Annotated in this window: 57 protein-coding genes, 3 other RNA genes and 3 pseudogenes (2 of these 63 cut by a window edge); 33 read left to right on the forward strand and 30 right to left on the reverse strand. The window is 34.7% G+C overall.

Annotated elements, in window-relative coordinates; translation table 11 throughout:
• The 3 genes from murA to acpP form a co-directional block, all read right to left on the reverse strand.
• Positions 1-1207, reverse strand: the 5' portion of a protein-coding gene (gene murA, locus OOK92_RS01740) for a UDP-N-acetylglucosamine 1-carboxyvinyltransferase (protein ID WP_264687745.1). 71 nt of this gene lie to the left of the window's left edge; the window shows 1207 of its 1278 coding nt (coding positions 1-1207); its start codon is at positions 1205-1207; its stop codon lies off the left edge, out of view.
• 122 nt (positions 1208-1329) lie between these two features.
• Positions 1330-2598 (reverse strand): beta-ketoacyl-ACP synthase II, encoded by a 1269-nt coding sequence (gene fabF, locus OOK92_RS01745; protein ID WP_253309221.1) that lies wholly within the window; start codon positions 2596-2598, stop codon positions 1330-1332.
• A gap of 13 nt (positions 2599-2611) precedes the next feature.
• Entirely contained in the window at positions 2612-2872 is a 261-nt protein-coding gene (gene acpP, locus OOK92_RS01750; RefSeq protein ID WP_341811841.1) for an acyl carrier protein, read from the reverse strand.
• Positions 2873-3017: 145 nt separating this feature from the next.
• Between acpP and OOK92_RS01755 the strand changes: the two genes are divergently transcribed.
• Together OOK92_RS01755 and OOK92_RS01760 are read left to right on the forward strand one after the other, a co-directional pair.
• Entirely contained in the window at positions 3018-3809 is a 792-nt protein-coding gene (locus tag OOK92_RS01755) for a polyprenyl synthetase family protein (RefSeq protein WP_264736050.1), read from the forward strand.
• The gene (locus tag OOK92_RS01760) at positions 3802-4743 is read left to right on the forward strand and encodes an FKBP-type peptidyl-prolyl cis-trans isomerase (protein WP_264731576.1); all 942 of its coding nucleotides are present in this window, start codon (positions 3802-3804) and stop codon (positions 4741-4743) included. The genes OOK92_RS01755 and OOK92_RS01760 overlap by 8 nt, the downstream gene beginning before the upstream one ends.
• 68 nt (positions 4744-4811) lie before the next feature.
• Here the strand turns inward: OOK92_RS01760 and hslU are convergent, their stop codons facing one another.
• Both hslU and hslV read right to left on the reverse strand, forming a co-directional pair.
• Positions 4812-6302, reverse strand: a complete 1491-nt coding sequence (gene hslU / locus OOK92_RS01765) for an ATP-dependent protease ATPase subunit HslU (protein ID WP_264736051.1) — start codon at positions 6300-6302, stop codon at positions 4812-4814.
• Between the two features lies 1 nt (position 6303).
• Entirely contained in the window at positions 6304-6858 is a 555-nt protein-coding gene (gene hslV / locus OOK92_RS01770) for an ATP-dependent protease subunit HslV (protein ID WP_096617344.1), read from the reverse strand.
• 115 nt (positions 6859-6973) lie between these two features.
• Here hslV and gshA point away from each other — a divergent pair, with 115 nt between their 5' ends.
• The gene (gene gshA / locus OOK92_RS01775; RefSeq protein ID WP_253309225.1) at positions 6974-8134 is read left to right on the forward strand and encodes a glutamate--cysteine ligase; all 1161 of its coding nucleotides are present in this window, start codon (positions 6974-6976) and stop codon (positions 8132-8134) included.
• Between the two features lie 3 nt (positions 8135-8137).
• Here the strand turns inward: gshA and OOK92_RS01780 are convergent, their stop codons facing one another.
• The 3 genes from OOK92_RS01780 to OOK92_RS01790 all read right to left on the reverse strand — a co-directional run bounded on the left by OOK92_RS01780 (position 8138) and on the right by OOK92_RS01790 (position 10939).
• Complete coding sequence (locus tag OOK92_RS01780; protein ID WP_264736052.1) at positions 8138-8959, reverse strand: hypothetical protein; 822 nt, start codon at positions 8957-8959, stop codon at positions 8138-8140.
• A 78-nt stretch (positions 8960-9037) separates the two neighbouring features.
• Positions 9038-9985, reverse strand: coding sequence for a ferrochelatase (gene hemH / locus OOK92_RS01785; protein WP_253309227.1), 948 nt, complete (start codon positions 9983-9985; stop codon positions 9038-9040).
• A complete protein-coding gene (locus tag OOK92_RS01790) occupies positions 9986-10939 on the reverse strand; it encodes a hypothetical protein (RefSeq protein WP_264736053.1) in 954 nt (317 codons plus the stop codon). It lies immediately after the preceding gene.
• 113 nt (positions 10940-11052) lie between these two features.
• Here OOK92_RS01790 and ndk point away from each other — a divergent pair, with 113 nt between their 5' ends.
• Both ndk and OOK92_RS08440 read left to right on the forward strand, forming a co-directional pair.
• Complete coding sequence (gene ndk / locus OOK92_RS01795; protein WP_264736054.1) at positions 11053-11472, forward strand: nucleoside-diphosphate kinase; 420 nt, start codon at positions 11053-11055, stop codon at positions 11470-11472.
• Positions 11473-12538: 1066 nt separating this feature from the next.
• Positions 12539-12688, forward strand: a pseudogene (locus OOK92_RS08440) (DnaJ domain-containing protein); the annotation flags it as partial.
• A gap of 812 nt (positions 12689-13500) precedes the next feature.
• Here the strand turns inward: OOK92_RS08440 and OOK92_RS01805 are convergent.
• The gene (locus tag OOK92_RS01805; RefSeq protein WP_264736056.1) at positions 13501-14790 is read right to left on the reverse strand and encodes a bifunctional folylpolyglutamate synthase/dihydrofolate synthase; all 1290 of its coding nucleotides are present in this window, start codon (positions 14788-14790) and stop codon (positions 13501-13503) included.
• Positions 14787-15377 carry an MlaC/ttg2D family ABC transporter substrate-binding protein gene (locus OOK92_RS01810; RefSeq protein ID WP_253309232.1) on the reverse strand — a complete coding sequence of 197 codons (591 nt, stop codon included), beginning with the start codon at positions 15375-15377 and terminating at the stop codon, positions 14787-14789. The genes OOK92_RS01805 and OOK92_RS01810 overlap by 4 nt, the downstream gene beginning before the upstream one ends.
• 109 nt (positions 15378-15486) lie before the next feature.
• On the opposite strand from OOK92_RS01810, the gene ssrS reads away from it, so the two are divergent.
• The 3 genes from ssrS (at position 15487) to OOK92_RS01825 (ending at position 16881) form a co-directional block, all read left to right on the forward strand.
• Positions 15487-15648, forward strand: a non-coding RNA gene (ssrS, locus tag OOK92_RS01815) — 6S RNA.
• Positions 15649-15667: 19 nt separating this feature from the next.
• A complete protein-coding gene (locus OOK92_RS01820; RefSeq protein WP_253309233.1) occupies positions 15668-16129 on the forward strand; it encodes a type II toxin-antitoxin system RatA family toxin in 462 nt (153 codons plus the stop codon).
• Between the two features lie 53 nt (positions 16130-16182).
• A complete protein-coding gene (locus OOK92_RS01825) occupies positions 16183-16881 on the forward strand; it encodes a DsbA family protein (protein ID WP_253309234.1) in 699 nt (232 codons plus the stop codon).
• A 29-nt stretch (positions 16882-16910) separates the two neighbouring features.
• Here OOK92_RS01825 and OOK92_RS01830 read toward each other — a convergent pair whose 3' ends face one another.
• The gene (locus tag OOK92_RS01830; RefSeq protein WP_253309235.1) at positions 16911-17189 is read right to left on the reverse strand and encodes a DUF2671 domain-containing protein; all 279 of its coding nucleotides are present in this window, start codon (positions 17187-17189) and stop codon (positions 16911-16913) included.
• Between the two features lie 258 nt (positions 17190-17447).
• Here OOK92_RS01830 and OOK92_RS01835 point away from each other — a divergent pair, with 258 nt between their 5' ends.
• Positions 17448-18095: an O-methyltransferase gene (locus OOK92_RS01835; RefSeq protein WP_253309236.1), complete on the forward strand. Its 648-nt coding sequence runs from the start codon at positions 17448-17450 to the stop codon at positions 18093-18095.
• A 1-nt stretch (position 18096) separates the two neighbouring features.
• Here OOK92_RS01835 and OOK92_RS01840 read toward each other — a convergent pair whose 3' ends face one another.
• Positions 18097-18750 carry a glutathione S-transferase family protein gene (locus OOK92_RS01840; protein WP_264736057.1) on the reverse strand — a complete coding sequence of 218 codons (654 nt, stop codon included), beginning with the start codon at positions 18748-18750 and terminating at the stop codon, positions 18097-18099.
• A 219-nt stretch (positions 18751-18969) separates the two neighbouring features.
• Between OOK92_RS01840 and ffs the strand changes: the two genes are divergently transcribed.
• The 3 genes from ffs (at position 18970) to OOK92_RS01855 (ending at position 20905) form a co-directional block, all read left to right on the forward strand.
• Positions 18970-19069: signal recognition particle sRNA small type (gene ffs / locus OOK92_RS01845), an RNA gene on the forward strand.
• 15 nt (positions 19070-19084) lie between these two features.
• Complete coding sequence (gene dnaX, locus OOK92_RS01850) at positions 19085-20569, forward strand: DNA polymerase III subunit gamma/tau (protein ID WP_264736058.1); 1485 nt, start codon at positions 19085-19087, stop codon at positions 20567-20569.
• A gap of 21 nt (positions 20570-20590) precedes the next feature.
• Positions 20591-20905 carry a YbaB/EbfC family nucleoid-associated protein gene (locus OOK92_RS01855; RefSeq protein ID WP_064125278.1) on the forward strand — a complete coding sequence of 105 codons (315 nt, stop codon included), beginning with the start codon at positions 20591-20593 and terminating at the stop codon, positions 20903-20905.
• 273 nt (positions 20906-21178) lie between these two features.
• Here the strand turns inward: OOK92_RS01855 and OOK92_RS01860 are convergent, their stop codons facing one another.
• Positions 21179-21343, reverse strand: a complete 165-nt coding sequence (locus OOK92_RS01860) for a hypothetical protein (RefSeq protein WP_264687755.1) — start codon at positions 21341-21343, stop codon at positions 21179-21181.
• A gap of 455 nt (positions 21344-21798) precedes the next feature.
• Between OOK92_RS01860 and OOK92_RS01865 the strand changes: the two genes are divergently transcribed.
• The 4 genes and pseudogenes from OOK92_RS01865 to OOK92_RS01880 all read left to right on the forward strand — a co-directional run bounded on the left by OOK92_RS01865 (position 21799) and on the right by OOK92_RS01880 (position 25288).
• Positions 21799-22488 carry a P44/Msp2 family outer membrane protein gene (locus OOK92_RS01865; protein WP_264736059.1) on the forward strand — a complete coding sequence of 230 codons (690 nt, stop codon included), beginning with the start codon at positions 21799-21801 and terminating at the stop codon, positions 22486-22488.
• A gap of 141 nt (positions 22489-22629) precedes the next feature.
• Positions 22630-22853: pseudogene (locus OOK92_RS01870) on the forward strand (transposase); the annotation flags it as partial.
• Between the two features lie 206 nt (positions 22854-23059).
• The gene (gene mtaB / locus OOK92_RS01875) at positions 23060-24295 is read left to right on the forward strand and encodes a tRNA (N(6)-L-threonylcarbamoyladenosine(37)-C(2))-methylthiotransferase MtaB (protein ID WP_253309241.1); all 1236 of its coding nucleotides are present in this window, start codon (positions 23060-23062) and stop codon (positions 24293-24295) included.
• Between the two features lie 66 nt (positions 24296-24361).
• Entirely contained in the window at positions 24362-25288 is a 927-nt protein-coding gene (locus OOK92_RS01880) for an outer membrane protein (RefSeq protein WP_264736060.1), read from the forward strand.
• Positions 25289-25295: 7 nt separating this feature from the next.
• On the opposite strand, the pseudogene OOK92_RS01885 reads toward OOK92_RS01880, so the two are convergent.
• Positions 25296-25565 (reverse strand): annotated as a pseudogene (locus tag OOK92_RS01885) (type II secretion system protein GspD); the annotation flags it as partial.
• 80 nt (positions 25566-25645) lie between these two features.
• Here OOK92_RS01885 and OOK92_RS01890 point away from each other — a divergent pair.
• A protein-coding gene (locus tag OOK92_RS01890) for an IS630 family transposase (RefSeq protein WP_264735405.1) occupies positions 25646-26648 on the forward strand; the annotation gives its coding sequence in 2 pieces (ribosomal slippage) (positions 25646-26155 and positions 26157-26648; 1002 coding nt in all).
• Here OOK92_RS01890 and OOK92_RS01895 read toward each other — a convergent pair.
• From OOK92_RS01895 to OOK92_RS01910, 4 genes are all read right to left on the reverse strand, one after another.
• Positions 26645-27913 (reverse strand): type II secretion system protein GspD, encoded by a 1269-nt coding sequence (locus OOK92_RS01895; RefSeq protein WP_264736061.1) that lies wholly within the window; start codon positions 27911-27913, stop codon positions 26645-26647. The genes OOK92_RS01890 and OOK92_RS01895 overlap by 4 nt on opposite strands.
• A 298-nt stretch (positions 27914-28211) precedes the next feature.
• Positions 28212-29576, reverse strand: coding sequence for an ankyrin repeat domain-containing protein (locus tag OOK92_RS01900; RefSeq protein WP_264736062.1), 1365 nt, complete (start codon positions 29574-29576; stop codon positions 28212-28214).
• A 754-nt stretch (positions 29577-30330) separates the two neighbouring features.
• Positions 30331-31887 (reverse strand): penicillin-binding transpeptidase domain-containing protein, encoded by a 1557-nt coding sequence (locus OOK92_RS01905; RefSeq protein WP_264736064.1) that lies wholly within the window; start codon positions 31885-31887, stop codon positions 30331-30333.
• A complete protein-coding gene (locus OOK92_RS01910; protein WP_264736065.1) occupies positions 31842-32681 on the reverse strand; it encodes a polysaccharide deacetylase family protein in 840 nt (279 codons plus the stop codon). Before OOK92_RS01910 ends, OOK92_RS01905 begins: the two co-directional genes overlap by 46 nt.
• Before the next feature lie 125 nt (positions 32682-32806).
• Between OOK92_RS01910 and OOK92_RS01915 the strand changes: the two genes are divergently transcribed.
• The 6 genes from OOK92_RS01915 (at position 32807) to OOK92_RS01940 (ending at position 38008) form a co-directional block, all read left to right on the forward strand.
• Positions 32807-34315 carry a YifB family Mg chelatase-like AAA ATPase gene (locus OOK92_RS01915; protein ID WP_264736066.1) on the forward strand — a complete coding sequence of 503 codons (1509 nt, stop codon included), beginning with the start codon at positions 32807-32809 and terminating at the stop codon, positions 34313-34315.
• A gap of 84 nt (positions 34316-34399) precedes the next feature.
• Positions 34400-34852, forward strand: coding sequence for a hypothetical protein (locus OOK92_RS01920; protein WP_264736067.1), 453 nt, complete (start codon positions 34400-34402; stop codon positions 34850-34852).
• A gap of 240 nt (positions 34853-35092) precedes the next feature.
• Positions 35093-36289: a cell division protein FtsZ gene (gene ftsZ / locus OOK92_RS01925; protein ID WP_253309308.1), complete on the forward strand. Its 1197-nt coding sequence runs from the start codon at positions 35093-35095 to the stop codon at positions 36287-36289.
• Positions 36289-36687 carry an EVE domain-containing protein gene (locus tag OOK92_RS01930; protein WP_253309309.1) on the forward strand — a complete coding sequence of 133 codons (399 nt, stop codon included), beginning with the start codon at positions 36289-36291 and terminating at the stop codon, positions 36685-36687. The genes ftsZ and OOK92_RS01930 overlap by 1 nt, the downstream gene beginning before the upstream one ends.
• The gene (ybeY, locus tag OOK92_RS01935) at positions 36681-37133 is read left to right on the forward strand and encodes an rRNA maturation RNase YbeY (RefSeq protein ID WP_253309310.1); all 453 of its coding nucleotides are present in this window, start codon (positions 36681-36683) and stop codon (positions 37131-37133) included. Before OOK92_RS01930 ends, ybeY begins: the two co-directional genes overlap by 7 nt.
• An 86-nt stretch (positions 37134-37219) precedes the next feature.
• A complete protein-coding gene (locus OOK92_RS01940) occupies positions 37220-38008 on the forward strand; it encodes a succinate dehydrogenase iron-sulfur subunit (RefSeq protein WP_253309311.1) in 789 nt (262 codons plus the stop codon).
• Between the two features lie 3 nt (positions 38009-38011).
• Here OOK92_RS01940 and OOK92_RS01945 read toward each other — a convergent pair whose 3' ends face one another.
• From OOK92_RS01945 to OOK92_RS01960, 4 genes are read right to left on the reverse strand one after another with little or no spacing between them, the layout of a single operon-like run.
• A complete protein-coding gene (locus tag OOK92_RS01945) occupies positions 38012-39148 on the reverse strand; it encodes a transcriptional regulator (protein WP_264736068.1) in 1137 nt (378 codons plus the stop codon).
• Between the two features lie 42 nt (positions 39149-39190).
• Positions 39191-39970 (reverse strand): GNAT family N-acetyltransferase, encoded by a 780-nt coding sequence (locus OOK92_RS01950; protein ID WP_253309312.1) that lies wholly within the window; start codon positions 39968-39970, stop codon positions 39191-39193.
• Positions 39960-40442, reverse strand: coding sequence for a phosphatidylglycerophosphatase A family protein (locus OOK92_RS01955; protein ID WP_264731620.1), 483 nt, complete (start codon positions 40440-40442; stop codon positions 39960-39962). The genes OOK92_RS01950 and OOK92_RS01955 overlap by 11 nt, the downstream gene beginning before the upstream one ends.
• Positions 40443-40461: 19 nt before the next feature.
• Entirely contained in the window at positions 40462-41445 is a 984-nt protein-coding gene (locus OOK92_RS01960) for an NAD(P)H-dependent glycerol-3-phosphate dehydrogenase (protein ID WP_264736069.1), read from the reverse strand.
• A 325-nt stretch (positions 41446-41770) separates the two neighbouring features.
• On the opposite strand from OOK92_RS01960, the gene OOK92_RS01965 reads away from it, so the two are divergent.
• Positions 41771-42541 carry a response regulator transcription factor gene (locus tag OOK92_RS01965; protein ID WP_096616586.1) on the forward strand — a complete coding sequence of 257 codons (771 nt, stop codon included), beginning with the start codon at positions 41771-41773 and terminating at the stop codon, positions 42539-42541.
• 49 nt (positions 42542-42590) lie between these two features.
• Here the strand turns inward: OOK92_RS01965 and rnpB are convergent.
• From rnpB to OOK92_RS01980, 3 genes are all read right to left on the reverse strand, one after another.
• An RNA gene (rnpB, locus tag OOK92_RS01970) (RNase P RNA component class A) lies at positions 42591-42937 on the reverse strand.
• 158 nt (positions 42938-43095) lie between these two features.
• Positions 43096-45366: a hypothetical protein gene (locus OOK92_RS01975; protein ID WP_264736070.1), complete on the reverse strand. Its 2271-nt coding sequence runs from the start codon at positions 45364-45366 to the stop codon at positions 43096-43098.
• Positions 45367-45627: 261 nt separating this feature from the next.
• Positions 45628-45930 carry a hypothetical protein gene (locus OOK92_RS01980; protein WP_264736071.1) on the reverse strand — a complete coding sequence of 101 codons (303 nt, stop codon included), beginning with the start codon at positions 45928-45930 and terminating at the stop codon, positions 45628-45630.
• Between the two features lie 401 nt (positions 45931-46331).
• Here OOK92_RS01980 and OOK92_RS01985 point away from each other — a divergent pair, with 401 nt between their 5' ends.
• The 4 genes from OOK92_RS01985 (at position 46332) to OOK92_RS02000 (ending at position 51112) form a co-directional block, all read left to right on the forward strand.
• Positions 46332-47288, forward strand: coding sequence for an IS5 family transposase (locus tag OOK92_RS01985; protein ID WP_264735368.1), 957 nt, complete (start codon positions 46332-46334; stop codon positions 47286-47288).
• Positions 47289-47474: 186 nt separating this feature from the next.
• Positions 47475-47975, forward strand: a complete 501-nt coding sequence (gene nuoE / locus OOK92_RS01990; RefSeq protein WP_253309317.1) for an NADH-quinone oxidoreductase subunit NuoE — start codon at positions 47475-47477, stop codon at positions 47973-47975.
• Complete coding sequence (gene tgt, locus OOK92_RS01995; protein ID WP_264736072.1) at positions 47976-49193, forward strand: tRNA guanosine(34) transglycosylase Tgt; 1218 nt, start codon at positions 47976-47978, stop codon at positions 49191-49193.
• A gap of 143 nt (positions 49194-49336) precedes the next feature.
• The gene (locus OOK92_RS02000; protein ID WP_264736073.1) at positions 49337-51112 is read left to right on the forward strand and encodes a hypothetical protein; all 1776 of its coding nucleotides are present in this window, start codon (positions 49337-49339) and stop codon (positions 51110-51112) included.
• Positions 51113-51227: 115 nt separating this feature from the next.
• Here OOK92_RS02000 and OOK92_RS02005 read toward each other — a convergent pair whose 3' ends face one another.
• The 3 genes from OOK92_RS02005 to OOK92_RS02015 form a co-directional block, all read right to left on the reverse strand.
• Positions 51228-52502, reverse strand: coding sequence for a M16 family metallopeptidase (locus tag OOK92_RS02005; protein WP_264736074.1), 1275 nt, complete (start codon positions 52500-52502; stop codon positions 51228-51230).
• A gap of 1 nt (position 52503) precedes the next feature.
• Positions 52504-53112 carry a superoxide dismutase gene (locus OOK92_RS02010; protein WP_264736075.1) on the reverse strand — a complete coding sequence of 203 codons (609 nt, stop codon included), beginning with the start codon at positions 53110-53112 and terminating at the stop codon, positions 52504-52506.
• Between the two features lie 632 nt (positions 53113-53744).
• Entirely contained in the window at positions 53745-53891 is a 147-nt protein-coding gene (locus tag OOK92_RS02015; protein WP_264736076.1) for a hypothetical protein, read from the reverse strand.
• A 494-nt stretch (positions 53892-54385) separates the two neighbouring features.
• Here OOK92_RS02015 and OOK92_RS02020 point away from each other — a divergent pair, with 494 nt between their 5' ends.
• Together OOK92_RS02020 and OOK92_RS02025 are read left to right on the forward strand one after the other, a co-directional pair.
• A complete protein-coding gene (locus tag OOK92_RS02020) occupies positions 54386-54526 on the forward strand; it encodes a hypothetical protein (protein ID WP_264735918.1) in 141 nt (46 codons plus the stop codon).
• Positions 54511-55467, forward strand: coding sequence for an IS5 family transposase (locus tag OOK92_RS02025; RefSeq protein ID WP_264735368.1), 957 nt, complete (start codon positions 54511-54513; stop codon positions 55465-55467). Before OOK92_RS02020 ends, OOK92_RS02025 begins: the two co-directional genes overlap by 16 nt.
• Positions 55468-55562: 95 nt before the next feature.
• On the opposite strand, the gene OOK92_RS02030 is transcribed toward OOK92_RS02025, so the two are convergent.
• Positions 55563-55694: a hypothetical protein gene (locus OOK92_RS02030; RefSeq protein WP_264736077.1), complete on the reverse strand. Its 132-nt coding sequence runs from the start codon at positions 55692-55694 to the stop codon at positions 55563-55565.
• Between the two features lie 33 nt (positions 55695-55727).
• Between OOK92_RS02030 and OOK92_RS02035 the strand changes: the two genes are divergently transcribed.
• On the forward strand, positions 55728-55889 hold the full coding sequence (locus OOK92_RS02035; RefSeq protein ID WP_264736078.1) for a hypothetical protein: 162 nt from the start codon (positions 55728-55730) through the stop codon (positions 55887-55889).
• 142 nt (positions 55890-56031) lie between these two features.
• Here OOK92_RS02035 and OOK92_RS02040 read toward each other — a convergent pair whose 3' ends face one another.
• Entirely contained in the window at positions 56032-56172 is a 141-nt protein-coding gene (locus tag OOK92_RS02040; RefSeq protein ID WP_264736079.1) for a hypothetical protein, read from the reverse strand.
• 4 nt (positions 56173-56176) lie between these two features.
• Between OOK92_RS02040 and OOK92_RS02045 the strand changes: the two genes are divergently transcribed.
• Positions 56177-56317, forward strand: a complete 141-nt coding sequence (locus OOK92_RS02045) for a hypothetical protein (RefSeq protein ID WP_264736081.1) — start codon at positions 56177-56179, stop codon at positions 56315-56317.
• Positions 56318-56336: 19 nt separating this feature from the next.
• On the forward strand, positions 56337-57671 hold the 5' portion of the coding sequence (gene terL / locus OOK92_RS02050; protein ID WP_264736083.1) for a phage terminase large subunit. Its footprint extends 126 nt past the window's final position; 1335 of the gene's 1461 nt are visible here — the first part of the coding sequence; it begins with the start codon at positions 56337-56339; its stop codon lies off the right edge, out of view.

Below are 57671 nucleotides of genomic sequence, written 5' to 3' on the forward strand. Positions count from 1 at the left end.
AATGATGCGAATTATTTATTGTAGTTTCTCCACCAGCTACCAAAGAAGCAAGTACCAAAGCTGCTGTTGACCTTAAGTCAGTGGCACACAGATTAGCTCCAGATAAGCTTTTTATTCCACTTATAGTAGCTTTGCTTTTCTCGATGCTGATATTAGCGCCTAACTTTCTCAATTCATCTGCATGTGCAAATCTGTTTTCAAAGATGTTCTCTTCAATTACTGATATCCCATCAGCGATGCACATTGCAGACATCAGTTGTGGTTGCATATCACTGGGAAAGTTGGGGTATGGATCTGTTGCAATGTTAGCAGACCTAATAGAGCAATTTTTTCTGGAAATCATAACCCCCTCATTATATAGTTCAACATTAGCCCCTATAGCCTTCAATTCATTCACAATACATCTTATATCAGATAGACTTATTCCTTCTAACTCTAACTTACCACCGGTTATTATAGCAGCTAGTGCATAGGTGCCTGCTTCTATGCGATCTGGTATTATTTTATGAACACATCCATTTAATTCTTCAACTCCTGTTATTGTGATCCTTGTATCACTAATCTCAATATTAGCACCCATTTTCTTTAGGAACTCTATTAAATCAAGAACTTCCGGCTCCGTTGCAGCATTGTTTATTATTGTCACTCCTTCTGCAAGTGTTGCTGCCATTATTACATTTTCTGTTGCACCAACGCTTATTTTCTCAAGTATAACTTCTTTTCCTTGTAGCTTTCCTTTCACTGTTGCAATTATATTACAGCCTTCAACTTCAATTTTAGCTCCCATTTCTTCTAATGCTTTGATATGCATATCAACGGGACGCTTTCCGATATTGCATCCACCAGGAAAGACTGTTGTGATTTTACCAAATCTACTGAGAATTGGACCTAGCATTAAAAGAGATGCTCGCAGCTTACTTGCAGTTTCGTGTGACATTACGTGATTGTTGATATTACTGCAATCAATTTCCAAAGTATGATTTGCTTTATAATCTTTATTGCGTGTAAAATTCACTTTCGCTCCAAGACTCTCAAGCAGCTTAGACATTAGATGCACATCAATTAAATCAGGTACATTATGCAAAATTACCGAGAAGCTACTCAATAGACTTGCTGCCATTATTGGTAAAACAGCATTTTTTGAGCCATTAATCTTGATTTTTCCGACCAGAGGTTTATGGTTACTACTTACTAATATTTTGTGCATTTAATTAAGCTAGATCTTACCAAATAAGTATAGTAAATCGACAGTAAAAGGCAAATTACAGATAATATAGCTATCACAGATCATAATGTTCGTACATTTTAGCTATTCAGCAGCAAAATTGATTACACTTGTCCAAAGATGAGAGATGCATTAGTGCCACCAAAACCAAACGAATTAGAAAGTGCATATTGAATTTTATGCTCCTGAGCTTTAAACGGTACAAAATTTAAATCACATCCTTCTGAAGGTTTATGTAAATTTAAGGTTGGCGGAATAATTCCATTATTTAACGCAAGAATACTGAATATTGCTTCAACGCTCCCTGCAGCACCAAGTAAATGTCCTATAGAAGATTTAGTTGAAGAAACAGGTATTTTATAAACGTAGTCACCAAATAACTGTTTCATTGCTATTACTTCAATTTTATCTCCAAGTGGCGTTGAAGTTCCATGTGCATTGATATATCCTACTTGATTTGGATTAATTTGCGCACTTTTTAAGGCAAGCTGCATTGCCTTAAATGCGCCTCTTCCTTCTGGATGTGGTGCTGTAATGTGGTGCGCATCTCCTGTGAGTCCGTACCCAACCAGTTCTGCATGTATTTTTGCCCCCCTTTTTTTTGCATGTTCGTATTCCTCCAGCACCAATATACCTGCTCCTTCACCCATAACAAAACCATCGCGTTCTGCATCCCATGGCCTTGAAGCTTCTTCCGGTTTATCATTGAATTTAGTTGATAATGCTTTCATAGACGCAAAACCTGCAATTCCAACTCTACACAGTGCACTTTCTGCTCCACCTGCAATCATAATATCCGCTTCACCAAGTTTTATAGTTCTTGCTGAATTTATGATTGCATGCGCACCTGTTGCACATGCGGTTACTGCTGAATCGTTTGGACCTGTAAATTCGTATTTAATAGAAATATGGCCAGATATCAAATTTATTAGACTTGCAGGGACAAAAAATGGACTGACACGTCTGGGCCCTTTTTCCTGCATGGTAATAACATTTTCCTGAATTGACGGAAGACCACCTATACCAGAGCCAATAGTTACGCCAACACGTTCTCTATCTACTTTTGAATCTTCTAAAGATGAATCTTCCACAGCTTGAATCGCTGCTGCAATGCCGTAATGAATAAAACGATCCGTTCTTTTTAGATCTTTTTCAAAAATATAACCTACAGGATTAAAGTAATTCTCAATGTTATCGGATTGCACAGGCACCTGCCCTGCAACCTTGCAAGCAAGATCAGAAGAGTCAAATCTATCTGTATTGATTGCTTTTATGCCAGACTCGCCTTTTATCAGCCTTGACCAAGTGTTGTCAACATCTGCCGCTAGTGGAGTGATTAAACCAACACCAGTGACTACTACTCTTCTGCTCATTTAACACTAACTATTAGCCTTTTTTACTATTAATGTACTCAACTATTTGCTCCATAGTTTCCATTTTTTGTGCGTCTTCATCTGGAATTTCTATTCCGAACTCTTCTTCTGCTGCCATGATGATTTCAACTGCATCTAAACTGTCTGCACCATGCTCCGAAAGCTTTGAAGAGCTGTTGAATTTCTCTACATCCTTACTAATGTGCTCTAGTATAATCTTTTTCACTTTCTCTTCTATGTCTTCTCTAGTGCTCTTTGCTAGTTCGCTATTCACATTTCTTACCAAAAAAATAACCTATTCTTTGATGTTATAAAAAATTTTTATGTTTGCAATATCTTTTATAACTGGTAAACTACAGCAAAGTTTTCTACTGCCCTAGCTGGCTAGCGTTACGTGCTAAACAATTAACAATTCAAAAATGCTAGACGAAACAACAAAAAATTTGCTTATTGTAGAAGTAGATAAACTTTTACCAGAAAATAGCGAGAATAAGCTTATATCAGCTATGCGTTATATGCTCCTTGCTCCTGCAAAACATATACGCTCCTTTTTAGTCGTAGCTTCATCGCGAGTGTTTAACGCGGAAGCTAAAAAAGTAATATCAGTTGCTGCAGCAATTGAATTTGTTCATGCTTACTCTCTAATTCACGATGATTTACCGTGCATGGACAACAGTGATACTCGCAGAAGCCAGCTAAGCTGCCATAAAAAGTTTGATGAAGCAACAGCAGTGCTTGCCGGAGATGCACTACTTACTCTGGCTTTTGAGGTATTATCTTCGTTAAATGAGAAATGCTGTGAAATCATGAAAGTTCTTTCTCAGGCAATAGGAATTAGGGGAATGGTAGGAGGACAGATTTTAGATATTGGTGCAGATTTTAACAAAATAAAAGAAATTCATTTGATGAAAACCGCAAAACTATTTGCAGCTTCATGTGAAATAGGTGCTATAATAGGGAATGCTACAGATAAGCAACGTAAAGCGTTATATAACTACGGGATAAACCTAGGGCTTATCTTTCAAGCTAAGGATGATATTGAAGATTACGAACAAGATAAAACAAATAATCTAATGTCTGTACTTGGTAAAAGTGAAGTAGAGGACTATATAGACGCCCTCTTTAAACAAGGCTTGGATAATTTGAGTGCGCTTTCAGGGGATACTAATTATTTATATGATTTATTGAATCAAGTAAAGAAAGATGGTTAGAAAAATTATATTACAAATGCTTATTTCCATAGTAATGATTCTCACTTTAACCTCTGCTTTTATGTTTACTATTGTCTATATAAACAAAGGTAAACCGGGAAAGAAGGACAAGCTTTATGAGATAAGTGCCACGCATGGTGGTTTGATACAGACAATAGCACATTATCTAGTGAAGCCAATACTTGAATCAGCACTCGACCGCTATATTGAAAAGCATGGGCTAACAGAATATTTAGAAGAAATGACGCAGCAAAAGGAAGAAGATTCGATAAATTTTTATGAAATTACTGAAGGCAGTGGCAGCAAGGCTTTCTGTGGCATGGAAGTCCTATTGCAAATATATAAAATTTCTAATAATAACTCAGCAACACTCCCTAGCAAAGTTTCTGATGTTACTTTGAAAATAGGTCAAGATGACCTAAAAGAAGTGGGTTTAGGGGTGATAGGTATGAAAGAAGGCGGAGAGCGTGTAGTTACTATTGCCAATGATAACAAAATGAATTTTAATTCTTATTACGTCAAACTGATCGAAGTAAAGGATAAATATCCCGACTCAGTGAATAATCTGATGGTTTTTAATGACTTAATTAACAAGACTGGAAAACAAGTAAGGTGCGGTGATGAGATATCAGTTAAATATAGTGTAAAGGAGCATAATGGGGAATATATAGTCAAAGATCAAACAGTGCAATTTAGGGTTGGCGATAAAAAAATACCACTTGCTATAGAGCTTGGAGTTGTGGGAATGAGAGCTGGTAATAAAAGAACTATTCTTTCTCCGCCTGACCTTTTGACTATTACTGACGATATGTTAATAAAAGACATAGATTATGATGAAGAAAATATCTCAATAATTGACTTAAGCTTAGATATTAAGCAAGAGGTCGCAGCACACCATTCTACTGTTGAAAAACAGCCTAAAGAATATAGCTGAAATTTTAGGCTTACTGGCTGACCTTCTGAACACTCTCTATACTACTTAAAGTAGGCTTTTTGTTTTTCCTAAAGTATAAACTTAGATAAATCAAGCTGCTTCGAAATTGACTCAAGTTTATCTTTTACATACTTGCTGTCTATAATGAATTTTTCGCTATTTTTCTCAGAAGCAATGAAACTTATTTCATCTAAAAGCTTCTCCATGATAGTGTGAAGCCTTCTTGCGCCTATATTTTCCACTTGCCTATTAACTGTAAACGCTATTTCAGCTATGGTTTTTATACCATCATCAGTGAACTCAAGCGTCACATTTTCTGTTTTCATTAAAGCTATGTACTGCTTTAACAAACTAGATTCTGGTTCCTTTAATATTCTTATTAAATCCTCTTGAGTAAGTGCCTTAAGTTCTACCCTGATCGGTAATCTGCCCTGTAATTCCGGTAAGAGGTCAGATGGTTTAGACTGATGAAAAGCACCAGATGCAATAAATAATATATAGTCTGTTTTTACATGGCCATACTTAGTTGTAACAGTTGTTCCTTCAAGTAGTGGTAACAGATCGCGTTGCACTCCTTCTCTGTTTACTTCACCTTTTACTTCTGTACGCGCTGCAATTTTGTCTATTTCATCCAAAAATACTATACCGTCATTACTAACAAGATCAATGGCTTCTTTGATTATCTTATCTTCATCGATTAGCCTTTCACTTTCTTCATTAATTAATATTTCACGCGCTTCTTTTACCTTCACCGTAATAGTTTTTGTTTTTTTGCTCCCGTTAAACATCTTGCCCACTATTTCTGTTACATTCATCACACCAACTTGCCCACCTGGCATGCCTGGTATATCGAAAGTAGGTAACATACTCTTGCTCTCTCTGACGTTAATAGAAACTTCTCCGTCCTCAAACTCTTTATTCCTCAACCTTTCTCTAAAAATTTTTTTACTCTCTTCGGTTGCATTTTCGCCTACCATAGAGTTTACTATTGTTTTCTCAGCTAAAATTAAAGCCTTGTTAGCTAAGGCTTTACGGGCTTTCTCTTTAACTAAAACTATTGCTGCATCAACTAAATCGCGTATTATCGAATCAACGTCACGTCCAACGTATCCTATTTCAGTAAACTTCGTTGCCTCAATTTTTATGAACGGTGCACCGGCAAGTTTTGCTAAGCGGCGAGCTATTTCAGTTTTACCAACCCCTGTATGACCGATCATCAATATATTCTTAGGTATGATTTCATCACGCAATGGAAATGGAACCTGATTGCGACGCCAACGATTTCTGAGCGCAATAGCAACAGCACGCTTTGCATCATCCTGTCCGATTATGAATCTATCTAATTCTTTAACTATCTTCTGTGGTGGCAGGTCATCTAACAAAACTTGAGTACTGTCATTAACTTGAATATCGCTGTCATTTGAATCAAAACCACTCTTAGTATCTTTATAGAGGTCATTTTTTTCATCATAGGTGTCACTACTACAAGGCCGCCCTTCTGAAAGGGTTATAGGCTGATTGGAAAAATTAGTGCACAAAGTTTTTTGCTTGGAAGACATATCACTCCTCTATCTTTTCAATAACTACATTATGATTTGTATAAACACATATATCGCCAGCTATCTTCATAGCCTTTTTTGCAATCTCTTCTATTGATATTCCTTTAATGTCAATTAAAGCTCTTGCTGCAGATAGAGCAAAATTTCCCCCAGAGCCAATAGCTGCGATTCCATCTTCAGGTTCAAGAACATCACCTGTTCCCGTAATTACTAATGAAATAGATTTATCTGCAACAATCATCATAGCCTCTAATTTTCTTAGATATTTATCCATTCTCCAGTCTTTTGCAAGTTCAACACATGCTCTCATTAATTGCCCTGGGTGCTTGTCAAGTTTAGATTCTAGTCTTTCAAAGAGAGTAAATGCATCGGCTGTTGCTCCAGCAAAACCGGCAATTACAGAATCACCAGAAAGACGCCTAACTTTTTTTGCTCCGGATTTTATAACAGTGTGGCCCAGTGAAACCTGTCCATCACCTATTACTACTACGCTTTTATCTTTTCTAATTGACAGTATAGTAGTTCCATACATTTTATTGTTATCGTGTTGAATCATTTTTCTATTACTTTAAATAAGAATCTCATTATACTTTGATCTTTAGTCAAATTTGCTAAATATGTTTAATTATAGCTTATAATATAATACCTTCCTTATAACATTTAAAGTGTAGATGCAAAACATAATTCACCCAGATTTGGAAAAAAGTATAAATAATTGGTTTGAGGCAAAATTTAACGGCCTTACATTGCCATTTTATAGCTCTATAGATCTTAGAAACTCCAGCTACAAAATTGCCCCAGTGGACGCTAATTTATTTCCTGCAGGGTTCAACAATCTAAGTGAGACATCAAGAGCAACAGCAGCAAAACTAATAAAAAGTTATTTTGAAACAAAACAATATAAAAAGACTCTTATAATACCGGAGAATTACACACGAAATAAAATGTATATAGAAAACGTATTTGTTATAGAGAAAGTACTGCAGCTCGCAGGTTTTGAAACTAGAATTGGCCTCTTTCACAACGAAGCATATAATTTAATAGAACCATATGAAACTATCGTGAAAGAAAACTCTCTGCTAAAGACAACTTCAGGATTTGTGCCTGATGTTATTATACTGAATCGTGATATGACGAGCCACATTCCAGACACGCTAAAAGACGTAAAGCAAGATATAGTACCAAGCCCACTATACGGTTGGCATAGCAGACAGAAATTTAAGTATTTTGAAATCTATCAAGAATTAGCGTCCGAATTTTGTAGCGAATTTAAAATGGACCCATGGCTTATTTCTGTGCTTACAGAAAGCTGTAATGGAGTTGACTTTAATGATGATTCATCACTAGGAGCAGTAGCGACTAAAGTTGACCAAATATTATCTCTAGTGCAAAAAAAATATGAGGAATATGAAATAAAAACACAACCTTACGTTTTTATCAAAGCAAGCAATGGCACATATGGGATGGGCATTATAACAGCAACAAGTGGAGAGGAAATATTAAATCTCAATAAAAAAAAGCGTCATAAAATGAAAAAGATAAAAGAAGGAATAGCAATCAATAGCGTTATTATACAAGAAGGTGTACCAACCATTGACATATTTAAAAGCAGTTCTGCAGAACCGCTGATATACTATATAGGAGATACTCCAACATGTTACTTATACCGATGTAATAGCAGGAAAGATGTATATTCTAGCTTGAATGCCACTGACTGTGAGTTTCATGATGTTAGCCAGGTTGTGGAAGGTAAAATTCTGTCACTTTGGAGTATTGTTGGCAAATTAGCAGTACTAGCGTTGGCAGTAGAAATAAAATCTTTTCACCTCTAACCCTTACATTCCCACAGCGTTGCCATCGGGCAGATCATTATCATCATTACCGGGCTGAATATGGTTATGGCCAGCATTATCAAGTTCAGTGGAAGGATCATCATTGACAGGTTGTTGAAACAATTTGTCAAGCTGAACTGCCAGAAATACTGCGCTATATATTATGCTGACTGTTACGCTTAAATTGAAGTTATAGATTATACCATTACCTAAGTTTATTGGTATGGTTGCAGTCTCCATTCTTTTTAATATGAAGTTTAACAAACCTAATGACAAAGTTAATGTGCTGATAATAAGGTCCTTCTTATACTCAGCAGACTTTTCAGGATCCTTATTATCTAGGTATTTTCTCCATGAGTAATAGTAACTTATAGGTTCCGAAATAAACAGAAATAAGATCGTTGATGTTAAGTGAATGTGACTTATTACGTCTGCATTACCCCTAGTAAAAAAATGGATGACTTTCAACATCATCAATGCTTCTATGATGCTGCTTGCAAGATTAGCCGATTTACCCACAATTTTTGCCAGCTCTTTTTTACTCTCAGGGTTTCTGTAATCCTTAATTAGATCCTGTAGAGTAAATGCAGAATGGGCAATATATAGAATAGATGTCGGAAACTTTACTAGTCGAGCAACATTCCGTATAAGAAAGATATTGGATCTATTATTGTCAATGAACTCGCAGCAAAATTGCAGTGAAATCTTACACAATAGGGCTGTTAAACCTGTTGTGATGCAGATTACCTTCCTGAAATCATGATCATAAATATCATGCACCTTTTGTGCGAGTATGTTAGATTTCTTTTTTAGCTTGTTTGGCATGAAATAGTTAACAAAATAATAACTCCCTTTTATTCTATCACATAAAAGCCTTGAAGAAAAGCCCTATAAATCAGGACTTTAAGGGTGATTTATGCATAAATCGGCTAAGCATTTTATAAACAAGGAATCAATACTGAGAGTTGGTACGCGAAAATAATATCCATCCTTGATAATTGCTTTATATTCTATATCAAGTTCAACTAGAGTTTCTGAATGCTCAGAAACAAAAGATATAGGTGATAAAACTACAGGTACACCATCAGCTTTTGTACGTGATAGCTCACTTTCAGTGCTTGGCTCTAGCCATTTTACAGGACCAATCTTACTCTGATAACATATTGACCAATCTAAGTTATTGATAGCTAACTTTTCTACTATTAACTCTACGCTTCTTTCTACCTGTGAAGCGTAAGGGTCGCCTTTTTTAATAACGCTAAGGGGCAAGCTATGAGCTGAAAATAGGACTCTTGGCTTACCAATCCTGCTGGCTAATTTGTAGTACTTGGCTATCAAGTTAGTATGAGCCTCAATAAAGTTTTCATTGTCATAATAATGATGAATTATTTTTGTGTTGCATTTTAGGCCATGCTTTTTAGCATTTTTTTGCCAATTTTCGATGGATGACAAAGTTGTGGTAGTTGAATATTGAGGGTATAGTGGCAGCAAAATTACTTCATCAGGATCAAACTGTTTTACACTTTTAACAACTTCGTCAGCAAATGGATGCCAATAGCGCATGCAGATGAATACCTTGTGTACATGGTTTCTATCTTCATTTAATTTTAGCTCTAAAGCATTAGCTTGCATTTTTGTATTCTCCAGAATTGGCGATTTACCTCCAATTTCTTCGTATATTTTTCGTGCAGTATTTTCTCGTTTCGCAGATATAAACTTTGCTAAAAGAAACCGAAAGGGATTCGGTAGATTGATTATTCTCCTGTCATAAAAAAGGTTGAATAAAAAAGGACGGACCGCATTTAGTGAATCAGGCCCGCCAAGATTAAATAAGATAACTGCCTTTTTCACCTACGCACTACTACAACAAGTTACTTCTGGGGTGCCTATAAAATTAGCTACACACTCATCAAATTTAGTTATAGGCACTAAATTTCTTACACTGGCATACAATAAGTGGCCTGATCTCTTCAGGTTACTCTTGGTGGATGTGAAGTTCCAATCGAAAAATGTATCGACAAAAAGACTTGGTACCGTTTCAAGAAGTTCAACAGCAGCTAAAGATAGCATTATACAACTTTGCAGGACATTCAGAAGAACCTTGAGGGGAAAAAGTAAAACTTTAACGAAAAGAGAGGTGCTACTTGTTTCATCCAGTAGTCGCCCTGAGTTAGGCGAATTATACTCGGTGTGTTTTCTATTTTGATCAAAGATAGGAAATTTTATAGTATCTTTCTTAAATTCCGCGTCTATTTCTTTTCTAATATGGTTAGTGATTTTTTCCATTAACTTCTCACGCACATGCCAAGTTCTTACAACAAAACATGTAGCAATCATCAACACAGCGCATACAGATGCACACTGCATGAGACTTATACTACCTACCATAGCTGGCAGCGCAAAACAAACAAATGGCGCTATGATAGCCATTTCAAGAAACGGAATAGTGTTCTTTTTCATCGCAAAAATAGCACCTTCTCTTAGAAGCTTGTGTTGCTGGTTAGAGTTTTTTTCTTCTTTGTGCTTTTGCTCCATTTCTTGTGTAGCAAAACTACCATCTGTATCCTCAGCAAGTGCAAGCTTGGAAGCCTGTATGTTGTTACATCTTTCAATATTTTCCTTTTGTTGTACATGAGCAGATGAAGTGCATTTATATATGCTATATTCTAAATAACTTAAAAAAGCCAAATTAAAAGTTAAAAACCCTTTTGTTCCACAAAAAATTGACGATTTCAAGTTATTGACCAATTTTTTAGCAGTAGATTCAGCTTGTTTGGTAGTGTTATTTTTACAACATTTACCCATACAATACCTCCTTGATGGTTTATCCTTAACTATAAATAAAAAACTGCTTTTATCAAATCAAAATTTACAATAAAATAAATCTATAAATATACAATCTTATATAAGGAAATAATATGACAATTGAGAAGACACTTTCGATATTAAAACCTGATGCAGTAAAAAATAATATTACAGGCAAGATAAATTCATACATTGAAAGCTCTGGGCTCAAAATTATAGCACAAAAAATGATGTTACTGACAAAAAAACAAGCAGAGCTGTTTTATGAAATTCATAAAGATAGGTCTTTTTTTGGGGAATTGGTAGAGTTTATGACTTCTGGTCCTGTGATAGTTCAAGTTTTAGTTGGTGAAAATGCAGTAAGTAAATACAGACAAATCATGGGAGCCACCGATCCAAAGCAGGCAGATAAAGGTACAATCAGGGGTGATTTTGCTGATGACATTAGTGAAAATAGAGTTCACGGCTCGGATAGTCTAGAAAATGCTCGTAAGGAGATAGCTTTCTTTTTTGCTGAACGTGAGTTGGTGTAGTCAAATCAGATTTTCCTATATATAACTAAATTTTCTGGATCCTATGTCAAGCATACATCTGTACGAACGTTGTAATTAACAGGTGACAAATCCAAGTAGCTGACAACATAGAAACGAAAAAACTTCCTTGACAAACTCCGCCACCTCCCTTATCATGATAGTGAAGGTATTCAGTTATCTTCATCTGTGCAGATTAAACAGCAAAAAAACAACGTAGTTGGCGTCTTATTTTTAATTTTTTGCACTATGTGCATCCTATGTCTTCACAACATTTCTAGGTTTTTGCCTATATAAGCTGAAACGCGCTTATAAGTCGTTTAAGACAGTATAGTACGCCAATTTGCAGGATTAGGGAGTGAACACTAATTACCACGGGATTTCTTTGCCTTTTTTTCTGCTTAGTAAATTTCTTAAACATTTTAGCTAAGGTTAGTTGCACTTAAAAGCAGCTAAATTGCAGTGTTTAAGACTTAAAAAACGCCAATACTGAAAATAGACAATGACTAGGGCTTCTTTTGCCTTTTTTTTCGTTTGGTAAATTTCTTAAATATTTATAGCTAAACGACAACCGTCATCCCGCTACTTGTTAGCGGCTGAGATACCGCGGCGGTATGACGGTTCGCGGCAGCATGACGACAAATTCGTCATTCCGCTGCTTGTTAGCGGCTAAGAGATACCGCGAATGAATCGCGGTATGACGGTTCGCGGTGGCATCTCGTCATCCCGCTACTTGTTAGCGGGATCTAGAGATACCGCGGCGTTATGACGTAGAAGCTATACTTTTATACTCACCAACTCAGTTTGCTTGCTTACAAGTAAACTGCAACCCTAAATGTTGGAGCACTGTCGTACACTAAGCGCTGTAATGACAATTTTAGTCGCTTCATACACTTATCATGCTAGTCATAACAGAAATAATTTTTACCAGAGATATTTATGAAATAATTGACATAGTTTGGAAATATGTATATTATAGAACATTAATAGTTAGTTAATTTGTAGGTGTAATATGGCTAGAAAGATTTTGAATGAAAATGAGTATCACGCTTTTAAGCGGTTGTTTTTAATGTTTGGTATTCAGAAGAAGGATGTGGTAAATTCTGGCATTGAGAATATTAATAAAAAGTTTAGTGAACAATATCGTAAATTATCGTTAAAATATCACCCAGATAAAAACCCAAACAATAAAGAAGCGGAGGAGAAATTTAAGGTTATTGCATTAAATAAGCCATTTTTTGAAGAATTTATAATAGAGCCGTTGGAGAAAGGTCTCAATAAAAGAAATAATTTAATAAAAGAATTACGCGGTAAGTTGTGGAGTCGCAGTTATGAAGAATTGCAAAAATACTTAGATGATAAGCGCAGAAATAAACTCTATAATAAGCAGCAGTCAATTAACAATAATGTAACTGCTTATTCAAAATATTCTTCTTATTCAAATCTCTTAGGAAGTCTTTTAGTATTCTTCACATCAATTGCATTTTTAATAATTAATGGTATTTCTTGTAATGTACCAATAGCAGTAGGTTTTCTTGCTCCCTTATTAGCAAGATTTATTTTTAGTTCAGCTATTAAGAGCATTTATACTAGAAATGGAAAAGAGTTTAATAATCAGACTAATATTTTATTGTTGTTTAACTTTGACCAAGAATGCGAAAATTTTTCAAAGAGTGATAGGACTAAATTAAAGTGGCTAAAAAATTCATTTATTTTGAGCAACATAATCTGTACATCTTTAATGTTTTTCGGTGTGGGATTAGATTTAGTTGCCAACGGCTTTGGTATAACTAACTCTATGATGTTATCCGGCTTATTACTTTCATTACCATTCACGCTTTTAATTGTTACTTCACCTGTTTTAAATGCTGCAAGTAATTATATTCTCAAAAAGACAACTATAAATTCAATTGAGGAGCAATTTAAAGGTGATGATCAGCTTATAGAAGTTAATAATGAACAACCAAGCAGTACTATGAGCAATCAAAGTTATTTTCCCATCGGTCAGTTAATGCTCACATATCATTAAAGTTAGTTATTCTCCATACTCAAATCTCTAGCTAGAAATAACGAGCCACAGATTAGTATGGTTTTGACGCTTTGGATAGAGGCTTTTAATATGTGATTTGATATTGCATCGCCAATTGATTCACATTCAACTGCTTTTATTCCTATGTTATTGGCTTTTTCCCTAATCAAATTTGTATTTGTTGCTTTAGGTTCAGACTTAACACAAACCGCACATAGTAGCTTGATATATGGCTTTAAGTGCTCTAAGAACTCTGCCACATTTCTGTTACGAGTAACACCAAAAATTATATAGATACCTTCAGCAAAATTATCTTTTACCCACTGAGATAGCACTCTAGCACCGTCATTATTGTGCGCACCATCTAAAAATAATTGCCAATCTTTCGGTAGTAGGGAAATTAAATTACCCTCTTTTATTAGCTCTAGTCGTGCAGGCCAGTAGGTACGCTGTAAACCTGAAGTGATATCCTCTTCTCCAATATCAAATCCATATTTTCCACTTAAAATACTACATGCTGCAATGGCGTTTCCTGCATTGATTATTTGGTGTTCACCCTTCAGAGATGGCAAAGGAAATTCTATTGATTGAATAGCTGATTGGAAAACCATTTTGTTGTTCTTTTTTTTGCAATTCCATTCAAGACCTCCTCTATATAGAGGAGATTTCTTATTTATTGCGTGGTGTTCTAGCGTGTTCATTATAGATTTTTCTTGTGGTGCTATTACGCAAGGAACATTAGGTTTCATTATTCCAGCCTTTTCACCTGCTATAATTTCTACAGTAGGGCCAAGATATTCTGTATGATCAAGTGCAATGGAAGTAATTATTGTTAAAATCGGACTATCTATAACATTTGTTGCATCAAGTCTTCCGCCCATACCTACTTCAACTAAAGTAATATCGGCTTTATGACGAGAAAAAGCTAAAAAAGCTGCAATAGTTGCAGCTTCAAACAGAGTGATAGGTTGTTCTGCAATCACGGCACGGCATTCTTCTAATAAGCTATATAATTCATTATCGTCGATATAACTGCCTGCAATAACTATTCTTTCATTAAAATTCACCAAATGTGGAGAAGTGTATGCATGGACCTTATACCCTGCTGCTTGCATTATATATCTTATAAATGCTAGTGTTGAGCCTTTCCCGTTAGTCCCAGCTATATGAATTACGGGAGGCATTTTTTTCTCAGGATTGTCCAATTTATTTAGAAAGCTTTTTATGCGATCAAGAGAAAAATCCTTTGGTCTACTACCAAGCGGTTTAGGCCAATGAGGCATATATATCATGGATTGTTATTGCATTTTAATTCAGCTATAACGCTTGCTATGCCATGCGTGTCGATTTTTTCACTAAATTGAGAACGTTGATTAATAGCAATACTTATTCCACTCATTACAACATCACTTATCAAGAAAGAACTGTTATTTTTAGTAACTTTAAAATCAATATTTGTAAATTCTTCATCACCGTAAGAAAATCTTGTACCAATTAAGCAAGTTTCATCGTCAACTGCTTTTGTACTCATTATGATCATTTCACTATCATGCATGTATTTATATAAAATTTTAACGCACAAACGCGTAAGATACACTTCATACTCTCTTAAAAAATCTTCTTTTTCTTTTTGTTTAACTAAAGCCCAATGTTTTCCTATAACGAATTGCGATATTCCTTTGAGGTTAACATTATTCTGAATGACCTCCTGAAGCTTTTCGTGTACATGCCCTAGGTTTTTTCTATTTCCTTTTGTAGATATACCATCCACTTGTTGCTTCATAGTATGCACAAAAATTTTGTGATCTGTACAACTAGTGTAAGCTCTTGAAGAAATTGCAATAAAAACAATAATGATTAAAACTTTAGTAATGTTCATAAGATAAACTATAATACTTAAAATGCAAAATTTAATAAAGATTAAATAATAATCGCTGACTTTAATATACCTATAGACATGCCCTGTGTAAATCATCTATAATTCAAGTAAGGGTCTGTGCTATGCGTTATGAGTTAAGTTAAATTTCCCGAGCGATAATTTCTAGAGAAGGGAATTGCCTCTGCTGGTTTCGTTGAAACTAATATGCGATGCCCACCTTAACTTCAGGTCTCAGGAATCTACTAAGGCTGACGGTAGATACGGATCCTTTTTTGATTGGTACTAAATTTATGCTTCATCAATGCAGAGAACAAGGTACCTTCCTATGTTCGCCTAATGAAGTATTCCAAATTGTAATTGATGTTGAAAGGTATCCTGATTTTGTTCCTTGGTGCAAAGCCGTTTATATAAAAGAAAAAATTGACAACCAAATGGTTGTGGATCTTCTCGCAGTTTTTCATGGAATTAAAGGAAAGTACACATCAGAAGTAACCTTTCTTTCTCCAAGTGGAACAAATGAAGGTTGGATAAAAGCTGTATCATCAAATGGAATATTTAAACATCTATACAATGAATGGCAATTCATTCCCATAGATGAAAATAAAACTATGGTAAAGTTTTATATAGAGTTTAAGTTTAAGTCCAACTCATTTTCCACTTTATTAAACTCAGTATATAAATATACACAGAGTAAAATAATTGCTGCATTTAAAGATAGGGCTGAAAGCCTTGCTAAACAAAAGTTATCTTGACATTATTAATATAAATATGTAATTTTTTTAGTAAGTTAAGTGTTTGTATTGTAATGATTTTCAGACTATTGTTTTTACTAATTCTTATGAGTGTTAATTCTTATGCAGTTGTTAAATCCAGTAACCAACATATTCAAAAAGAAACTAATGAAATAACATCAAAGGAGTTACTATCACTATTACCTGATGATAAATTATTAGGAGATCCAAAAGCACCAATTCTAATGATAGAATATGCTTCATTAACTTGCTATCACTGCTCTCTTTTTCATAAGAATGTTTTTCCTAAAATTAAAGAGAAATATATAGACACAGGTAAGATGTTATATATATTTCGTCATTTTCCTTTGGATTACAGAGGGCTAAAGGCTGCAATGCTAAGTCATTGCTACGAAAAACAAGAAGACTACTTTAATTTTAACAAAGCTGTTTTTAACTCAATAGATTCGTGGAATTACTACAATTTAAGTGATTTGACTTTACTACAAAGAATTGCTGCACTAAGCAACTTAAAGCAAGATGCATTTAACCAATGCATTAATGATAAGAAAATTATGGATAAAATCGTAAATGATAAATCACTGGCAATCAATAAACTTGGTATCACAGCCACTCCAATATTTTTCATCAAGCTTAACGATGATGGTAAGTCATATATAGAGCATAATAAAGTTAAACATGAAGGGTATAAAGAGCTGAAATATCTTACTGATGTGATAGATAAATTATATGGAAAAGCTATAGTGAAGTAATACCACTGTAGCTTACCATATAAAAGACTCTATGCTGAGTCATTGTTTTTCACTACTGTTTGTTGTTTTTTACGCTCAAACTCTCTTTTTTTACTGTGCCAAGTGTAGTAATACATAGCGATTTTATTCTCTATTAATACTATTGTCCCATCATAAAACTGAACCATATCCATAACTTTTCTCTGAGCTTCATTAAAACGTTCTTTATACTTTTCACGATAAGCTGGATTATGTAGTAACATAACCCCTTCATTCTTGTTAGATTTTTTGTTTAACGTTTCAACTTCACTAGCAATAGTATAAGACATATAACCCCCTCTAATTGATTATAAAAATTATATTTTAAAAAGAGAAATGCGCATAAACAATCCCTTTAATTCTAGTATAATAATCGATTGTTTATTATACTAGTTAGCCATAGTACGATATATAATAATTTTTGTCACTTAAAATTTTATACTATGAAATAATAACTTAAAATAAATGTTTTTATTATTTTAAACTATATTATTATATTTATAAACTGTGTATGAATTAAGCTTCCCTAATTTATAATATAAAACGTAATGCGTAATAATTTTAGTATAAAATTATCATATATAAGAAATCTATTTGCAAAAGAATATAAAAAAATAGAAGAATATTGTATTCTTGAAAAAAAGCAACATATTCAGATTGGCCCTGAAGAAGGAAAGCTATTAAGTTTATTTATAAAAATCCATAAAATCAAAAGTATTGTTGAGATTGGCACGTTATACGGTTATTCGTCGATTTGCATGGCAAAAGCTCTACTGAAAGACGGTCATATATATACGATAGAAAATAATCCTCAACACTCAAGAATAGCAAAAAAAAATTTTAGTGCTTTTAATCTAAGTGATAAAATTACTCTAATAGAAGGTGATGCACTGGAAAAAATTAATGAATTATCAGCAAAGGCACCATTTGACATGATATTCATCGATGCTGACAAAAGTAGTTATCCTAAGTATTTAGATTGGGCAGAGTCATACATTAAACAAGATGGGCTAATCGTTGCAGATAACACTCTATTATTTAATACAGTATTTTTAGAATCGCCTCCAAAAGAAGTATCAGAAAAATCATGGCATGCTATGAGGGAGTTTAATAATAGATTATCAGATGAAAAGAAATATTTCTCTATATTGATTCCAACTGATGAAGGAATGACTGTAGCTTTAAAGCTAACATAAGTTAAAAATCAAGGTCAGCGTAATGTTTAGGAGGGGTTAAACCGGAAACTCTCTCTAATAATGTCTCACGAAAACAAGGCTTTGATTTAACAATGGAGTACCATTCTTTTAAAATTTTACTTTTTTCCCATGGAAAACTACTTACATAATCCATTACGGAAATATGCGATGCTAAAGCAATATCAGCCAAAGTGAACTTATCAGTTGCAAGCCAAACGTTCTTGTTAATTAAGTGTTCGATGTATTCCATATGGCAAGGCAGGTTATGCTGAGCTGCATGAAGAAATCTAGAGTCAGGGCTGCGGTTAGTAATTACTTTTTCATTCATAATATACTTAGTAACTTCATTGTAAAATTTGTTGTCGAACCAATTGATTAGAGCGCGTATTTTAGACTTAATAATAGTGGATGAACCAAGTAATTTGACGTCGCTATTGTAAGTCTCTTCTATATATTCACAAATGGCATTACTATCCGCTATTACAAAGTTATTATCTATTAATACTGGTACTTGCCCAGTTGGATTGATCTCCATAAATTCATTCCGTTTTTCCCACGGATTTTCATACACTAGATCGCAGCCTAATTTTTTTTCTTTTAGAAAAGTTCTAACTTTTCGTGAAAATGGACAAAGAGGAAAATGATATAAAATCATAATATTCCTCTTTTGTTATCCCAGTACCTATAGGTTGTTATTCCAGTGTGTGACACTGAAATCCACATCTTTTTTCTCTGGATCCAAGTTGGGATGACAAGAGAAGAGTATTTTAGGTAACAGTTGTTTAATCCAAAGTAATGTTGCAAGAGATCTAACATATAAATTATTAAGGTTAATATAGGATATACCTTGTTAAATAAAAAAAAAAGTATAATATTTTATAAGGTATGCAGGCAAAAACTCTGTAATTTGGTCAGATCAGAAATGAAGCAGCCATATCAGAACCTTTTTGGGTTGCATACCTATTTCATTATTTGTTTTATCCGAGGCTATGAATATAGCATTAAAACATCGTCCTAGTAGCTTTAAAGATCTAGTAGGTCAAGATATATTAGTGCGTGTATTAGAAAATGCTTTTATTTTAAACAAAATCCCACAGTCTATACTGCTCTCTGGTAGTAGTGGAGTTGGTAAAACCACCACTGCAAGGATAATAGCTTTATGTTTGAATTGTTCCCTGGGGCCAATTTTTGAACCTTGCGGATCATGTGAAAATTGTCTAGCAATAAAAAATTCAAGCCATCCAGATGTAATTGAAATCGATGCAGCAAGTCACACTAGCATTGACGATGTTAAAGTAATCCTGGGAGATATTTGCTATTCACCTATAAGCTCTAAATTCAAAGTCTACATTATAGATGAAGTACACATGTTATCCAGCAGTGCATTTAACGCATTACTTAAAACCCTAGAAGAGCCACCCTCTAGTGTAAAATTCATTTTAGCAACTACAGAAATAAAAAAGATACCAATAACTATTATTGCACGTTGTCAAAGATTTGATTTACACAACATTCCTGTAGCTAAAATAGTAGAACGTTTAAATGATGTTGCACAAAAAGAGAGTTATTCCATTGAAAAGGGGGCATTAGAGTTAATTGCACGACATTCTGGAAATTCAATGCGTAACGCCTTGTTTTTGATGAATCAAGCAGTGCTATATAGCAAAGATGGTGCAATATCCACTAAAAATGTGATAGACATACTTGGCCTAGTGGATAAAGATATTATATTCGATCTATTAGGAGCAATATTAGAAGGTGATTTACAGAAAGCTCTATCAGTGTTTGACAAGGCGATAAAAACAGCAAACCCACTTAGTATTTTTGAAGGTCTATTGCAAACAATTCAGTTAGTATGCCGTTTTTTGATTACAAAAGAAATTGATAATGCAGTTACAGAGTATGAAAAGAACAGGATAAAAGATTTAAGTATAAAGAAGTCTTTAATATTTTTTTCGAGATTGTGGAAGGTGTTGCTTAAAGGTATTCAAGATATAAAAACTTCAACATGCAACGATGTTGCTGCTGAAATGATGTTAATTAGCCTCTGTTATCTTTCTGATCTGCCTTCTCCGGAACAAGTGGTCAAAAAAATTCTTTCGCAGAATGCACAGCAGGGAAATACGCATAGTATAGGAAATGAACAGCAACAAAATTATGATTTTGACAAAGTTTTGCAACTATTAAGGCGGAGTAACCAAATTTATCTTTACAAACAACTGTGTAGTAATCTACAATTAATAGATTGTAAACCTGGATATTTAAAATTAAAAGCTGTATCTAAGTTAGATAGTAATTTTTGCAATGATTTAAAAAATTACTTAAACCAGGTGACTCAGCAGGAGTGGGTTATTACAGTTGATACGGGTTATATAAATAGGGAAGTGAGTAATTTAAATTATGCACCTGCAGTTAAGGATATACTTGATACATTTAAAGGTGCAAAAGTAGTTAATATAGAAAATAAGGAGTAAGTTGTGGATTTTAGTCAAATAATGAAACAAGCGCAAGAGATGCAAAAAAAGCTTGCAGAAGCTCAAGAAAAATATGTTGGGAAAGAGTTTCAAGGTATTTCTGGTGGTGGCAAAGTTTCTGTATTAGTGGAAGTCATAAAAATAGGTAGCTATAAAGCTAAAAAGGTGAACATAGACTTAGAACTTATGAGAAATGAGGAAAAAGATATAGTAGAGGATTTAGTAACAGCAGCGTTTAATGATGCCGTTAAAAAAGCAGAAGAAGATATGGCAAATGCAACTTCTGATCTTGCAGGTATGATGGGTTTACCACCTGGGTTCAAACTTCCTTTTTGAATTTATTTCTATACTACTGAAGTTTCTTTTAGTGTAAGTATTTCTTTTTTAATATTTTCAACGCTAGTACTTCTTTATATAATACGCCTATAGCTAGCACAGCCCTACGTCATACCGCGGTTCATTCGCGGTATCTCATCCGCTAACATGTAGCGGGATGATGAGGTTATCGTCTGCTGCCACGAACCGTCATACCGCGATTCATTCGCGGTATCTCAGCCGCTAACACGTGGCGGAATGACAGCAGTCCTACGTCATACCGTCACGGTATCTCTAGATCCCGCTAACACGTAGCGGGATGACGGTTGTCAGGCTAGTACCTTCCCCTGTCATTCCAGTGCCCTGACTACTTGGATCCAGGAAACTTAACTTTAATGAACGTGTCAAGTAGGCTGCATAATAAGGACTAGATTCCAGTGTCAAGCACTGGAATGACATGGTGAGGCGTCATCCTGCTGCTCCTTTCTTGTCATCCCGCGCGGAATAATTAACCGTCATACCGCGATTCATTCGCGGTATCTCAGCCGCTAACACGTAGCGGAATGACAGCAAGTCCTACGTCATACCGTCACGGATAGATTCCGCTAGCACGTAGCGGAATGACGAATTTTTGTTTTTCAAATTGTAGGTAAACCTAAGCTACTTTAGCTATAGATCCCGCTAACAAGCAGCGGGGTGACGAGGTCTTTCGATAGTAAATCTTACCTGTGTTAGCTGTACCAAAAAATCAAAAGTCGTGTAACTCTATTTATTCATTAATAAAATCTTTGTCTTCTCCTAAAAATTAGTTAAAATGTAGAATATTTTGTGTTATTAAGTTAGCACTTGACTTAACTTTAGTTGTTACTTAGACTGCTAAAGTGGAATTTTAATTTTTTTTTACGAGGACAATTATGCATTATAAAAAGTTTTTTTCAGCAGCCGCTTTAGCAACGTTGCTAAGTTTATCAAACTCTGCTTTTTCAGATCCTGTTGGTCCAATAAGTGATGAAGAAACTAGCTACTACGTTCGTTTGCAATACAACGGTGAAATTTCACCTCTTTTCACAGACATTGGAGGTATTACCTATAAGAAAGACAATAGTGATTACAGTCCATTAAAAGCGTCTTTTATAGCTGGTGGTGGCGCATTTGGTTACAAAATGGACGACATTAGGGTTGATGTTGAAGGGCTTTATTCACAGCTAAACAAAAATGATGTTACAGGTGCAGCATTTAACCCAGATACTGTTGCAGACAGTTTAACAGCAATTTCAGGACTAGTTAACGTTTATTACGATATAGCAATTGAAGATATGCCTATCACTCCATATATTGGTGTTGGTGTTGGTGCAGCGCGTATTAGCACTCCTTTAAAGACAGCCGTGGATAGTCAAACCTATAAATTTGGTTTTGCTGGTCAAGTGAAAGCTGGTGTTAGTTATGATGTAACTCCAGAAGTCAAACTTTACGCTGGAGCTCGCTATTTTGGCTCTTACGGTGCTCATTTTGATAAAGATGCTGCTGCAGGCAAAGACAAAGGGGAGCTCAAAGTTCTTTACAGCACTGTTGGTGCAGAAGCTGGAGTAGCGTTTAATTTCTAGTCTATCTCAATCTTGTTATCCCAGTGGGTTTTTTCTTGTCGTTCAAGTAGCATGACACTGGGGTGGCTTTGTTGCATAGCGTTCAGAAAAACTAGTGATTACTGACTAAATTCATTATAAAATGACGATTTAAGGATAAATATGCCACAAAAAATGAGAGTCAGTAACCAAAACGAATATAACAAGTTTCTAGAAAAAAGAGGAAATATTTTTCATGATATCAACGAAGCCATAGAAAATTGGTATGAAATTGGGCCAAAATGCAGGGTGGCAACAATATTTACAGCAACAAAGTGGTAATTTTGATACATATAATAACCCATCTGTTCAGAATAGGTTTGAGACAAACAGTCGGGTTTATAAAATGATATTTGCAACGTAATTGGTATGCCTAAATTTGAAATAGTCGCATAAAATTATTTACTCTGGAAAAAACTTACGTTGCTATGCAACAAAGCCATCCCAGTGTCTGCTGCTTGCATAGCATTTATCTACCAAAACAATGGTCATGCAAGAGACTTTGCTTGGATGTGTGATATAATTTAAATTGTAAGGTCTAAAAAATACTAGCATGAATGAAGTGATAACATTTGGTTGTCGTCTAAATTTTTACGAGAGTGAGTTAATCAAAGAAGCATTAAAAAAAGCAGAAAGAAAAAATGTTGTTGTGGTACATAGCTGTGCAGTGACAAACGAAGCAGAACGCCAAGTAAAGCAAAAAATACGTAAGATCTATAAAAACGACCCAAGTAAAGAAATTATCGTAGTTGGTTGTGCTGTTCAGTTGGATCCAGAAGTTTACAGTAGCATTCCTGGTGTAAGTAAAGTGCTCGGTAATCAAGATAAGCTAAAAGCTGAAAATTACTTACTAAATGACGATAAAATCTTAGTCAGTGATAACCAAGTAAACAAATCAGAACCTGTTCTAATTAATGGATTTGAAGATAAATCAAGGGCATTTATTGAAATTCAAAATGGTTGTAATCATAGCTGCACATTTTGCTCAATTACTGAGGCAAGAGGGAATAATCAATCTGTGCCAATAAACAGTATTATAGAGCAAATTAGGATCTTTGTAGAAAATGGATATCAAGAAGTAGTGTTTACAGGTGTTGATATTACTGACTTTGGTACAGATTTGTTTGCTAAGCCATCACTTGGTTCAATGATTAGGAGAGTTTTAAAAGATATACCAGAGTTGAAGAGGCTAAGACTTTCCTCTATCGATGTTGCTGAAGTTGACGACGAATTAATGGATTTAATAGCTAATGAGTCAAGACTTATGCCTCATTTACATTTGAGTCTACAATCTGGTAATAATTTAATACTAAAGAGAATGAAGCGTCGTCACAACAGAGAACAAGTGATAGAATTTTGTCATAAAATGAAGAGCTTGAGGCCTAATATAGCATTTGGCGCTGATATTATTGCTGGATTTCCAACAGAAACTGATGAAATGTTTCAGGATACAGTTGATTTACTGAAAAAAACAAATATAGTTTACCTACATGCTTTTCCATATTCAGAGCGGAAGAATACACCTGCTGCACGAATGCCACAAGTACCAGAGAATGTGCGTAAAGAACGAGTAAAAAATTTAAGAGAAATGAATAGAGAAATGATGAGTAGCTTTTATCAATCTTTGATAGGCACTGAACAAAGTGTTCTGGTTGAGCAAAATAATGTCGGTAGAACAGAAAATTTTGCATTAGTAAAGCTTGAATCAAAAGCTCAAGCCAAGAGTATTGTGAAAGTTAATGTTAAAGGAGTGGAAAATAATTATCTAATTGGAAATATTCTTTCTTAATTTTTGTACATTAAAGAAATATATGATATAGTAGTTATACTATAAATGATAATTATGGGTTCATTTGTGATAACTAAAATATCTATTACTTTATTTTTGATTTTCATTCCATGTGTCTATTTTTTTATTACTTATATTAGTAATACACACATTGAGCAAGTACAACTCTTAAAACTAGAAACGGACAATAATGAAGATGTAATGCATTCTGAAGAGGTTACTGAGAAAAAAATACTAATAAATGATTTAAAATATCAAGAACTTGAAAGTAGTCCTACTGAACAACCTTCTATTCTCCAAGTAGCTGATCAGAAAAATATGTGGTCACGTATTGCAGATCAAGCTGAGACTACAAAAGAAAAATCAAAAAAACTTGATTTTTATGTTAGTGCTAACGGTGGTAAGGTATACCATGATAATTCAGAAACATTTGTAAAGGGTATAAAGGCAATAGGGGAGAGAGTCCTAACTTTAGTTGAAAGTCATTATGGTTTTATGATAAAAAATATAGTGGCAAATGAAATTAAAAGCATACAGCAATTTGATGGTAAAATTGATTTCCAATGGGTTAACAGCATATCTTTAGGTTACTATGCTGGAGAAAATGGCCGAGTTGATTTTGAAGCCATGTATTCTAGAGCCAATATTGAAAATAGTAATTCTCCTCTGGTATTTGATAAATCAGCAAGTATATTTGCGTTTTTGTTAAACTTATATTATAATCCCAGCTTTCAGGATACGCAATTTGCTCCATACATCGGCCTTGGTATAGGACCAACAGTTTTTAGATTAAAAAGAATTAATGGATCACCCCAAAGTTCAATGCCACTTAATGTTCCTTGGTTTGCTTATCAAATAAAGCTTGGTATTAACTATTCAATAATCCCAGAAGTCAAAACCTTTCTCGGCTATCGTTACTTTAGCGTTCCGATACCTGTTGCAGGTGACATATCCACTCATAATATTGAAGTTGGTTTGATATTTAATTTTTAGTAGTGATTTAATATATATATAAATTCTTATCTTTTCTATCTAACAAACCAAATGTTGGTACGATTGTTGCTTTTAAAAAAATGACAGTTTCTACTGTTCTAATGTTATTCGCTAGCCTTTTTGACTTCTGATGTAATGTAGCTTTAAAGCTTTGCTTATCTTCCCTATGTTCTATAAGCCCGCCGATTACCATAATTTCACCGCTCTTAATTTTTAACATAGAGTTCATTTCTCTGATTTCAACAATTGGAATGTCGCTATTTAATTTCATTTTATACCAATTCCCACTATACAAAGAACAGATAGAAGATAATGGAAAAAAAGCTATACTAAAGTAAGTGAAATAGCGAGGTTTAAATGGCATTAAGGTCAAAACTATTAGACGAAAAAGTTGTAAATTTGGCGAAAGAAATGTTAAAAAAGGTCAGAAATAATGCATATGTTTCAAAAAAGTTACAAGCGGTAATAGCAGGAAAAGAAAGTAGTATAAGCGCTGTAGCAAGAATATGTAAAATTTCAAGGACTGCTTTGACTGAATGGATAAAGCATCTAAAATTTGGTAGAGTAGAAAAACTATTTGCCCCGTCTCAGCGGCGAAGAAAAAGCAAATTAAACAAAAATCAACGTAAGCAAATTGAAATATGGGTAGAAAAAAATCCAAATATTACTATTAAGGAAGTGCGAATAAAAATCTCAGAGGAATTTGACCTAAACATCGGTAAATCAACAGTGCACCGTGAGATACAAAGGATGAAATTTTCTTACATAACACCAAGGCCAATGCACCATAAACAAGATAAAAACAAGCAAGAAGAGTTTAAAAAATACTTCAATAAAATAGTCAATTCCCACCCTGAAAAGGAGGTATTTTTTTGATGAATCACGATTTGGAACTCATTCAAAAATCGGACACGGATGGTTCAAAAAAGGGATCAGAACGCAGGTTAAAATAAAAATCGGTAGACAAAATTTCTATATCTACAGTGCGGTAAATCCAAGAAGCGGTAAGGAAATTAGCCTACTTGCTCCATATGTAAACACTGATTGTATGAATATATTTCTGGAGCAGATGTCGAAAGATTTAGGCACGAAAGAAGCCTTTCTTGTAATGGATTGTGCAAGTTGGCATAGATCAAAAAGTTTGAAATTTCAGGAAAACATTACCATTATATACTTGCCTCCTTATTCACCTGAACTGAATCCTGTTGAGAGGTTGTGGCAATATATCAAACACAATACTTTACGCAACAGAGTCTACGATACCATAGGCTTACTTGAAGATGTTGTGTGTAATTTTATTGTCAGTATTTCCAGCACTACTATTAAACGAGTTTGTAATGTTTCTTATTTGTTCGATTAGTAATGGAATTTGGTATTACTCTGCTGTGCGATGTACTCTATATCTGGATCTTTAATGTAGCCGTTAATTCTTGATAAAGTTGGATGTATATCCATGAACATTTCACTAGTATCAATGTTAATGCTTGGGTGGATTATTAGCACAACACCTATTGGAACACTATTCATCTTGGTAATTAAGGTCTGATTAGAGTTTCTAGTATCTTTTTGTATATCGGAAGTAAAATAAATATGGTTTTTGGTAAATGAAATCATCGCTTGCTGATTATTTATAGCATGTACTCTAGGGCTTGAAATTACAGTTGAAGCGCCAAATTTGTCTAAATTTTTTACTAAATCTCCTAGATCACTCGCACCAAAGTTCATTGCTAGGTTAATAATGGAGTTATCTTGATTTATTATAGACTTAGTTCCATCGCGTAAGTCATTTAAGTTTATACCAGAAAGATATTTGTCATCTAACACAACTTCAACTATTTTTGCCTCTATCATTACTTGAGAAGACGCTAATTTCTTAACCTTATTAATATATTCTTCAACAGCTTTATGGATATCTTTTCTAGCATTCAAAATAATAACACCAGCTTCTCTGTTGGATGAAAGGAATTCGCCATCATCCACCCCGTTAACATCCATTATTGCATTCAAGCCTTTTTCTAATGAATTCCATAAGTCACTACTGTATTGAGACTTCATAACATTGTTATAGTCCCTATCAGTGTGACTTCCATCACTGTTAGTAATATTGTTACTAATGACGAAACTGCTTTGAGCAGAATGTTGAATATTAATGAAGTCTGCGTAATAATTTTGCGCGTATGGCAAGTCCTGCTCAATTCTAATTACACCATTGCTTGTTGAGTAACGCAATTTGGCGCTATTTGCTATACTCTGAATTACTTCATTTATATTCTTATCTTTTAGCTTTAAAATAATATTACCTGATATTTTTGGGTCTATATCCAAGTTAACGTCAGAAAGTTTTCCTATCTCAATCAGCAAATCTTTTACTGATACTTCTTCACTAACATTAATAGAAATAAGCTGATTACTGATTGTGAGATCGGGAAACTCTATTGGTAAAGGCATAATTTCTGGTATTGCCGGTTCATTAATCTCCAAAGAGGTGTTGTATTGCTGCAACGAATAATCGTGCTCACCTATATCATGATGATCTTCGTTGCCTATATTAGTGAGATGTTGCTTAGTAGGCAGGTGTGTGCAAGAAATAATGAAGAGGAGTATTAAGCATTTAAAAATAGCCATTAGAACAGCATATAGATCTATACTAATAGATTTCTATAAAAATATTAAAAATGTATTTAATTTCGTTTTCATCGAGCAGATAATTGTCATATATTAGCTTGACCTACACTGGCTATAGCTAAACTGACTTAGATTTACCGACGATTTGAAAAACCGTCATCCCGCTACGTGTTAGCGGGATCTAGAGATACCGTGACGGTATGACGGTTCGCGGCGGTATAGTAACTCGTCATTCCGCTACTCGTTAGCGCCGTGGCGGTATAGCTATATATGTTTTTTTGCACACTTTATCTTGTACTTAAATGTAGACCAGCATAGCCTTAGTTTTTTTATATATTTTACTTCTTTCTCTATATTTAATAATAGGCTTAAAAATAAATGGTAAGCCTATAATTGTTAAGCTTAGAGCTAGGGTTGAAAGTATACAACAGGCTTTGTGTTTACTATGTAGCTCTTTCAGGTAAAGCATCAAAAATCTACAAAATTTTTTGTAATTTTCTTCGATGTTTTTTTTGCTATGAGCCTTGCTAATGAATATATCTATTGCGGTATGACCGTTATTACACTTAATGTTAAGGTCTGCACCTTTTTCTGTTAACAGCTGAGCTATATCAAAATAATCCTTTTGAACAGCAAGATGTAGAGGTGCAAAACCTTGTTGCTCACAAATGTTCATATTGGCTCTAACTTCCAATAACATTTTCACAATTTTTGTATGGCCTTTTTTAACTGCCAGTAGCAAGGGAGTTCTGTTACATTTAGTAACAGCATTAATGTTTACCTTAAGCTTCAATAAGAGCTTAACTGTTTTAGTGTTACCATTATGGCTAGCTTTATGCAGCCTGGCGTTGCCATTAAAATCTTGATCATTTGCATCTATTCCTTTTGATACAAGAAATGTTACCATTTTTCTATTATTATGCTCAATAGCGCAATCTAATGCATCAAAACCATGGTTGTTTTTTGTGCAAAAAAACTCTTTAAGTTTAATTTCATCGTTACTTGCTTGCTGTCTTTTTGCAATAAGTTTAACTATTTGCATTTTGTTGTTATACGCTGCTAGGAAAAGCGTAGTGTTATTTTCTGCATCTTTGGCTTCTATATTTGCACCTTTCTTTATCAGATATTCTATAATTTCTGCTCTGCTGTCATAATGTGCAGTGCATTGATAGATAGTTAAAAACAAAGGAGTGCGAAAATTGTTATCTTCACATTCGAGATTTGCTCCGCTATCAATTAAAATTTGGACGCTTTTTTTAGAACCGTATAGTGAAGCTATATGAAGAGGAGTATAGCCCTCTTTAGCATCTTTTTCATTAATTTTTGCGCCTTTTGTTATCAAAAAATCTATTAATTCCGTGTCATCTTGTAGTGCAGCAAGGTGCAGTGGAGTGAATCCATTTTTATCCTTGGAATTGATTGTCAGTTGATTAACAAAAAGTTTAGCAATTTTCTTGTGTCCATGCATAATGGCGTAATGCAGTGGGTTTCTATTTTCGTTGTCTACGACATTAAAATCAGCTTCGTGCTCTAGCAATGATTTTACTCCAACTAAATCGCCTTCTTTTGTGAACTTATGCAAGAGAGTGATTCCACTTGCATCTTTTGAGTTAATATCAAATCCATTTTCTACTAATTGGTTTATATCTTCCTCACGCGCCATATCACTTAAGTCTCTAATTGAACCCTTTTCGCGTTAATAATACTCCTACTTGATTAAGTTTAAATGAATCTGTGAGAAATGGCTAGGATACTATGCATTCTTGCATAACAAACTTTTGGCAGCGCGTTGGATGAAACAAAAAAACCACTTGACAAACTCCTCCAGCCCCCTTATTATGACAGTGAAGCTATTGTATTTGCTTTCGCCAATCTGCAGATTAAAAGGTAAGGATTACTTAATGTATCGGCGTCTTATGTTCAATTTTTTGCAGTATATAGATACTGTACGTCTTTACAAAACTTCATCTACATCTAGATTTTTATCTAAATAAGCTGAACGCGCTTACAAAGCGTTACAAGACATCAAAAAATGCCAATACTCGACAAAGATAGTAAAAGACTAGCTAACTCGGGGATTCTTTGTCTTTTTTTCTGCTTGGTAAATTTCTTAAACATTTGCAGCGTAGGTTAGTTGCAATTAAAAGCAGCTTAATCTCGCTTGTCAAGCTTTTAAAACATAAAAAACGCCAATATTTTAAAGCGGATAATAACCACGGGGCTTCTTTGCCTTTTTTTTTTATTTGGTAAATTTCTTAATATTTATAGCTAACATGAACAAACATTTGAGAGTAACTTCCGCTAGTAGAATGATAATTTAATAATAACTAGATTATCATCATTCGTCAATAGTTTATGACTAAATTAATGTTTATATTAAGATAATACACGACAAGTAATAGCCATAATATTTATAGTTACTTTTCAAGCATGTATTGAAATATCTCATTAGCCATAGCAACATCTTGGCGCGGGGCTTTGCCGTGTTCTATAAACACAGAGATTGCGTAGCGCGGGTTATGGTAAGGACCATAAGCGATAAATAACTTATGACTTTCACCCTTAGAGTTTATCTCTGGTGTACCGGTTTTGCCGGCAATTTGTATGCCGCTTAGCCCTTTTCTATAGTTAGAATTCACCACGTCAAACATAGCTTTTCGAATTATGCTAAAATGCTCATAATCTACATCAATGTCAGGGAAATTTTGCACTGTATTACTCATTTCAATGTGGGGAATTACCTCTTTTCCTGTTGCAATCCTCGCTGCAAGAACTGCAAGCTGCAGTGGTGTTGTAAGCAAATACCCTTGTCCTATAACTAAGTTGATAGTGTCACCTAAATACCACTGCGAATATAGTTTTCGTGCGCGCCAATCTCTATCGGGCAACAATCCCGGAGCTTCTTCCTTAAACGTTCCAATCAGCGACCCACCGCCAATACCAAATTTTCTGGCCATTTCCACCAGAGAGTCTACACTTATTTTTTTTCCTATGTTATAAAAGTAAGTGTTGCATGATAATGCCATTGCCTCATTTAAAGATACATACCCATGGACTTTGCTTTTCAGGCAACGAAATTTCCGCTCACCTATTTTCATATAGCCCTTACACGAGAATTTCTCTTCTGGTGTTATTATCCCGTCTTTTAAACCCGCAAGCGCAACTATGACTTTAAATATTGAACCAGGTGGAATTTGATACGACAATGCACGATTCACAAGTGGTAATGAAGGAGTATTCAAGCTTTCCCAAGTCTCATTTGATAGTCTACTTGCAAAAAGATTATTATCGTAAGAAGGTGAATTATATAGTGCTAAAATTTCTCCGTTACTTACATCAATTACCACTGCGGAGCCTTGGTGATCTTTAAATACCTTTGCGATTTTCTCTTGCAGATTAATATCAATTGTTAGCTGTACATCTTGTCCGTCTTGTTGTGGTATGCTTGATAATTCTTTTATGACGCGTTTTTTAGAATTTATTTCCTGCTCAGATTTTCCTGACTTGCCTTTCAATATATGATCATATGTATATTCAATACCGCTGATTCCTACTTCGTTTATGCCTTGCTGTCTTTTTGTATATCCGATTATATGAGAACATATTGAACCAAACGGGTAATAACGTTTATAAAGAGCAGTTACTTTTGTTTCTGACGATCTTGCTATTTTAGACTCGACTTCTGATAATGTTTGCAAATCGACCTCCTCACCAGAAGTTTTTTGCCCATCAAACAGAACAACATACGAAATTTTGTTTACCGCAAGTTCAGTGCTATTCCTATCTAAAATTTTGCCCCGCTGAGGCATAATAGTAGCGACTCTTATTCTATTACTATTAGATAGTGCTTCGTACTTTTGTCTGTTTCGTATTTGTAAATTATATAACCTATAGCTAAAAATAGCGGAAATGGTAAGCTGAATACCACCTAATATGAATGCTCTGCGGTTAAAGACTTTGTTTTTTGTCCACATAACATTCCTTCAAAACGCACTTTTTCCCCCTCTTTTATTGTTACACTTCTGGCTTTTACCGTATTACAAACCCTTTCCTCCCACTCACTTAAGGTAACAAACTTGTAACCCGATTTTTTTAGTATTTTAATAATATGAGGTAAAGCTTCAATTGTGTTTGATCTGTTATTGTGATCATGAAACAGTATAACTGCCCCATTATGTACATTACTTAAAACTCTTTCAACTAAAGCTTCTGGTTTATCACCTTGCCAATCTAGCGAATCAACTGTCCATAATATCGAATACATATCCAATTTATTAGTATTTTCAATCAGATTATCGTCATGACATCCATATGGCGGGCGAAACCATTTTACATCTTGTTTTATTGCATTTTTAATTGCTGTATTTGTCTTTTCCAATTCTTGCAATTGTTCCTCACTTGAAAGTGATGTCAACTTCCTATGCGACCAAGAGTGATTGCCTAACTCATGACCTGCTTCATGGATTTTCTTTACTATCTCATATGTTTTTTTATTTATACGTTCACCAAGCACAAAAAACGTTGCTTTTGCTTCATAGCTTTCCAGAACATTAATAATATCGTTTACTCTATTGTTGAAAGGCCCATCATCAAACGTAAGCGCAACAAACTTATCGTCGTTATTCAACAATTTTTTTATATTACTTAAATTTCTATATGATAGATCCAGATTACAACTGAGCCCACAGTATGGTAAATTAAAATTACAATCACCACAGAAAACCGCGCTTGAGTATAGCAAAAGAAAAGTTATTATCCTTATAAACATTTTATAATCAGCAAAGTGATAGGATACTATGCACTTTTTTGCTAAGTTAAGCCATCTTTAATTGCTGTAGCCTTTACTTCATCACTTCTTTAATATATTATATTAACAATTTTATATAATATATTATGATTGCAAATATAAATACCGTTGAGCTTCAGGGAATTAGCACAGTAAATGTCAATGCACAAATTCATATGGCAAATGGTATTCCAGCTTTTAATATTGTTGGATTGCCGGATAAAACTGTTGCGGAATCCAAGGAGCGCATCAGAGCAGCGTTAAATTCAATCAATCTACTACTACCTCCAAAAAGAATTACAGTTAATCTCTCCCCTGCGGATTTGCTGAAAGAAGGTAGTCATTATGACTTGGCTATTGCTATTGGACTACTTGTTGTAATGAATGTGATACCAGTTGAAAAAGTTCAGTCTTATATAATCATGGGTGAACTGGCTCTTGATGGCAGAGTTATTCCAGTTTCAGGAGTGCTGCCAACAGCAATCAATGCAAAAAAGGCAAATAAAGGAGTAATTTGCCCAAGGGGAAATGGAGTAGAGGCTTCATGGGTAAAGAATGTTTCAATTCTAGCTATAGAGAAATTAACTGATATTATCAGACACTTTAAGGGTGAGCAATTAATTCAGCCAGTAATTTTTAATTATAGTGATGCACCCAAAGAAAAAAGATTGGTTCCCGATATGAAGGATATCAAAGGCCAAGTTGTTGCAAAAAGAGCAGCTGAAATTGCAGCAGCAGGTGGGCATAATATGCTTCTTGTTGGCCCTCCTGGTACTGGAAAATCAATGCTTGCTAAGCGCTTTATAGGGTTGCTGCCTGATTTGACCGAACAGGAGATGATTGATGTTAATATTATTTCCAGCATAACAAAAACTGGTAATGAAATATTCAAAGTAACTCGTCCCTTTCGTGAACCTCATCATTCATGCTCTATGCCAGCAATGATAGGGGGAGGAAAGAATGCAAAACCTGGAGAAATCACTATGGCTCACAATGGCGTGTTATTCCTTGATGAGCTACCTGAATTTCCAAGACTTGTGCTTGATTCTCTGCGCCAACCACTTGAAGATAGAAAAGTTACCGTTGCAAGGGCAAATGCTCACATAACCTACCCTGCAAATTTTCAACTGATTGCTGCGATGAACCCCTGCAGATGTGGTTACTTGGGCGATGCAAGTAGATCGTGCAACAAAGCTCCAAAGTGTGGCACAGATTATAAAAACAAAATATCAGGACCATTGCTTGATAGAATAGACATATGCATTGAAATGCCAAACGTTAGCATACTCTCTCCTGAAATCTCTGTGGAGGGAGAAAGTACTAAAATCATAAGAGAAAGAGTGATAGCAGCAAGAAAAGTTCAAACTGAGCGTTATAGTAAATTGAATGTTCGTTGTAACGCAGAAGTAAGCGGTGAAGCATTTAATAAATTTACTGAACCAGATCAGGCAGGGTTAGAATTGCTAAAATACGTACTGAAAGAAAATTACATTTCCAATCGAGGCTACACACGCGTATTAAAAGTTGCAAGAACCATTGCAGATCTTGCAAAAAGTGAAGAAGTAAAAAGAGCACACATTGCTGAAGCGCTGAATTACAGAATAAGGATATATTAAAAAATTAGTTTACTTGACAGACAATTTGTTTCATTATATACTGCCCTTAATGAAGTTTTAACATTCTATTTAAGGAGTAGAGTTATGGCATTAACAAAATATAATTACAAACAAGGAGATAGTGTTTTTCGCGCTATTTTAGAGGGATATAAAGACCCTGATAATGAACACTGGGGAATTACAGGTGCTGCTGGTGGGCTTGGTCAGCATATTAAGAATAATAAGTTAAGAACAGCATTATTTCTGCTTGCAGTTGCAAGTGTTGTCTTTACAGCAATGCATATGAAAGCAGGCTTTGTTAGTGCAGCAGAAGCTTCTGGGTTTCTTGCTAAGACTGCCAGCTACTTTGTTGGGACAAATCAAGCAATAGCTGCTTCATTACCTGGATTTATCGGAACAGGTGTTGCTGGTCAGATAGTTGCAGGTGCCATAATGGCAATTGCTGCAGCTGCTGTTCTTTATGGAACATATCAAGTTGCCTCAAAATTAAAAGATGTTGTGGTTGAAGCATGGGAAGGAAAAGGACAAACTGTATAATAACTTCAACAAAACAAAAAGGGATAGGTTTCTGTCCCTTTTTGTAAACATTTTCTATTTTTTTTTGAAGTAATATCATCCAAAAATCTAGTAATTATAAAATAGCACTTATTAGTATAAATATTAAGAATAAGTAAATCCCGTTTACTGTTTACGCCTATAGAAGTGAAAAGTATTTGCATATTATTAAAAAAGCGGTAACTTACTATCAAGTGAATTCGCTAAATTTGAGTAATTTAAATGTCTATTGATCTTAGTCTGCCGGAGTTACCTATATTACACCCAAGGATTACCGTTGTGGGAGTGGGTGGTGCTGGTGGAAATGCTGTGAATAACATGATCCAATCTAATTTGCAAGGAGTGAATTTTGTTGTCGCAAATACCGACGCTCAAGCACTAGAAAAGTCGTTATGTGATAAAAAAATTCAGCTTGGCATTAATTTAACTAAGGGTCTTGGTGCTGGTGCTTTGCCTGATGTTGGCAAAGGTGCAGCAGAAGAATCAATCGATGAAATTATGGAGCATATAAAAGATAGTCATATGCTTTTCATCACAGCAGGAATGGGCGGTGGTACTGGAACCGGTGCAGCACCGGTAATTGCAAAAGCAGCCAGAGAAGCAAGAGCTGCAGTTAAGGATAGAGCGCCAAAAGAAAAAAAGATATTGACTGTTGGAGTTGTAACTAAACCGTTCGGTTTTGAAGGTGTGCGCCGCATGCGCATTGCAGAGCTTGGACTTGAAGAACTGCAAAAATACGTGGATACACTTATTGTCATTCCAAATCAGAATTTATTTAGAATTGCAAATGAAAAAACTACATTTTCTGATGCATTTAAACTTGCTGATAATGTTCTGCATATTGGCATCAGAGGAGTAACTGACTTGATGGTCATGCCAGGGCTTATTAATCTTGACTTCGCTGATATAGAAACAGTAATGAGCGAGATGGGCAAAGCGATGATCGGCACCGGAGAGGCAGAAGGAGAAGATAGAGCAATTAGTGCTGCGGAAGCTGCAATATCCAATCCATTGCTTGACAATGTATCAATGAAAGGTGCGCAAGGAATATTAATTAACATTACTGGTGGCGGAGATATGACTCTGTTTGAAGTTGATGCTGCAGCCAATAGAGTGCGTGAAGAAGTAGATGAAAATGCAAATATAATATTTGGTGCTACTTTTGATCAAGCGATGGAGGGAAGAGTTAGAGTTTCTGTTCTTGCAACTGGCATTGATGGTCGCAATAATAAGTCAGAAACTTCACCTATAAGTCAGAGCGAAGACTCAGAGAAAGAGAAATTTAAGTGGCCCTATAGTCACAGTGAAAGTACGCAAGATAAAACACTGGAAACAAAACCAACTGAACAGGTAAGCGAAGGAGCTAAATGGGGCAGCAATGTTTATGATATACCGGCTTATTTAAGAAGAAAAAAATAATGCAACTTTGGCTACTCAAGTCAGAGCCAAGTGAATATTCATGGCAAAAAATGGAAAAGGAGCAGGTAGTTGAGTGGGATGGCGTGCGCAATTATCAAGCTCAAAATTACATGAAAATTATGAAAGTAAGCGATCTTGCGTTTTTTTATCATACAGGTAAAGAGAAAGCAATACTTGGAATCGTTGAAGTATTTAAAGAGTATTATCATATTAATGATCCCAAGTTCGGATTAGTGAATGTAAAGTTTTTGAAACCTTTAAATAACCAAGTAACGTTAAATAATATAAAACAAAACCCACTTTTGAAAAATATGTCTATATTAAAACAACCACGTTTATCAATTGCCCCAGTTTCGGAAATTGAATGGAATGAAGTAATAAGGATGAGTGAATGTTAGAAGTAAATATTCTTGACAAGAAATGGTGCAGCATTATAGAAAATCCTAAAAATTTTGTATTAGGTGTCATCAATGCTTCTCTAAAAGAATTAAAAATAGACCACTATAAACCAAATATATCAATAGCTCTGGCTGATGATGACTTGCTACATCAACTTAATTTAAAATTTAGAGAAATGGATAAGCCAACTAACGTACTATCATTTCCGTGTGAACAATTGTCTAATGAGTGCGATTTAGGAGACATAGCAATTTCAATAGACACAATAAAAAGAGAATCGCATGAGTATTGTATACCTATTCTTGCTCACATTGCACACATGTTAGTGCATGGATTACTGCATTTACTTGGTCATGATCACCAAAAAAAAGATGAAGAAATTATAATGAAAAATCTAGAAAGAGAAATTTTAGCTTCGCTTGGCTACAATATGTGCGCGATTTAAAAGGAATTTAATAAAAATATAGTAGATGATAATAAAATATGTTATCTACAAAGGGTTTTAGCTATAAACAATAAAAGGTAAGTGATATGGTTCAGTTTTCTTTGCCAAAGAATTCTAAAATTAATCAAAAGGGCAAAATTTATCCTATTCCTGCTAGAGCAAAAAACATCAGAAGATTTCAAATTTACCGTTGGTCTGCTGATGACGAGAAAAACCCTAGAATAGACACATTTTTTATTGATATGGATAGTTGTGGCCCTATGGTACTTGATGCATTAATAAAAATAAAGGATGAAATAGATTCGACTTTAACTTTCAGACGTTCTTGTAGAGAAGGCATATGTGGATCTTGTGCCATGAATATTGACGGAACCAATACTCTTGCATGTACTAGATCTATACACGATATAAAAGGTGATGTAAAAATATATCCATTACCTCACATGTATGTGATAAAGGACCTAGTCTCGGACTTGAGCCAATTTTATGAGCAATACAAATCAATTAAACCTTGGTTACAAGCAGATAAGCCTGCCCTACCAAATAAAGAATACTCTCAATCTCCTGAAGATAGAAAAAAATTAGATGGCTTGTCCGACTGTATATTATGTGCTTGCTGTTCGACTGGTTGCCCAAGCTACTGGTGGAATAGTGATAAATTTTTAGGACCAGCAATACTATTACAAGCCTACAGATGGATTGCTGACAGCCGTGATAATAAGACAGGTGAAAGACTTGATGTTTTAAACGACCCATTCAAGTTGTATCGTTGTCATACAATAATGAATTGCACAAAAACTTGTCCTAAAGGACTTAATCCAGCAAGAGCAATAGCGAAAGTAAAACAGCTCATGGTAGAGAAAGAAGGAGTTTAAGTATCATCTTTTGCATTCTTCGTAAGAGAACAGCAAACCTTCCGAAGCGTAGGGTATTGTTAATACCCTGAACGCTTTTCCATTCGTGAAATGCATCGTATCATCATACGATGCAAATAATTTTTTGAATAACTCATGTCTTTGGTTACTAATAGTTTGAAAATCCTCTTTTTCTAAAAGCTTTTTAGATTCGAAGAGGTAAAGCATAACTTCATGATAAGTTGGGTAAGATGCCAAAAATTTTGGGTCAAATTGAAAGGTTTTTATGAAAGCATTATTATAAAATTTTAGCTTTTGATTCTTACTATATATTACTATAGCAACCGGCAACCTCTCAAGCAAATTTTTCTGTGTAGCTAAATAACTGTTTAATTCAGTATATAATTTCTCTGCATCACTAACATCTTTCCCATACATTACTATGCTACCAGAACCTTGTATTGGAATTTTAACAAAATTGAAAACCTTAGGTTCGTTCTTGTAAGTTACGACATGCCTTCCTGGTTTTGTGCTATGAGCGCTACTGGTAATAGCAAATTTCTTAGAGCCATCTACATATTTATCATAAAACAAATTATAAAATTCTACCTTTCTATTCTTGTTATATTTTAGTATTGGAAATGGTAAAGAGTTGAAAACATTTTTATAGCTCTCCACTTCTTGTGTAAGCTTACTATTTTCTAGCTCAAGTCCGTGAGCTTTTATTTTACAGTCTGAGACATTCCTTATCCATAACAGCACACCAATCACATTGTTAGAATCATCTATTATGCTTCTACCATAACATATGCAATAAACCTCACTGTCCTTTGACTTTAAATCTAGAGTAAAAGATTTATTTATTTCCTTTGCCTCAGCAAAATTTTTAATTAAACTGTCTGATTGCTCAAAAAAATTCACAAACTCATTAAATGAGTAAAAAACAGTATTAAGCAAAATTAGTAAGTTGGGAGAGAACTTTTCTATACGCTTTTTTGCATCCCAAATATAAAACCCATCATTCACAGTATCAATTAAATTATTTATGATAACATTTCGATGTTGTAAGTTCTTAATCTTATTACTAATTTTTAATTTAGAATAAGAGAGAAAGAATAATATTAGAATCAATATTAAAACCACTTCATACAAAAAAAACATAGCACTTTTAAAACAAATGTAAAAATTTGTAACCGCTCAGAATTATGCTGAAGAGTTATATAAGTAAAGATTGCCTAACATCTGAAAGCCCAATCTCTTATAAAGGTTTACAGAAGGTTTCATACAATGTGCTACTATATATTTGCATTCAAGCTGTTTAGCTATCTTTATTCTTTCTAAAACCATTTGGGTACCTATTCCACGATTCCTGTAAATTGGTAAAACTCCATCACTATAAAAACCAGCTACACTGTCTTGAACATAAAGACCGCATGTCCCAATAATTTCACTATTTAGTGTTACAAGAAAAAATCTTAATCTTGAGTTTTTATCATCATAATTTGATAATCCGCGAAAAAATGTGCTGACAATTCCAACGCCATGATAAAAAATTTTAGAAGTGTGTAAATCTAACTGTTCTAAGAGGTCGCTACCATTTACAGCATTTAACCTCAAGTTTGGAATAACATCAGCAGGTAAAAAGTAATTTTTCATATTAAGTAAAGCTTTTTTTGGTGTGCTAACGTGTTTTATTTCACACTTTTCTAAAATATCTCTTATTTTCATATGTGAATTTATTACCCATGTTGCTTCTATATCTCTTGTTCTGAGATAATCTAGAGTTTTTTGTATAGAAAGCTCGGTACATTGATCTCCACAGAACACAAAATTAAATAATGACTCCCTAGTACCATTTATTGTAAATGTAACGTTATCAAATTCATCGTGTACTTCCCACTCAGATAAATTTGCTGTGTACAGTATATAATCCTTTAAATTTTGAACAATTAAGCTTGAATAATAAATTTTTTTATCCTGCATACATCAACAATAAACAATAAAAGGCTCCTATAAGAACACAGGCTAAAATTGCAGCTATAATGTCATCTAGCATAACACCTAAAGGACCTTTGGTATTTTTATCGATCAAATTTATAGGCCACGTTTTTATTATATCAAAAAACCTAAAAGAAAAAAAGCACAACAACAATGAAGAGCAATTCATCTCTTGGCTTAACAATATCGAAACTAAAAGTATTGTCAGCAATTGACCAACTACTTCGTCAATTACTACCTCTTTTGGATCACATGAAGTCTTGTAGTGTTTTATATAATTGCCTATAGACCATAGTCCAATCAAAAATAAAAAAAAAATAATTGCTGCACCTAAAATTCTGTCACTCAGTATCACAGGAACAATTGGATAAGAAGCTAAGCTGCCTACGGTACCTGGCATTTTTTTTACTGTGCCAGACAGCCACCATGTTGATATCAATTTATATAAAAATTTCACAATACACCAAAGTACAAAACTAATTTACAAGAACAGAAATAGTATCCTCTATAGAGGCGCTTTCATACAATAATCTATAGACCGCTTCACATATAGGCATTTTTATCTTTAGCTTTCTTGCTAAATTAAATATGGGCTCAGCAGTGCTAAAACCTTCAATCACTGACTTGCCTTCTGACAAAATCTGCTGAACATTAAAGCCATTGTCACTATTACCTATTTTAAACCCAAAAGATAGGTTTCTTGAATTCAAGGATGTGCATGTCATAATTAGGTCACCCAGACATGCCGGTCCAAGTAGTGTATTTATATCCACATTACCGTTACCAACTTTTGCTGAGTATAAAGCCTTAATTTCGCTTACACTTTTCGTAATCAATGCTGCATGAGCATTAAACCCAAGTTTACTACCTAGAACAATCCCACACGCTATAGCAAAAACGTTCTTTAACGCTGCACAAACCTGTATCCCTATAACATCGCTACTAAGGCGTAATTTAACATTTTCTTGCTGTAGTTCTGATACTAGCTTTGAACCCAATATGTTATTTCGGCATGCAAGAACCATTGAATAGGGTAATTTTCTTGCAACTTCTACAGCAAAACTAGGGCCTGAAAAAATAGCAATAGGATTGTTAGGTAAAACTTCATTTACTATTTCACTAGGTAATTTTAATGTAGACTTTTCTATTCCCTTACAAGCTAAAATTATTGCTACATCTTTTTTCAGATTACAATTATGCAATTGCTGACATACCTCCCTCAGAGATTGAGTGGGAACAGCGAGGATTGTTACTGAAGCATTAGTTGTGTCTTCAATAGCCAATTTTACTGACACATTATCAGAAATTCGACAACCGGGTAGCTTGTCACTTTCTCTTTTCCCGTTGATTGATTCAAATGTAGTTTCATTGCGAGTCCACAAAATCACATCTTTCTTACTACTGAGTGAAATTGCGATTGCTGTACCCCATGCACCAGCACCTAAAATTGATATTGCCACACAATATTCCTGAAAGTATTACTTATACTTTAAAACAGTAGGATAAGTAAATTAAAAATATAACACAGACATATAGAATAGTTAAATATTTATTAACCGAAGTATTCTTTTAATAATAGTAACTTTAATTCAATATTTACTAAAAATATTATTACTACCATGGTATATCTATTATATTTTAGATCTATTTATATAACTTTGGAACAATATATTTATTATTAATTAATAAGTGTAATTTTGATCATTTGTTAATAAAAATTTGATTTATTACTTTCCTTAGTTATATATATTACTAAAATTATAAATTATTTATGGGGTGTAAAATATGCGTATATTATTAATCGAAGATGATCAAGTAAGTGCAAAGACTGTGGTTAATGCCTTAACTTCTGATGGACACTTCTGTGACGTTGTTACTTCTGCACAAGATTATAACAATAATATGGTTTCCTCAAACGGAGATTACTATGACCTAGTTATTTTAGATATACACTTGCCTGGTGATATTGACGGATATGATATATTGTTAAGACTAAGAAGTGCAAAAATCAAAGTTCCTGTCTTAATACTTTCATGTATATCCGCTGTCAATCACAAAGCTAAAGGGCTTGGGTATGGTGCAGATGATTACTTAACCAAGCCATTTCATAAAAGCGAGTTATTAGCTCGAATTAAGGCCATAGTGCGTCGTACTAAAGGCCATCCTGAATCGGTGATAAAGATTGGTAATATAAATATCAATTTTGATCACAGGATTGTTGAGGTGAAAGGTAAAACGGTTCACCTTACTAATAAAGAGTATTCTATGATAGAATTGCTAGCACTGCGTAAAGGAACAGTACTAACAAAAGAAATGTTCTTAAATCATCTTTACAATGGCTTGGATGAACCTTCAGATAACAAGATAGTTGATGTTTTTATGTGCAAATTACGTAAGAAACTTGAAAGTGCAAATGATGGAAAAAGCCACATAGAAACCGTTTGGGGCAGAGGGTATGTTCTGAAAGAGTATATTGATGATGAAGAATATTCTAATGTTAATGTAGGCGAAAGTAGTGATGGCTATCAAGCAGAACAAGTGAAGGACAACGCATGAAATGCCTACACTTAAATATAGCATGGCTTATATCGCACGTATCATGTGACGCCTAGGTGAAATATAAGCCGAGTTCTGTTTATGTAGCTATTTATCTGGAGTAAATGTTACCATTTACCTCATGCGATTTACCCGAGTAGATATGAGAAAAACATAAAATCTACTTCTATTTAATCTTGCTCCTAGTGTTGGTTACTCGACTACCAATGTTGCCATTGCCATGGTGTGCTCTTACCACACCTTTTCACCCTTACCTAAAATATTTTAGGCGGTAATTTTCTGTAGCCCTATAACTGGAGTTGCCTCCGGCGGGCGTTACCCGTCACTATTTTTCCTTGGAGCCCGGACTTTCCTCTGCTATGTTTATCACACAACAGCAGCTACTTATTTCACCCAGGAATTATGCTTTAACATGAAAATCACAAAAGCAAAAGACAATTTCCTAACAGTCTACATATTAAAAACATTCAGACAAATAGCTAAAGGTGATATTCCGGCACATCATCGCTATCCCAAGATAAGCTTTTTTCACTTTTAGACTCCGCTTCAGTCAGTCAAGAGCTTGGTCCACCGCCTGAAGACGATGAGCTACTTCTTGACCTACTACTACTTTCTACCGATATACTGTCTAGCATTGTTTCAGATTGATACGTAGTTTGTATAGATATGTTATTATCACTGCTTGTTCTGCTATGGGTGAAAAAAATTTCTTCATTGCTGCTATTTGAATGCGATTCCAAATCAGCTAATTCTAACACATGAGCAGCATTATAATAACCGTGATATTTCTTAATACATTTATATGCTATAAATCCTATAATTCCAGCAATACCTATTGTTCCAATCAAAGATCCTCCTATCATTCCTGCCCTATTAGACCCTATAGCAAGTTGAGTAGGCTGTGGTGAAGAAGTAGGTTGAGGAAGTAAAGTCGTGGTAAATATAGGAGTTGTTGACTCTTTTGTTCTAGTACTTGGTATACTAAATACTGTTTGTATAGTTTTCTCTGAGTTTATTATTGGCACACTAGTTGACGTTGTAGCAACCGTGGTCACTTGTGAAGTAGTAGTTGTTTTTGCTACTGTTGTTGGCTTCACTGTTACTGTACTTGTTTGAGTCGTTGAAGGTTTATTCATTGTAGAAGTAGGTGTAACGGCTTCTGTTGTTGGCTCCATTGTTACTGTACTTGTTCGAGTCGTTGAAGGTTTACTCATTGTAGAAGTAGGTGTAACGGCTTCTGTTGTGGGCTCCACTGTTACTGTACTTGTTTGAGTCGTTGACTCCGTTGAAGGTTTATTCATTGTAGAAGTAGGTGTAACGGCTTCTGTTGTGGGCTCCACTGTTACTGTACTTGTTTGAGTCGTTGACTCCGTTGAAGGTTTATTCATTGTAGAAGTAGGTGCAACGGCTTCTGTTGTGGGCTCCACTGTTACTGTACTTGTTTGAGTCGTTGACTCTGTTGAAGGTTTACTTATTGTAGAAGTAGGTGCAACGGTAGTTGATGCTTCTGTTGTTAATTTGGTAGTCTTTACAGTGTCGGTTTCTGTTGTGCTAGTAATTGCAGCAGTCAGCGTTTTCTTAGAAGTCACAACCGTTTCTGTAATAGTTACAGGAGCCACGGTACTACTAGAAATGATATCAGGTGTCAATCGACCGTTAATGATATCAACAAAATCACTGAGAGTTTTGATACTACTTGCCGGTATTATTGTTACCTTAGAAGGTTTTTCAAATCTTTGATGATTGAAAATTGCGATGTTTTCTTCACTTATTGCAGTTACAATAAAACTGTCTTGACCATTGTCTTTAACGTACAATTGCTCTATAGAATCTGCAAATTCGCAAATAGTAAAGTTCGATTTTGATCCATTCTTAACAAGACTTGTTAAATGTAACGTTTGTTTATCAGACAACCGGTCTTCTGCAAGAAAGGCAACTAGATCATTGCCTTCAGTTCGCTTTACATACTGCAAAAAGCTTATTTCATATTCTCTGGAAAGAGATAGTGCTTTATTATCTATCTGACATCTCTTGCTAAGCAAACATTCATCTTTCTTGCCACTTTTTAGATCCTTAACCACTTTAGCCATATCGAACTTAAAAATATTTGTTCTTACTTCTTGATTTTCAATACTATTTTTTCTCACTTGCGAATAAAGTATCGTATTTTCATCTAGTACTAATTGCCCTGGATTATCAAATTTGAATAATTTTCTTTCTATAAGACCGTTTTTTTCACGCAAAACCTTAAATTTTCCATTTGTGTCTGATTGTAAATACCAAGAAACTAAAGTTTGATCCTTTAAGTTATGAGCAATTACAATAACATTACCATTACCAACTTTTACTGCTTTTGGTTGAAAGTAACTATTGTCTTCATTTGCAAGACTATCTCTATTAATGTTCTTGTATAATTTTACTTTTCCTATGTATTCAACTAAGGGAACATTAATTGAATGCTTGATTTCGTAAGTGTTGAATGTTAAGCCTTTGATGCATTTTTCTTTTTTGTTAATTTCTTCTGTAGGAAAGATAACTCCAACTTTATCTGTTTCAGCTGAATCTTCTATTAATGTGAGAGACAATTGATCTTTGAATTCATTTACTACGCTGACATTTGTACCCCATTCGTATGTTTTTGATTGATATAATGGACTAATAAGTAATTTTACTTTACTGCTCCCATTACCATTATCTTGATAGCTAAGTCCATAAGCGACTCCATCTCCTTCAATCAACCCTACGTTTGCTGGGTTAAAACCTACCGCTTCTTTAACTTCCGGTGTATTTGAGTTGATCCCGAGCAATCTTCCTAATATAGACATAATTTTATTTAAAATATTAATAAAATGCTATTATGATTACTCCTGTGTGTTAATGTCAATGAAAATTTTAACTAAAATTAAAAAATTAACGTCTTTATTTTATACTAAAAAGTAAGTATAGGCTCGAAAATGGCTAAGAAGTTTTATAGATGAAAGGAAGGTGGAGTTCTCAAAACCCTATAATCTATATTTAAAGGTAAATTTTTATTCGTTATGTCTTATGCAGATTCCGCTAACAAGTAGCGGAATCTTAAGTTTTGGCTAAATTTCTTTTTTACTCCCTAATAGGGCTTCTGCCTTTAGCTCATCTATAATTGTTTGAACCTCAGGAAGCTCCTTATGTTTTTCGTGATCTGATACATATTCTCCCTTTTTGTTGGAGGCTTTATATTCATGTTCTTGATAAAGTGAGTATAGAAATCCAACTCCAAAGATAACAATTGCTGCAAGTGCCATGTATTCAAGTGGTTTTTGCACTTTTTCTCTTAGATCGAAATATCGAGATAGCAGAATGAGAGCACAAGATCCTATTACTACTGCACCAGAACCAATTTTGTTGTACATGAAATACTTTTCATTGTAACTTTGTTCGTAATTTCTGTAAATAGTTGTGGCATGCTTTTGAAGATTTTCTTTATCTAGTGATGTGAGAAAATTTTTAAATTTCTCTTCACCAGTTTCTTTTTAATAAATATAGTTTATTATACACAACATTTATAATAAATGTCAAGGATAGTGTATTTATAAATAATATACTATAATTTCTTAAGCATTTTTTTAAAGTAGTTAGCTGTAGCTAAAATAATTGAGATTTACTAAAACAAACTTATGAAACAATTGAAGTTAGCGCATGATCAGATTTTTTAACTGGATCCTATGGGGCTTTGTTGCATAGCAACCGAAAAAATCTGGTGGCTACTGACAAAATTCATTATAAATAACCATTTAACTGTTGAAGAAAAAATATGCCACAGAAAATGAAAGTCAGTAACCAAAACGAATATAACAAATTCCTTGAAAAAAGGGGAAATATTTTTCGTTACATCGATGAAGCTATCGAAAATTGGTATGAAAATAGTCCAAAAATGCAGGGCGGCAACTATATTTACAGTGATAAAGTCGTAATTTTGGTGCATATAATTGTCAATCTTTTTAGAATTGGGTTAAGACAAACGGTGGGGTTTATAAAAGGATATCTGCAACAAATAGGAAAAAATTTGGCAGTTATCAGCTATTCACAAGCATCAAGAAGGTTTAAAAAACTTAATATTAAGATAAATGATTGCAGGGTTGATAAAAGCAACATGGAAAATATTGAAATTATCATAGATAGCACAAGTATCAGCATTTACAGTAACACTCCTGGCCACAGTAAGGAAAACAGTGCAGATAGAAAGTACCGAAGCTACGAGCAAGTAAGAAAGTTACATGTTATGTTAAGTGTGAATAGTAAAAAAGCTATAGCTGCAAGATACAGTAATGGCGTCTACTCTGACCACTATGGAGCTTGCGATTTGCTTGAAGAAGTTAATTTTCAGCACAAAATAAAAGCATTATATGCAGATAGGGCATACGATAGGCACAAACTTTATAAATTGTGTAAGAAATACGATATAAAGACAAAAGTTCTACCAAAAAAGGATGCAGCAGAACATTCAAAAATAGATTATATGTCTGACAGGAATGCTGCTATTAGGTTAATAAAATTATATGGACAAGATGGTGTAAAAGAGTGGAAAAAGGAAGCAATTTATGGAAAGAGATCTTACATAGAAGGATTTTTCTCAAGGTTGAAGCAAGTATTTGGATTTAGCTTTAGGAATAAATCTGAAGTAAATCGTGAAAAAGAATTACTAATTAAGTGCTATTTGCTCAACAAATTCACTGATATTGGTATGGCTAAATTTGAAATCATTACATAAATTTGTCGTAAACCATCACTGCTTAAGGTGCTATGCAACAAAGCCATCCTATGGCCAAGCCAAAAGAATTTACAAGTTGGGCAGTGTGGGTAGTATGATACTGCAAAATGCTATTTCTCAAAAAACCAACAATTGCAATCATTGGTTCTACAGGTATAATCTGTAAAGTTTACACGAGTCTCATGAATGATAGAAAAAAAAGAGCAGTTTAGTTTTACATCAGAAAACCTTAAGAAAGCGGAAAAGTTTATAGAGATGTATCCCAAAGGTAGAGAAGGTAGTGCTGTCATGCCTTTACTATACCTGGTTCAAGAGCAATGCGGATGGGTTTCTGAATCTGCTATGCGTTATGTTGCTGATATGCTGCATATTCCACATATTCGTGTATATGAAGTGGCAAATTTTTACACCATGTATAATTTAAAACCAGTAGGCAAATATCTAATACAAATTTGTAGAACAACTCCTTGCTGGTTGTGCAATAGTGAAGAAGTTTTAAATACCTTTAAAAAAAAACTTGGAATCAATATCGGTGAGACTACTAAAGATAATTTGTTCACTTTAAAAGAAGTTGAATGCCTAGGTGCATGCGTTAATGCTCCCGTTGTGCAGATCAATAATGACTTCTATGAAAATCTTACTCCTGAGAAAGTAGAAAACATCATAACAGAACTTTCAGGCAAATAGATGAAAGAAGAATTTGCATTCAAGATAATCAAGCAATCAGGTTCTGCAAAAGTTGGAACAATTAAAACTCCAAATGGAAGCGTAGAAACACCAGCTTTTATATTCTGTGCAACAAAAGCTGCAATTAAAGCTGCAGATATCGAGAGAATTAGTGAAGCAGGTACTCAGATAATACTTTCCAACACCTATCACCTAATGCTCCAACCAGGGGAAGATACCGTAGCAAAGCTTGGTGGTTTGCACAAGATGATGGGATGGAGTGGACCAATGCTCACTGATTCTGGTGGATACCAGATATTTAGCTTAGGGCACGGATCAGTTTCGGAAGAGATAAAAGGAATAAGAAAAAAACAAAAAACTCTGATCAAAATTAATGAGGATGGGGCAATTTTTCGTTCTTACATTAATGGTAAAACTTATTGCTTGACTCCTGAAAAGTCTATACAAATTCAACAGAAACTAGGTGCAGATTTAGTCTTAGTCTTAGATGAATGTACTCCATTTCACATAAGCAAAGAATACACAGCAAAATCAATGCTCATGAGCCGCAAATGGGCTGAACGTTCTTTAAATGAATTTGAAAAAAACAATAATGGCAAGCAGGCACTGTATGGAATTAGTCAAGGCGGAGTATATCAAGATTTACGTAGAGAAAGTTGTAATTTTATTAACGATTTGCCATTTTTTGGTCAAGCAATAGGTGGATCACTTGGTCAAAGTAAAGAGCAGATGTACGATGTAGTTTCTTTCACTATGGACCATCTGAAAAAAGATAGGCCTACTCATTTGCTTGGTATTGGTGGAATTGTGGACATCTTTCGCGGAGTTAGTCTTGGAATTGATACGTTTGATTGCGTGCATCCAACCCGTTTAGCAAGGCATGGTGGTGCGCTTATTAAAGTAAAAAATAGAGATTCTATTTCTTCAAAGTGCAAAGAGCATATTAATTTGCGAAATCAACAATTCGAGCTGGACAATAACCCAATTGAAAGTGACTGCTTATGTTTTACCTGCAGAAAGCATTCAAGAGCTTATATACACCATTTACTGAAAGCTAAAGAGCTCCTGGCTTACACACTCGTTACCATTCATAACGTTTTCTTCATGAATAAGTTAATGGCATCTATAAGGCAGGCAATATTGGATGATAGGCTAGATCAAGAGAAAAATAATTGGATTAGTGAAATACCATTGCACTTTGATTTGGCCTTTCTTTAAGTCTTTTCTTTATGCCGTTGATTTTTACTTCTTGTTATATTTACTTTATTTATCACACTATTAATTAGAAAGGTTATAATAAATAATTAATCTATTAATGTTAGTCTCTACCCGTATGATTTGTAAGGATTAGAGGTGAAGATATGGCTAAAGGAAATAATACCCTATTAATATTTGATTTTGATAACACTATTACTAATGGACACATGCATAATATTTTCTCCGGTAAACACTCCGGGTTCAAAAAAAGTGATTTCAATTCTGGTGCAGAATATGCAGTGAACGATACTGATATAGGAAATTTTCTAAAAAATACAGACGGAATAAAAAATGAAGAGGGGCTGAAATCTACATTACAGTCTGCACTTTCAAACGGAATAGAAGTGAATATTGCATCATATACAGGATATCCAAATGCTGTAAAAAGGGTTGTAGAAAATCATTTGGGCTTATCTAAAGAACAAGCAGACAGTATTTCTGTATTTGGCGGATTTCCAGCAGATTATGATACCCAGTTGCCAAGGTCAGATGTGAGAGAGCAACAAAGTAAAGTTGGAAAGAATTTGCATATCTGTAAGGCAATCGTGGAGTACAAGGATAAACATGGTGAGTTGCCAAAAAATGTAATGTTAGTTGATGATGATGTAAAAAATATTCAGAAGATTAATGAGTTTGTTGCATCAATGAGTAAAAGAGAGGAATGGCTTGAAGAAAATGGACTTAGTCTTCAAGATATAAAAAACATTAAATTTGAAGGTGCACAAGTACCTATGAACAGAAATGGTAAAATGGTAGGAGATGCTAATTATCTAGAAAGGGTACAGGAGTTTGTCAATGCTAACTTGGTACAAGAACCAATTTATGAAAATTTGAAGAAAGAAGAACCTATATACCAAAATCTTCAAGATATTCAGAGATCATTGTCTGAAACGGTACCAAAAGAACCTATATATCGGAACAATGAAAATCGACCACCATTACTTCCTAAAAAAAGGAAATCAAGTGATGGTATGGTTGCTGATGGTGAGAATAAAAAACAAGATATTAAGGGCATGTTGTCATCTGAAACACAAGCAAACCCAACACGCTCAAAACGTCATGCAATGATGCTTGACCCTCAGCAAATAGAATCTATACACCAGAATGCTGAAGAGCCACCACTAGGTAAAAAATACGCACATACTGAAACCATCTCCTTATCAAAGGCATTTGATACAATCAGAGATTTTTTTCAAGATTGTGGTCAAAAAATAATAAATACTATTCATAGATTACTAAAGAAGGAAGTAATAACAGGAGTTAAAGAGCAAGGCTATGATGTGAATAGTGAAAAAGGTAAAAGTGAAATTACGATTTATGGTAATAAATTGATAGATATTGACAAAATAAAAACGGATTTTATTGATACCTCTCTAATTCGAATAATGGAATTGGGTGAGGAGAAAATCAAAGATCTTAACAATAATTATAAAGGTGATCAGCTAGGGCGAGAGATATCGAAATTATTGAACGCTGGTTCGCAAAAGGAAAATATAAACTCAAACTATAATGATGGAGAGCCTACACATCAAACCGCTCAAGAAGCACGGAACTATCCTCCGCAAAAGAAAGACATAAACTCAAACTCTGTGAGAGGAAACTATAATGATGGGGAGCCTATATTTCAGACTCGTGAAGAGGCATCGAACTATCCTCCGCAAAAGAAAGACATAAACTCAAACTCTGTGAGAGGAAACTATAATGGTGGAGAGTCTATATTTCAGACCGTTCAAGAAGCACGGAACTATCATCGGCAAAAGAAAGGTATAGACTCAAACCCTGTAAGCAAAAAACCACTTGCACCACCAGTACCTCCTAAAAATTATACGGAAAAAGTTACGCAAAATAGAAATAATAATATTATTGAAAGAGGAGGTTGAAGATTCGTATAATTTCTTGCATATCCGGTTCATGGCACATTGTTTCAACTTACACTTCTTTAATCACTGTGCTAAATTATATTGTAAAGCAGCCAAATCAATATAATAGAATGCGCTAAGCTTTAAGCATAGAAACCACTTTATCGTAACTTGGCAGTGACTTAATTTCTCCAATTGCAGCTAGAGTGGCTTTTTCATGCTGAGATAATAATTCTTCTGCTGCTTTTTTTACGTTAGCAGTGGTAACTGCACTAATTTTTTCTATTAATTCATTTTTACTGATGTACCTATTATAGTTACCGTAGTAGTGCCCCAATGTTTCAGCACGTGAGCTCACACTTTCGCGTGACATTAAAATTTGGGATTTTACCCGCTCTTTCACTCTATTTACTTCTTCTTCCTTCAGATCATCTGTAGACAACTTCTTCAACTCTGTCATTATAGATTTTAAAAGCTTATCTAAGTTACTACTGTCTGTACCAGCAAAAATGGAAAACATCCCTGTATCAGTGTAGCTGGAATTAAATGAATAAACAGAGTAAGCTAATCCCTGCTTTTCCCTTACTTCCTGGAACAGACGTGATGACATTCCGCTCCCTAATATAGAATCAAGCACTTGAAACGTGTGATATTTATCGTCATAACGAGAAACGCTAGGTAGACCAATTAGCAAGTGCACCTGATCTAATTTACGATGTTCTAAATACTCACCACCAGTGTAGCTCGTCGCATTTTGGCTTTTTTTCAGCTTTTTAGAATGAATCTTTGAGAGAAAATCTTTGGTTAATGCAACAACTTCTTCATGTTCAACATTTCCTGCAACGGCAAATAGCATATTCTCGGCAAAGTAATGCTCATTTATGTAGTTATTTAGATCTTCTCGAGTAAAAGATTTTACAGTATCTTGCGTGCCTAAGATTGACCTGCCGAAAGGTTGATCTTCATAAGCTGCCTCAAAATATTTATCGAAAACAATGTCACTTGGTGAATCATTAGTTTGAAAAATCTCTTGTATTACAACGCCCTTCTCACGTTCCAATTCATCTTCTGGAAATGTTGAATTCATCAATATATCTATTAATATATCAATACCAGTTTTTATGTCTTTCTTGAGGACTTTTGCATAATAGGTGGTGCTTTCCCTACCGGTGCTGGCGTTGAAAACCCCACCTATGTCGTCAAAAGCTTTTGCAATTTCAAACGCAGTTCTTGTCTTCGTTCCTTTGAAAGCCATGTGTTCTAGAAAATGGGATATTCCATTTTGATTTGCACTTTCCGCTCTACTGCCAACACCAACTCGTATGCTTAAAGCTACGGAATCAACATCACGCACCTGCTCAGTTATTATGCGCAGACCATTATCTAATTTTGTTACCTGAGGTGTATTCATCTTATGTATTCTTTTTTAAATTTTCTTCTGCAAAATCCCAATTAATCAAATGGTCAAGGAAAACTTTTATGTAGTCAATTCTACGATTTTGACAATCTAAATAATAGGCGTGCTCCCAGACATCCATAGTGAGTAATGGAACTTGGCCATAAATTAATGGCAAATCTGCATTTGGAGTTTTGGTGATTTTGAGCTTTCCTTTTTCGAGCACTAACCATACCCATCCACTACCAAATTGGCTTACTCCATGATTGGCAAATTCCCCACAAAACTTATCAAAACCACCGATATCATCTTGAATTTTTTTTGCCAGAAAACCATCATCTTTAGGTTTACCACCACCATTCTTCTTCATTGAATTCCAATAAAAAGTGTGGTTCCAAACTTGCGCTGCGTTATTAAATATGGGAACTTTATCGCTATTACCATGCACTTTTGTTATTATTTCCTCAATTTTCACATGTTGATAATCTGTATTTTCAACCAGCTCGTTGAGTTTATTTAAATATCCTTTATGGTGCTTATCATAATGAAAATCTAAGGTTTTTGCAGATATGTAAGGCTCTAAAGCTGTTTTATCATATGGCAATTCAGATAAAGTAAAACTCATGACAATCTCCTTATTTTCGACTTACTGGAATGGTATGGTAATATGTGTTTTTGTGCAACATATAATTAATAGCTAAAACATTAGGTATCTATTGCATTATTCTAAATTATACTACAATAATAATTATTATATAAGCCATAGAAACGGATTAAATACAAAAACTTCCTTGACAAACTCTGCCAGCCCCTTTATCATGAAACTGAAGGTATTCAGTTATCTTCATCTGTGCAGATTAAACAGCAAGAAAACAACGTAGTTGGCGCCTTATTTTTGATTTTTTGCACTATGTGCACCTTATGTCTTCACAACATTTCTAGGTTTTTACCTACACAAGCTGAAACGCGCTTATAAGTCGTTTAAGACAGTATAGTACGCCAATTTGCAGGATTAGAGAGTGACAACTAGCTAACACGGGGTTTCTTTGCCTTTTTTTCTGCTTAGTAAATTTCTTAAACATTTAAACAAAGGTGAGTTGCATTTAAAAGCAGCTAAATTGCAGTGTTTAAGACTTAAAAAACGCCAATACTGAAAGTAGACAATGACTAGGGCTTCTTTTGCCTTTTTTTTCGTTTGGTAAATTTCTTAACGTTTGTAGCTAAAGTAACTTAGGTTCACCGACAACCGTCATCCCGCTACTTGTTAGCGGGATCTATGCTAAGAGATACCGCGGCGGTATGACGTAGGGCTACAGGTGTCATCCCAGTGCCTAGACACTGGGATCTAGCCTTTATTATTTGGTTGAAATTAAGTCTTCTGGATCCCAATGGGCTTTGTTGCATCGCTACTTATGAAAGGCTAACTATAGCTAGGATTATAAGCAACCTATTGAAAATCTTGTTTTTTTGCAATCAATCTGATCAAATTTAAGAATAGTAATTTATTATTTATATTAATAAACTTAATTCTATTGAAAATAGCTAAAGCATTGAAATTCTTGAATTTTAGCCGGATTAGTGAGTGGTAGTGAAATTTCTTTTACTCAAATTTAGGTATTCACTGACCGTTCTTGTTATAAATACCAGAATAATAAGCTACTGATATTCTCCATCTTTTTTATCTTTAATCCATCATAGCTAGCGATGCAACAAAGCCCACCCAATGTCAGCTACTTTCATGACATCATCATAAAGTAAAATGAGATCCCAGTGTTAGCTACTTGGATGATAGGGGAAGGTATTAGGACGACACCGTCATAAAGTAAAATGAGATCCCAGTGTTAGCTACTTGGATGACAGGGGAAGGTATTTGGATGACACCGTCATAAGGTGAACCAGTGCTCCTTTTTTTGTCATCCCAGTGCGTGACACTGGGATGGCTTTGTTGCATAGCAACCGAAAAAATCTGGTGGCTACTGACAAAATTCATTATAAATAACCATTTAACTGTTGAAGAAAAAATATGCCACAGAAAATGAAAGTCAGTAACCAAAACGAATATAACAAATTCCTTGAAAAAAGGGGAAATATTTTTCGTTACATCGATGAAGCTATCGAAAATTGGTATGAAAATAGTCCAAAAATGCAGGGCGGCAACTATATTTACAGTGATAAAGTCGTAATTTTGGTGCATATAATTGTCAATCTTTTTAGAATTGGGTTAAGACAAACGGTGGGGTTTATAAAAGGATATCTGCAACAAATAGGAAAAAATTTGGCAGTTATCAGCTATTCACAAGCATCAAGAAGGTTTAAAAAACTTAATATTAAGATAAATGATTGCAGGGTTGATAAAAGCAACATGGAAAATATTGAAATTATCATAGATAGCACAAGTATCAGCATTTACAGTAACACTCCTGGCCACAGTAAGGAAAACAGTGCAGATAGAAAGTACCGAAGCTACGAGCAAGTAAGAAAGTTACATGTTATGTTAAGTGTGAATAGTAAAAAAGCTATAGCTGCAAGATACAGTAATGGCGTCTACTCTGACCACTATGGAGCTTGCGATTTGCTTGAAGAAGTTAATTTTCAGCACAAAATAAAAGCATTATATGCAGATAGGGCATACGATAGGCACAAACTTTATAAATTGTGTAAGAAATACGATATAAAGACAAAAGTTCTACCAAAAAAGGATGCAGCAGAACATTCAAAAATAGATTATATGTCTGACAGGAATGCTGCTATTAGGTTAATAAAATTATATGGACAAGATGGTGTAAAAGAGTGGAAAAAGGAAGCAATTTATGGAAAGAGATCTTACATAGAAGGATTTTTCTCAAGGTTGAAGCAAGTATTTGGATTTAGCTTTAGGAATAAATCTGAAGTAAATCGTGAAAAAGAATTACTAATTAAGTGCTATTTGCTCAACAAATTCACTGATATTGGTATGGCTAAATTTGAAATCATTACATAAATTTGTCGTAAACCATCACTGCTTAAGGTGCTATGCAACAAAGCCCACTGGGATCCAGGAAACTTAACTTTAAATAAGTGGCTGCATAATAAAGACTAGATTCCAATGCCAAGCACTGGAATGACATGGTGGGATGCATCCAAGTAGCTGACACTGGTTTCCATCCAAGACGGCAGTGCCTTCCCTGTCATCCCAGCACCTTCTTCTGTCATCCAAGTAGCTAACACTGGGATCTAGTTCTCTTTACAAATTCACCAAAAGTGTTTCATTCTATAACGCAAAACCCATATTCACAAAACCCAATGCATTACTTGCAGTTAAGTTTCCTAGATCCCAGTGGGCTTTGTTGCATCGCTAGCTATGATGGATTAAAGATAAAAAAGATGGAGAATATCAGTAGCTTATTATTCTGGTATTTATAACAAGAACGGTCAGTGAATACCTAAATTTGAGTAAAAGAAATTTCACTACCACTCACTAATCCGGCTAAAATTCAAGAATTTCAATGCTTTAGCTATTTTCAATAGAATTAAGTTTATTAATATAAATAATAAATTACTATTCTTAAATTTGATCAGATTGATTGCAAAAAAACAAGATTTTCAATAGGTTGCTTATAATCCTAGCTATAGTTAGCCTTTCATAAGTAGCGATGCAACAAAGCCATCCCAGTGTCTGGGCACTGGGATGACAAGAAGAGGGCACTGGGATGACAGAAGAAGGCACTGGGATGACAGAAGAAGGTACTGGGATGACAGAAGAAGGTACTAGGATGACAGAAGAAGGTACTGGGATGACAGAAGAAGGTACTGCCGTCTTGGATGGAAACCAGTGTCAGCTACTTGGATGACATCTTTCAACATTATATCATGAACAAAATCAACTTTTTAAAATTCATTGAACTGTGCTTTCAAACGGTAGTGCCGGGGTGTGAATATAATGATTATCAATATATAAAAGTCATAGCAGATAGGCTAGAAGCAGCGAGCGTTGGTGAAGTGAGGCGAATAATATTCAATATGCCTCCGCGTTCAATGAAGTCCATGTGCGCTAGTGTTGCGTGGCCCGCATGGATACTGGGAAATCAGCCAACCGCGAGAATAATAGTTGCAAGTTACTCTCGGCTGCTCAGCGAAAAGCACTCGCTTGATACAAGGTGCGTAATGCAATCTGGTTGGTATAAAAAGCTATTTCCAGAAGTAGAACTATCCAAAGATCAGAATACCAAGTACAAATTTCAAACAGTGCAGAGAGGATACAGAATTGCAACGTCCGTTGGAGGAACATTAACCGGTGAAGGTGGAGATTTCATCATCGTGGACGATCCGCTCAGTTCTGCTCAAGCTTTGAGCGAAATGTTTAGAAAGCGTGCCACAAACTGGTTTGATCAGACTCTAGTAACCAGGCTTAACGACAGAAAAAAAGGAGTAATCGTTCTTGTGATGCACAGGCTACATCAGGAAGATTTGACCGGACACCTTCTCTCCAAACCGAAAAACATATGGCATCACATTTGTTTGCCAATGATATCTGAAAATAAGGAGATCATTTATTCAATCAAAAAGCCAGCGCTTCCTGTTCCTGTCGTCCAAGTAACTGCAACCAGGCGGTTGTATAATACAACAGCATCATGCGCTGCACCTGCAATAATATTATATTCAAGAGAAGAAGGTCAGTTGCTATATCCCCTCTATGGCGGAAAAGAAGAAGTTGAGATGATAAAGGTTGAACTTGGGAGCTATGCTTTTGCTGCTCAATATCAACAAAACCCTCTACCACTTTCAGGTGGTATAATTAAACGAGAGTGGCTAAAGCGCTATAGAAATTTTCCTGATAATCTCTCATATGTAACTCAAAGTTGGGACACTGCGGTTTCAATAAGCGATTCTAGCAACTTTAGCGTCTGCACCACCTGGACAAAAGTGGGCAATAAATTCTATTTACTCGATGTATATCGCGCAAAGCTTGAGTATCCAAAACTTAAAGAGCAAGTCCTGTCACTAGCTGCAAGGTGGAAGCCACATGCAATTTTAATCGAAGCAAAAACGAGTGGTCAGCAATTGGTGCAAGAGCTAAAAGCGAACAGTGATTTACCCATTATCGAAATAGTGCCACATAGCGGTAAACTTGCTCGATTCTACCAAATTGTTCCAATAATAGAGTCTGGTAAGGTTTTTCTGCCACACCAAGCAGTATGGCTCAAC

The organism is Wolbachia endosymbiont (group A) of Rhinocyllus conicus, from assembly GCF_947250775.1.
Taxonomy (GTDB): Bacteria; Pseudomonadota; Alphaproteobacteria; order Rickettsiales; family Anaplasmataceae; genus Wolbachia.

Coding starts and splice junctions, on each gene's coding strand:
- OOK92_RS01950 (WP_253309312.1), bottom strand. CDS start 39,970: ATGCAGGATAAAAAAATTTATTATTCAAGCTTAATTGTTCAAAATTTA.
- OOK92_RS01830 (WP_253309235.1), bottom strand. CDS start 17,189: ATGTCTTATACTATTGCTAGTGAAGTTGAAACGTTAAACAAAAAATCT.
- OOK92_RS01840 (WP_264736057.1), bottom strand. CDS start 18,750: ATGATTTTATATCATTTTCCTCTTTGTCCATTTTCACGAAAAGTTAGA.
- OOK92_RS01985 (WP_264735368.1), top strand. CDS start 46,332: ATGCCACAGAAAATGAAAGTCAGTAACCAAAACGAATATAACAAATTC.
- OOK92_RS01790 (WP_264736053.1), bottom strand. CDS start 10,939: ATGGGTAAATGTTGTAAAAATAACACTACCAAACAAGCTGAATCTACT.
- OOK92_RS01865 (WP_264736059.1), top strand. CDS start 21,799: ATGCATTATAAAAAGTTTTTTTCAGCAGCCGCTTTAGCAACGTTGCTA.
- OOK92_RS01900 (WP_264736062.1), bottom strand. CDS start 29,576: ATGGCGCGTGAGGAAGATATAAACCAATTAGTAGAAAATGGATTTGAT.
- OOK92_RS01895 (WP_264736061.1), bottom strand. CDS start 27,913: ATGGCTATTTTTAAATGCTTAATACTCCTCTTCATTATTTCTTGCACA.
- mtaB (WP_253309241.1), top strand. CDS start 23,060: ATGAATGAAGTGATAACATTTGGTTGTCGTCTAAATTTTTACGAGAGT.
- OOK92_RS01755 (WP_264736050.1), top strand. CDS start 3,018: ATGCTAGACGAAACAACAAAAAATTTGCTTATTGTAGAAGTAGATAAA.
- OOK92_RS01965 (WP_096616586.1), top strand. CDS start 41,771: ATGCGTATATTATTAATCGAAGATGATCAAGTAAGTGCAAAGACTGTG.
- OOK92_RS01910 (WP_264736065.1), bottom strand. CDS start 32,681: ATGTTTATAAGGATAATAACTTTTCTTTTGCTATACTCAAGCGCGGTT.
- OOK92_RS01835 (WP_253309236.1), top strand. CDS start 17,448: ATGCGTAATAATTTTAGTATAAAATTATCATATATAAGAAATCTATTT.
- OOK92_RS02005 (WP_264736074.1), bottom strand. CDS start 52,502: ATGAATACACCTCAGGTAACAAAATTAGATAATGGTCTGCGCATAATA.
- OOK92_RS01930 (WP_253309309.1), top strand. CDS start 36,289: ATGCAACTTTGGCTACTCAAGTCAGAGCCAAGTGAATATTCATGGCAA.
- OOK92_RS01760 (WP_264731576.1), top strand. CDS start 3,802: ATGGTTAGAAAAATTATATTACAAATGCTTATTTCCATAGTAATGATT.
- OOK92_RS01810 (WP_253309232.1), bottom strand. CDS start 15,377: ATGAACATTACTAAAGTTTTAATCATTATTGTTTTTATTGCAATTTCT.
- OOK92_RS01945 (WP_264736068.1), bottom strand. CDS start 39,148: ATGTTTTTTTTGTATGAAGTGGTTTTAATATTGATTCTAATATTATTC.
- OOK92_RS02025 (WP_264735368.1), top strand. CDS start 54,511: ATGCCACAGAAAATGAAAGTCAGTAACCAAAACGAATATAACAAATTC.
- OOK92_RS01855 (WP_064125278.1), top strand. CDS start 20,591: ATGAAACAAGCGCAAGAGATGCAAAAAAAGCTTGCAGAAGCTCAAGAA.
- OOK92_RS01920 (WP_264736067.1), top strand. CDS start 34,400: ATGGCATTAACAAAATATAATTACAAACAAGGAGATAGTGTTTTTCGC.
- gshA (WP_253309225.1), top strand. CDS start 6,974: ATGCAAAACATAATTCACCCAGATTTGGAAAAAAGTATAAATAATTGG.
- OOK92_RS01820 (WP_253309233.1), top strand. CDS start 15,668: ATGCTTCATCAATGCAGAGAACAAGGTACCTTCCTATGTTCGCCTAAT.
- OOK92_RS02015 (WP_264736076.1), bottom strand. CDS start 53,891: ATGCAACAAAGCCCATTGGGATCCAGAAGACTTAATTTCAACCAAATA.
- OOK92_RS02000 (WP_264736073.1), top strand. CDS start 49,337: ATGGCTAAAGGAAATAATACCCTATTAATATTTGATTTTGATAACACT.
- OOK92_RS01940 (WP_253309311.1), top strand. CDS start 37,220: ATGGTTCAGTTTTCTTTGCCAAAGAATTCTAAAATTAATCAAAAGGGC.
- hslU (WP_264736051.1), bottom strand. CDS start 6,302: ATGTCTTCCAAGCAAAAAACTTTGTGCACTAATTTTTCCAATCAGCCT.
- dnaX (WP_264736058.1), top strand. CDS start 19,085: ATGAATATAGCATTAAAACATCGTCCTAGTAGCTTTAAAGATCTAGTA.
- OOK92_RS01860 (WP_264687755.1), bottom strand. CDS start 21,343: ATGTCATTCCAGTGCTTGACACTGGAATCTAGTCCTTATTATGCAGCC.
- fabF (WP_253309221.1), bottom strand. CDS start 2,598: ATGAGCAGAAGAGTAGTAGTCACTGGTGTTGGTTTAATCACTCCACTA.
- OOK92_RS01825 (WP_253309234.1), top strand. CDS start 16,183: ATGATTTTCAGACTATTGTTTTTACTAATTCTTATGAGTGTTAATTCT.
- ftsZ (WP_253309308.1), top strand. CDS start 35,093: ATGTCTATTGATCTTAGTCTGCCGGAGTTACCTATATTACACCCAAGG.
- tgt (WP_264736072.1), top strand. CDS start 47,976: ATGAAAGAAGAATTTGCATTCAAGATAATCAAGCAATCAGGTTCTGCA.
- OOK92_RS02045 (WP_264736081.1), top strand. CDS start 56,177: ATGACAGAAGAAGGCACTGGGATGACAGAAGAAGGTACTGGGATGACA.
- OOK92_RS01975 (WP_264736070.1), bottom strand. CDS start 45,366: ATGTCTATATTAGGAAGATTGCTCGGGATCAACTCAAATACACCGGAA.
- OOK92_RS02010 (WP_264736075.1), bottom strand. CDS start 53,112: ATGAGTTTTACTTTATCTGAATTGCCATATGATAAAACAGCTTTAGAG.
- hslV (WP_096617344.1), bottom strand. CDS start 6,858: ATGATTCAACACGATAACAATAAAATGTATGGAACTACTATACTGTCA.
- OOK92_RS01915 (WP_264736066.1), top strand. CDS start 32,807: ATGATTGCAAATATAAATACCGTTGAGCTTCAGGGAATTAGCACAGTA.
- nuoE (WP_253309317.1), top strand. CDS start 47,475: ATGATAGAAAAAAAAGAGCAGTTTAGTTTTACATCAGAAAACCTTAAG.
- ndk (WP_264736054.1), top strand. CDS start 11,053: ATGACAATTGAGAAGACACTTTCGATATTAAAACCTGATGCAGTAAAA.
- OOK92_RS01805 (WP_264736056.1), bottom strand. CDS start 14,790: ATGATATATATGCCTCATTGGCCTAAACCGCTTGGTAGTAGACCAAAG.
- ybeY (WP_253309310.1), top strand. CDS start 36,681: ATGTTAGAAGTAAATATTCTTGACAAGAAATGGTGCAGCATTATAGAA.
- OOK92_RS01905 (WP_264736064.1), bottom strand. CDS start 31,887: ATGTGGACAAAAAACAAAGTCTTTAACCGCAGAGCATTCATATTAGGT.
- OOK92_RS01980 (WP_264736071.1), bottom strand. CDS start 45,930: ATGTACAACAAAATTGGTTCTGGTGCAGTAGTAATAGGATCTTGTGCT.
- OOK92_RS01780 (WP_264736052.1), bottom strand. CDS start 8,959: ATGCCAAACAAGCTAAAAAAGAAATCTAACATACTCGCACAAAAGGTG.